This window comes from Methylobacter sp. (assembly GCF_004322395.1).
Classification (GTDB): Bacteria; Pseudomonadota; Gammaproteobacteria; order Methylococcales; family Methylomonadaceae; genus Methylobacter_A.
Map to the genome: position 1 here is coordinate 1 of NZ_SCTW01000050.1, position 57,671 is coordinate 57,671.

The 57,671-nt window shown below is 47.5% G+C and carries 45 protein-coding genes (1 of these 45 running past the window's edge); 27 read left to right on the plus strand and 18 right to left on the minus strand.

The genetic code is table 11. The features are described from left to right. Positions 1-56 precede the first annotated feature (56 nt). Complete coding sequence (locus tag EPO18_RS07230; protein ID WP_292432515.1) at positions 57-788, minus strand: HisA/HisF-related TIM barrel protein; 732 nt, start codon at positions 786-788, stop codon at positions 57-59. 123 nt (positions 789-911) lie between these two features. On the opposite strand from EPO18_RS07230, the gene EPO18_RS07235 reads away from it, so the two are divergent. The 4 genes from EPO18_RS07235 (at position 912) to EPO18_RS07250 (ending at position 4,876) form a co-directional block, all read left to right on the plus strand. Further along, the gene (locus EPO18_RS07235; protein ID WP_292432517.1) at positions 912-1,922 is read left to right on the plus strand and encodes an ATP-grasp domain-containing protein; all 1,011 of its coding nucleotides are present in this window, start codon (positions 912-914) and stop codon (positions 1,920-1,922) included. After that, complete coding sequence (locus EPO18_RS07240) at positions 1,912-2,964, plus strand: hydantoinase/oxoprolinase family protein (protein WP_292432519.1); 1,053 nt, start codon at positions 1,912-1,914, stop codon at positions 2,962-2,964. The genes EPO18_RS07235 and EPO18_RS07240 overlap by 11 nt, the downstream gene beginning before the upstream one ends. A 70-nt stretch (positions 2,965-3,034) precedes the next feature. After that, positions 3,035-3,589 (plus strand): MarR family winged helix-turn-helix transcriptional regulator, encoded by a 555-nt coding sequence (locus EPO18_RS07245; protein ID WP_292432617.1) that lies wholly within the window; start codon positions 3,035-3,037, stop codon positions 3,587-3,589. A gap of 177 nt (positions 3,590-3,766) precedes the next feature. Continuing rightward, positions 3,767-4,876, plus strand: coding sequence for a sensor domain-containing diguanylate cyclase (locus EPO18_RS07250; RefSeq protein ID WP_292432520.1), 1,110 nt, complete (start codon positions 3,767-3,769; stop codon positions 4,874-4,876). Positions 4,877-4,926: 50 nt separating this feature from the next. Here EPO18_RS07250 and pntB read toward each other — a convergent pair whose 3' ends face one another. The 5 genes from pntB to EPO18_RS07280 form a co-directional block, all read right to left on the minus strand. Beyond that, positions 4,927-6,315, minus strand: coding sequence for a Re/Si-specific NAD(P)(+) transhydrogenase subunit beta (gene pntB, locus EPO18_RS07255; protein WP_292432522.1), 1,389 nt, complete (start codon positions 6,313-6,315; stop codon positions 4,927-4,929). A gap of 12 nt (positions 6,316-6,327) precedes the next feature. Continuing rightward, positions 6,328-7,890 (minus strand): Re/Si-specific NAD(P)(+) transhydrogenase subunit alpha, encoded by a 1,563-nt coding sequence (locus EPO18_RS07260; RefSeq protein WP_292432524.1) that lies wholly within the window; start codon positions 7,888-7,890, stop codon positions 6,328-6,330. Between the two features lie 321 nt (positions 7,891-8,211). Next, positions 8,212-8,478: a methyltransferase gene (locus EPO18_RS07265; protein ID WP_292432526.1), complete on the minus strand. Its 267-nt coding sequence runs from the start codon at positions 8,476-8,478 to the stop codon at positions 8,212-8,214. 231 nt (positions 8,479-8,709) lie between these two features. Continuing rightward, positions 8,710-9,417 carry a YidB family protein gene (locus EPO18_RS20705; protein ID WP_363331484.1) on the minus strand — a complete coding sequence of 236 codons (708 nt, stop codon included), beginning with the start codon at positions 9,415-9,417 and terminating at the stop codon, positions 8,710-8,712. A gap of 93 nt (positions 9,418-9,510) precedes the next feature. Then, the gene (locus tag EPO18_RS07280; RefSeq protein WP_292432528.1) at positions 9,511-9,885 is read right to left on the minus strand and encodes a DUF3597 domain-containing protein; all 375 of its coding nucleotides are present in this window, start codon (positions 9,883-9,885) and stop codon (positions 9,511-9,513) included. Between the two features lie 679 nt (positions 9,886-10,564). On the opposite strand from EPO18_RS07280, the gene EPO18_RS07285 reads away from it, so the two are divergent. The 5 genes from EPO18_RS07285 (at position 10,565) to EPO18_RS07305 (ending at position 16,182) form a co-directional block, all read left to right on the plus strand. Next, positions 10,565-12,352 (plus strand): PAS domain-containing sensor histidine kinase, encoded by a 1,788-nt coding sequence (locus EPO18_RS07285; protein WP_292432530.1) that lies wholly within the window; start codon positions 10,565-10,567, stop codon positions 12,350-12,352. Between the two features lie 20 nt (positions 12,353-12,372). Beyond that, on the plus strand, positions 12,373-12,762 hold the full coding sequence (locus tag EPO18_RS07290) for a response regulator (RefSeq protein WP_292432531.1): 390 nt from the start codon (positions 12,373-12,375) through the stop codon (positions 12,760-12,762). Next, the gene (locus EPO18_RS07295; protein ID WP_292432533.1) at positions 12,759-14,099 is read left to right on the plus strand and encodes a sigma 54-interacting transcriptional regulator; all 1,341 of its coding nucleotides are present in this window, start codon (positions 12,759-12,761) and stop codon (positions 14,097-14,099) included. The genes EPO18_RS07290 and EPO18_RS07295 overlap by 4 nt, the downstream gene beginning before the upstream one ends. 430 nt (positions 14,100-14,529) lie before the next feature. After that, the gene (locus EPO18_RS07300; protein ID WP_292432535.1) at positions 14,530-15,495 is read left to right on the plus strand and encodes a UbiA prenyltransferase family protein; all 966 of its coding nucleotides are present in this window, start codon (positions 14,530-14,532) and stop codon (positions 15,493-15,495) included. A gap of 36 nt (positions 15,496-15,531) precedes the next feature. Then, positions 15,532-16,182, plus strand: coding sequence for a transmembrane-type terpene cyclase (locus EPO18_RS07305; RefSeq protein ID WP_292432537.1), 651 nt, complete (start codon positions 15,532-15,534; stop codon positions 16,180-16,182). A gap of 277 nt (positions 16,183-16,459) precedes the next feature. Here EPO18_RS07305 and EPO18_RS07310 read toward each other — a convergent pair whose 3' ends face one another. Further along, positions 16,460-16,876 (minus strand): DUF6691 family protein, encoded by a 417-nt coding sequence (locus tag EPO18_RS07310; protein ID WP_292432539.1) that lies wholly within the window; start codon positions 16,874-16,876, stop codon positions 16,460-16,462. A 2-nt stretch (positions 16,877-16,878) separates the two neighbouring features. Continuing rightward, the gene (locus EPO18_RS07315) at positions 16,879-17,316 is read right to left on the minus strand and encodes a YeeE/YedE family protein (protein WP_292432541.1); all 438 of its coding nucleotides are present in this window, start codon (positions 17,314-17,316) and stop codon (positions 16,879-16,881) included. Positions 17,317-17,658: 342 nt separating this feature from the next. Between EPO18_RS07315 and EPO18_RS07320 the strand changes: the two genes are divergently transcribed. Further along, entirely contained in the window at positions 17,659-18,111 is a 453-nt protein-coding gene (locus EPO18_RS07320) for a PilZ domain-containing protein (RefSeq protein WP_292432542.1), read from the plus strand. 11 nt (positions 18,112-18,122) lie between these two features. Here the strand turns inward: EPO18_RS07320 and EPO18_RS07325 are convergent, their stop codons facing one another. Beyond that, positions 18,123-18,506: a YajD family HNH nuclease gene (locus EPO18_RS07325; RefSeq protein ID WP_292432544.1), complete on the minus strand. Its 384-nt coding sequence runs from the start codon at positions 18,504-18,506 to the stop codon at positions 18,123-18,125. Between the two features lie 180 nt (positions 18,507-18,686). Here EPO18_RS07325 and dnaQ point away from each other — a divergent pair, with 180 nt between their 5' ends. Beyond that, the gene (dnaQ, locus tag EPO18_RS07330; protein WP_292432545.1) at positions 18,687-19,421 is read left to right on the plus strand and encodes a DNA polymerase III subunit epsilon; all 735 of its coding nucleotides are present in this window, start codon (positions 18,687-18,689) and stop codon (positions 19,419-19,421) included. A 205-nt stretch (positions 19,422-19,626) separates the two neighbouring features. Here the strand turns inward: dnaQ and EPO18_RS07335 are convergent, their stop codons facing one another. Continuing rightward, positions 19,627-21,417: a DEAD/DEAH box helicase gene (locus tag EPO18_RS07335; RefSeq protein WP_292432547.1), complete on the minus strand. Its 1,791-nt coding sequence runs from the start codon at positions 21,415-21,417 to the stop codon at positions 19,627-19,629. Between the two features lie 121 nt (positions 21,418-21,538). Between EPO18_RS07335 and EPO18_RS07340 the strand changes: the two genes are divergently transcribed. The 13 genes from EPO18_RS07340 (at position 21,539) to EPO18_RS07400 (ending at position 41,987) form a co-directional block, all read left to right on the plus strand. Beyond that, positions 21,539-21,985, plus strand: a complete 447-nt coding sequence (locus EPO18_RS07340; protein WP_292432549.1) for a YaiI/YqxD family protein — start codon at positions 21,539-21,541, stop codon at positions 21,983-21,985. Positions 21,986-22,071: 86 nt separating this feature from the next. Beyond that, positions 22,072-22,992, plus strand: a complete 921-nt coding sequence (dapA, locus tag EPO18_RS07345; RefSeq protein WP_292432551.1) for a 4-hydroxy-tetrahydrodipicolinate synthase — start codon at positions 22,072-22,074, stop codon at positions 22,990-22,992. Next, positions 22,989-23,645: an outer membrane protein assembly factor BamC gene (gene bamC / locus EPO18_RS07350; protein WP_292432553.1), complete on the plus strand. Its 657-nt coding sequence runs from the start codon at positions 22,989-22,991 to the stop codon at positions 23,643-23,645. Before dapA ends, bamC begins: the two co-directional genes overlap by 4 nt. Before the next feature lie 105 nt (positions 23,646-23,750). Continuing rightward, a complete protein-coding gene (purL, locus tag EPO18_RS07355; RefSeq protein WP_292432555.1) occupies positions 23,751-27,779 on the plus strand; it encodes a phosphoribosylformylglycinamidine synthase in 4,029 nt (1,342 codons plus the stop codon). 105 nt (positions 27,780-27,884) lie between these two features. Further along, the gene (locus tag EPO18_RS07360; RefSeq protein ID WP_292432556.1) at positions 27,885-28,796 is read left to right on the plus strand and encodes a PilZ domain-containing protein; all 912 of its coding nucleotides are present in this window, start codon (positions 27,885-27,887) and stop codon (positions 28,794-28,796) included. 14 nt (positions 28,797-28,810) lie between these two features. Beyond that, complete coding sequence (locus tag EPO18_RS07365) at positions 28,811-29,890, plus strand: HD domain-containing phosphohydrolase (RefSeq protein ID WP_292432558.1); 1,080 nt, start codon at positions 28,811-28,813, stop codon at positions 29,888-29,890. Next, complete coding sequence (locus EPO18_RS07370; RefSeq protein ID WP_292432560.1) at positions 29,887-32,523, plus strand: PAS domain S-box protein; 2,637 nt, start codon at positions 29,887-29,889, stop codon at positions 32,521-32,523. The genes EPO18_RS07365 and EPO18_RS07370 overlap by 4 nt, the downstream gene beginning before the upstream one ends. A gap of 17 nt (positions 32,524-32,540) precedes the next feature. Further along, on the plus strand, positions 32,541-32,921 hold the full coding sequence (locus EPO18_RS07375; protein ID WP_292432562.1) for a response regulator: 381 nt from the start codon (positions 32,541-32,543) through the stop codon (positions 32,919-32,921). Beyond that, a complete protein-coding gene (locus EPO18_RS07380) occupies positions 32,918-33,070 on the plus strand; it encodes a hypothetical protein (RefSeq protein ID WP_292432565.1) in 153 nt (50 codons plus the stop codon). The genes EPO18_RS07375 and EPO18_RS07380 overlap by 4 nt, the downstream gene beginning before the upstream one ends. Positions 33,071-33,213: 143 nt before the next feature. Next, positions 33,214-37,041: a response regulator gene (locus tag EPO18_RS07385; RefSeq protein ID WP_292432567.1), complete on the plus strand. Its 3,828-nt coding sequence runs from the start codon at positions 33,214-33,216 to the stop codon at positions 37,039-37,041. Positions 37,042-37,078: 37 nt separating this feature from the next. After that, positions 37,079-38,248: an urea ABC transporter substrate-binding protein gene (locus tag EPO18_RS07390; RefSeq protein ID WP_292432570.1), complete on the plus strand. Its 1,170-nt coding sequence runs from the start codon at positions 37,079-37,081 to the stop codon at positions 38,246-38,248. Next, a complete protein-coding gene (locus EPO18_RS07395) occupies positions 38,245-41,016 on the plus strand; it encodes an ATP-binding protein (protein ID WP_292432571.1) in 2,772 nt (923 codons plus the stop codon). The genes EPO18_RS07390 and EPO18_RS07395 overlap by 4 nt, the downstream gene beginning before the upstream one ends. A gap of 44 nt (positions 41,017-41,060) precedes the next feature. Continuing rightward, the gene (locus EPO18_RS07400; RefSeq protein ID WP_292432572.1) at positions 41,061-41,987 is read left to right on the plus strand and encodes a GNAT family N-acetyltransferase; all 927 of its coding nucleotides are present in this window, start codon (positions 41,061-41,063) and stop codon (positions 41,985-41,987) included. A gap of 53 nt (positions 41,988-42,040) precedes the next feature. Here the strand turns inward: EPO18_RS07400 and nosR are convergent, their stop codons facing one another. The 7 genes from nosR to EPO18_RS07435 form a co-directional block, all read right to left on the minus strand. Continuing rightward, positions 42,041-43,441, minus strand: a complete 1,401-nt coding sequence (gene nosR / locus EPO18_RS07405) for a response regulator c-di-GMP phosphodiesterase, NosR family (protein WP_292432574.1) — start codon at positions 43,439-43,441, stop codon at positions 42,041-42,043. Positions 43,442-43,544: 103 nt separating this feature from the next. After that, entirely contained in the window at positions 43,545-45,350 is a 1,806-nt protein-coding gene (locus EPO18_RS07410; protein ID WP_292432576.1) for a putative bifunctional diguanylate cyclase/phosphodiesterase, read from the minus strand. Between the two features lie 39 nt (positions 45,351-45,389). Further along, positions 45,390-47,180, minus strand: coding sequence for a bacteriohemerythrin (locus tag EPO18_RS07415; RefSeq protein WP_292432578.1), 1,791 nt, complete (start codon positions 47,178-47,180; stop codon positions 45,390-45,392). 72 nt (positions 47,181-47,252) lie between these two features. Then, positions 47,253-48,071, minus strand: coding sequence for an HDOD domain-containing protein (locus EPO18_RS07420; protein ID WP_292432580.1), 819 nt, complete (start codon positions 48,069-48,071; stop codon positions 47,253-47,255). A gap of 13 nt (positions 48,072-48,084) precedes the next feature. Further along, a complete protein-coding gene (locus EPO18_RS07425; protein WP_292432582.1) occupies positions 48,085-48,930 on the minus strand; it encodes a response regulator in 846 nt (281 codons plus the stop codon). 741 nt (positions 48,931-49,671) lie between these two features. Next, the gene (locus EPO18_RS07430) at positions 49,672-50,082 is read right to left on the minus strand and encodes a glycine zipper 2TM domain-containing protein (protein ID WP_292432584.1); all 411 of its coding nucleotides are present in this window, start codon (positions 50,080-50,082) and stop codon (positions 49,672-49,674) included. Positions 50,083-50,154: 72 nt separating this feature from the next. Continuing rightward, a complete protein-coding gene (locus EPO18_RS07435; protein WP_292432586.1) occupies positions 50,155-50,466 on the minus strand; it encodes a glycine zipper 2TM domain-containing protein in 312 nt (103 codons plus the stop codon). 271 nt (positions 50,467-50,737) lie between these two features. Between EPO18_RS07435 and rapA the strand changes: the two genes are divergently transcribed. The 3 genes from rapA to EPO18_RS07450 all read left to right on the plus strand — a co-directional run bounded on the left by rapA (position 50,738) and on the right by EPO18_RS07450 (position 55,802). Then, positions 50,738-53,620, plus strand: coding sequence for an RNA polymerase-associated protein RapA (gene rapA, locus EPO18_RS07440; RefSeq protein ID WP_292432588.1), 2,883 nt, complete (start codon positions 50,738-50,740; stop codon positions 53,618-53,620). Between the two features lie 171 nt (positions 53,621-53,791). Further along, a complete protein-coding gene (locus tag EPO18_RS07445) occupies positions 53,792-54,625 on the plus strand; it encodes a CvfB family protein (protein WP_292432590.1) in 834 nt (277 codons plus the stop codon). Between the two features lie 88 nt (positions 54,626-54,713). Beyond that, positions 54,714-55,802 carry a J domain-containing protein gene (locus EPO18_RS07450; protein WP_292432591.1) on the plus strand — a complete coding sequence of 363 codons (1,089 nt, stop codon included), beginning with the start codon at positions 54,714-54,716 and terminating at the stop codon, positions 55,800-55,802. A 134-nt stretch (positions 55,803-55,936) separates the two neighbouring features. Here the strand turns inward: EPO18_RS07450 and EPO18_RS07455 are convergent, their stop codons facing one another. Then, positions 55,937-57,671 carry the 3' portion of a putative bifunctional diguanylate cyclase/phosphodiesterase gene (locus EPO18_RS07455; protein WP_292432592.1) on the minus strand. Its footprint extends 455 nt past the window's final position, so the window shows 1,735 of its 2,190 coding nt (coding positions 456-2,190); its start codon lies off the right edge, out of view; its stop codon occupies positions 55,937-55,939.

Here is a 57,671-nt window from a genome sequence, read left to right on the forward strand (position 1 = left end):
ATTGACCTCCACGGATGGAGGAAATGCCGCAAGATTGCATGGAGCAATCGCGGTCACTACATCCGTGTGGTTCGGGCGTAAGCAGGAAGCGGAAGCTTTGCCTGAAATTCGACAATATCTTCATTTTTTATGGCGCCGGTATGCAATGCGCTGGCAACAAGCGCTTGAAAGATTCCCGCTTCATTCAAAAGAATGCAATCCAGTTTGTCCCTTATACCGCCAGCGGCAATAAAGTTTTTGTCCGGGTATTGCCTGCAAAATTCAGCTAATTTGTCCATATCGGGACCTTGGTTGCTGCCTACGCGCCCCAATGTCATGATGATGATATTTTTCGGCCAAAAAGTGGGATCGGAAAAAAGACTTTCCGCGCCTAATGCATTTGAATTCGAATAATCCAGCGAAAGAATAAAGTTGTTTTCAAAGGCTTCGATTTCTAAAATAGTTTCATTCCGATAAGACTCACTACCTAAAACAGGCAGATAATTGCCCGGAAGCTGTGCGTCTTGATTGTATTTTTGGTAACCCTTATCTACCCAGAATGTTGTTTGCGGAAAACGACTTAGCACCTCTGTTATTAATTGGTTATGGTCGCCCTGATCGGTAATCGCATTCAGGTCTGCAATATAAAAGGTATCAAACGCATAAACGTCCAGGAATGCTTCAATGACCTGATAAATATCTGACGATTTGCACAAGTCAGTGTTAATAGGTTGATAGTGCTCACGATTGCCTTGCCGGGCATGAACTACGACGCCGTCTTTTAAATCTATTACCGGGATTATTTTCATAAAAAATAGAGACTGAGTCCAAAGCGAGCTTTGGACTCCAAAAATTACAGATGCCAGTTCAAAGCTCGCTTTGAACTGGTGATACAATATTACATTCTAGTTTATAGCTGTTTATTGAATATTGTGAAAATTTTGGTATTTGAGTATATCACTGGCGGCGGCTTTAATAAGCAGGAGCTGCCGGATTCCCTGGTTGGTGAAGGGAGTTTGATGCTTAACGCGTTACTCAATAACCTGACCAAATTAGACGGTTTCGATATAACTGTCATGATCGACTGGCGAATAAACCAGTTAATCTGTGAGACCTGCATACACAAGGTCATTATCCGGCCCGAGCATGATATTACGGAAGAATTTGCTCGGTTGGTTAAGCAATCCGACTTGGTATGGCCGATAGCGCCGGAGTTTGACGGTATCCTGCAAACTCTGTGTCAAACAGTTGAATCATTAGGCAAGGTATTGCTGACATCGCCCGCAGCAGCTGTTGCCATTGCCGGTAACAAATTCAAGACTTATGAATTGCTTAGCCGGCATCAGATAACTACTGTGCCTTCCCGGATGTTTGACGATACTTATTTCTCCTCCTTCGACAGGCTTAGGACAGGCGGTGAATGGATGGTTAAGCCGGTTGATGGCGTGGGTTGCGCAGACAGTTATCTGATCACCAATCGACAGGACTTTGAGCGGATGGCCGCGCAAAAAAACTCATATATCATTCAGCCGCATCTTCAAGGCGCAAAAACCAGTCTTTCGTGCTTGTTCAAGCAAGGCCGCGGCTGGTTAGTGAGTGTCAATTTGCAGCGATTTGAACTGGTCAGCGGGCAATATCATTTAACAGACATCGTGGTCAATCATCATCCCGATTCAGGCTCATATCAACAATTGGTAACTAAGATCGCCAGCGCTTTGCCTGAGCTATGGGGTTATGTCGGTATCGATTTGATAGAAAACGATCAAGTATGGGTGCTCGAAATAAATCCCCGCCTGACTACTTCATTTGTCGGCATATACGAAGCTTTAGGCATCAATATTGCCGAGGCTGTTTTACAGCTACTGAATGGCGAGCCGATACTCAACCCGGCTTGCAACCAACCCATTATCGTTCAGGCAAAACAGGAAACCCATGCAAGCTAATGTCGTAGGCTGGGACATAGGCGGCGCTCATGTCAAAGCGGCGGTAATTAGTGCCGGTGAGATTGTCGCCGTTTACCAGCAAGCATGCCCGTTATGGAAAGGGCTGGATCAACTGCACTGCGCAGTAACCTCAATTCTGCAGGAACTGAAGGGCTCAAATCCTCGCCATGCGATCACCATGACCGGCGAATTGGTTGATTTATTCGCTAATCGGGATGATGGCGTTAAGCAGATCATTCAAACCATGACTGAACTGCTGCCGGGAAGTGGAATCCTGATTTTTGCAGGGCAGGAAGGTTTTTTGAAACCATCACAGATTGAAACCGGGCATTACCTGTCCATCGCCTCTGCTAACTGGTTGGCCAGTGCTTCACTTGCCGCGCAAAAGTTAGGCAGCGGACTTTTTGTCGATTGCGGCAGTACTACCACGGATATACTCCTGCTTAATAACGGGCAAGTGCTGGCGGAAGGCTACACCGATTATCAGCGTTTAATCTCTCAAGAATTGATTTATACCGGCATCGTCAGAACCGCTGTAATGGCTGTCACGCAAACAGCGGTGGATCAAGACAAAAAAATTGGCCTGATGGCCGAGTATTTTGCGACGATGGCCGATGTCTATCGCGTTACCGGCGAACTGAACGACAGGCACGATCAAACCGACACAGCGGATGGCTCGGAAAAAACAGTTTTAGCCAGCGCAAGGCGATTATCGAGGATGATAGGCTGTGATTTTTATCCCGATGAACTGCCGCGCTGGCAACAATTCGCCGAAAACATCCGCGCCCGACAAATACGGCAAATACAGCGCGGCTGTGAAATCCGGTTATCTCAACATGGAATTTCACAAAACAGTCCATTAATCGGCGCCGGAGTAGGTCGATTTCTGGTTAAACAGATTGCATTGAACTTAGACCGTCTTTACCTGGATTTTTCCGATCTATTACCGGTAGCCGGAATTGAATCCAATATGACATCAGCGGACTGTGCTCCCGCTGCGGCTATTGCTTATTTAGCGGATAAGTATATCCATAAACAATAGCGATTCGATATTTAAATAAATGTGCTAAAATACTTTTTTTTGTCAACATTAATAAATGTTTACAGGCTCTATGGAAAAAGTTGATGTATTTGACCTGATCGAGCGGATGTCGGCATTGATCCGGTCTGAAGAACGCAAAAAATGCACCGAATTAGGCTTGCAACCGGTTCATTTGCAAGTGATGGACTATTTGTCCCGCTGCAACCGCTATAGTGACACTCCGGCTGCTCTTACCAATTATCTGGGCATGACCCGCGGCACGGTTTCCCAAACCTTGCTGCTGCTGGAAAAGAAAGGCTACATAAAAAAAACAGCCGATGTAAATGACCGACGTATGGTGCATCTTAGTCTTTTAGCTGAAGGTGACGCTATCTTGAATAGAGCGCGTCCTGCAGATTTATACAATCAGGCCTCGGCAATATTTAATAAAAACGAAAACCAGGAAAATGTTTTTGTTAATGCACTGACCGCGCTGCAAAAAGCCAATAAATCCCAATCATTCGGGCTGTGCAAAACATGCAGATATTTCACCTCAACGACTGAGGGCTTTGTTTGCGGTTTAACCAAAGAACAGCTTAGTCAAATCGATAGTGAGAAAATATGCCAGGAGCATACCGTTAGTTGATGGTCGCAGGTTGCATAACTGAAGAAGCGAGCAACGCGAGCTTACAGAACAACAAGCCGAGATCATCAATAAACTAATGAGAAATTACAATCTGTGCAATAAAATACGTGATTGATTGAGTTTTTTTTCAAGGAACTGCTAGGCTTACGTGATTGTCTTAATTATTCAGAGAATAACTTGGAAGAAGATTTAACTGCCGGTTTAATTGCGCTGCAAAGCCATTTAGAAACCATGCTCGAGCGCGTTCAGAAAAACAGTGCTATTTTGCAGAAGTTTCAGGCGTTCGAAATAAGATTGCTAAAGCTCAATTCCTTACCGGGCACTATTGATCACCTGCTTGAAGAAGGTAAAAATTATTTTGATCTTGACGTGATTAGCTTATGTCTGATTGACGAAACCGGTGAGATAGCCAAAACGCTTAATAATTATGGTTATTCGCGCAGCTCAAAAAACGGGTTGATTTTAGTAGATGGTAAAGGGCCTTTAAAATCAATTGCTATTGAACCCTATGTCGGCATTTATGAACATACCCGATGCGCCGACTTTTTTCCTCAAATTGAAAAACAACCAACCAGCGTTGCCATTATACCTTTATCTCGCCACGGCAAATATTTGGGGACTTTAAATCTAGGCAGTTATCAGCTTGATAGGTTTGCCGATAATATGGCTACAGATTTTATAGAACATCTCAGTTCAGTAGTCAGTATTTGTCTGGAAAATAACCTTCACATCGAAGAGATAAGACAAGTCAGCTACATAGACGCTTTAACAGGCGTTAATAACAGGCGGTTTTTGGAACAGCGCATAGACGAAGAATTAAAACGCAGTCAACGCAATGCAGAACCTTTATCCTGCCAGTTTTTTGATATAGATTTTTTCAAGTCAGTCAATGACAAACATGGTCATCAGGGCGGCGATCTAGTGCTATCGTTAGTAGCGGCCACCATAAAACACCAATTAAGAGATAATGACGTATTTGCCCGTTATGGTGGGGAAGAGTTTGTCGCTTTATTGTCGAATATCGATGAAGCTAAAGCCCTGGAAATTGCAGAACGGATACGCAAAGCCATCCAGACACTGGTCATCGCGATAAATGATATTTCTATCTCGGTGACCGTTTCTATCGGTGTCTCGACTTACATGCCGGACAGTGCATCCATTTCTATAGAAGGTGAAATTGCCGCACGGCTTATTAAATCAGCCGATTTCGCCTTGTACAGAGCCAAACATAACGGCCGTAATCGTGTCGAGAATGGTGGGGTTGTTTTCAATAAACAAGGGTTATAAACAGCTAACCATGAACGACTGCATCCATGCAGTCGTTCATGGAGAATGCCTTACCCCTTCAACGCTTTCAACACCGACTGCATAGTCGCATTAGCGTCGCCAAACAACATGCGGGTGTTTTCCAGCACGAATAACGGATTACCCACACCGGCATAGCCTGACGCCATACTGCGTTTCAGTACGACAGTCGTTTCACCTTTCCAGCATTCCAATACCGGCATACCGGCAATCGGGCTGTTAGGATCGTCCAAGGCTGACGGATTGACGATGTCATTCGCGCCGATCACGATGGACACATCAACATGTCCCCATTCTTCATTGATCTCGTCCATTTCATAAACGATGTCATAAGGCACTTTGGCCTCGGCCAGCAGCACGTTCATGTGGCCGGGCATTCTTCCTGCAACCGGATGGATGCCGAAGCCGACTTTTTTGCCTTTGTCGCGCAACAGTTTGGTGATTTCATTAACAGTATGCTGAGCTTGCGCAACAGCCATACCGTAGCCTGGAATGATCATGATATTTTTTGCATCGAGCAATAATTGCGCGGTTTCATCAGCGCTGATCGGCGTGACTTCGCCTTCAACGACGGCGGCTTCTCCACCCGAGGTGCCAAAACCGCCGGCAATAACGCTGATAAAGTTGCGATTCATCGCGCGGCACATGATATAACTCAAAATCGCGCCGCTGCTGCCGACCAATGCGCCGGTCACAATCAACAAATCGTTGCTTAACATAAAACCGGTTGCCGCGGCCGCCCAACCTGAATAACTGTTGAGCATCGACACCACCACCGGCATATCGGCACCGCCGATAGCCATAACCATGTGTACGCCGAATGCCAGCGCAATCACTGTCATCAGCAATAACGGGAACGTGCCGCCGCCGGTTTCGGTTTGTTGTAAAAACATCCGGCCCAGAATGATTGCCAAAACCAACAGGCCTAAATTCAACCAATGGCGAGCAGGCAGTAACATCGGTTTGCCGCTGATGCGTTCGCTGAGTTTGCCGAAAGCAATCACCGAACCTGAAAAAGTGACCGCACCGATAAGAATGCCGACATAAATTTCCACTTCATGGATATTTTTTTCTACACCGCTAAGGCTTGTAGATGCGTCCATGAAGTTGGCATAACCCACCAACACAGCCGCCATACCGACCAAGCTGTGCATGATAGCGACCAATTCCGGCATTTGCGTCATTTCGACTTTTAACGCGGCTTTAGCTCCGATAGCACCGCCGATTAACAACGCAACGATCAAAATAGCGTATGAGGTAACCGATGCGCTTAATGCAGTAGCGATAATGGCAATCGCCATGCCTAACATACCGTAATAATTGCCACGGCGGGCGGTTTCCTGATTACTTAAACCACTCAGGCTGAAAATAAACAGAATGGTGGCGACGATGTAAGACATCGTGACTAAACTATGGGACATCATATTCTCCGGTTATTTTCTGAACATTTCTAACATACGGCGAGTGACTAAAAAGCCACCGGCAATATTGATAGATGCAATGAGTATCGCCAATCCGGCAAGGACGCTAATCGTAAAGCCCGGCGCGGATACCTGCACCAGAGCGCCGATTACGATAATGCCGCTGATAGCGTTGGTTACACTCATTAATGGGGTGTGCAGCGAAGCCGTCACATTCCAGATCACCTGATAACCGATGAAACATGCCAACACAAATACGGTAAAGTGCGACATGAACGAAGCCGGGGCAACCGAACCGATACCGAACAGCGCCAAACCGCCAACAATTAAAGGTATAAATTGCTTAACAGAATCAGGAATGACGGATTTTTTTTGTTCTTGTACTGATGCGTAAGCGGGAGCTTCGGTTTGCGGGGCAGGGGCGGCGGACAGCTTGGGCGGTGGTGGCGGCCAGGTGATTTTGCCTTCTTTAACCACCGTAGCCCCGCGTATCACCTCATCGTCCATATTTACGTTGATCGCGCCGTTTTTCTCGGGGCAAAGTTCGGTCAACAAATGCCTGAGGTTGGTCGCATAAAGCTGGCTCGATTGGTTAGCCAAACGGCTGGGTAAATTGGTATAACCGATAATCGTCACGCCGTGTTTGACCACGACTTGGTTTTTTTCGGTCAATGCGCAGTTGCCGCCTTGTTCGGCTGCCAAATCGACAATAATGCTGCCCGGTTTCATAGATTTAACCATGCCTTCCGTGATCAGCTTGGGTGCCGGTTTGCCGGGAATCAGCGCGGTGGTGATAATAATGTCCACTTCCATCGCCTGTCTGGCGAACAAAGCCATTTCAGCTTCGATGAATTCCTTGGACATGGTTTTGGCGTAACCGCCGGTGCCTGATCCTTCTTCCTTAAAGTCCAGCATCAAAAATTCGGCGTCCATACTTTCGATTTGTTCTTTCACCTCAGGCCGGGTATCGAAAGCCCGGACGATAGCGCCCATGCTTTTGGCAGCGCCAATAGCGGCAAGACCGGCAACGCCGGCACCGATAACCAACACCTTGGCGGGAGGAATTTTACCCGCGGCAGTAATCTGTCCGGTAAAAAACCGGCCGAAATGCTGTGCCGCTTCAATAACGGCGCGATAGCCGGCAATATTAGCCATGGAGCTCAACGCATCAAGCTTTTGCGCCCTGGACATGCGCGGCACACTATCCATAGCTAGTACTGTGGTATTTTTGGCTGCCAATTTTTGCATTAATTCTTCATTTTGCGCAGGCCAGATGAAACTGATTAAATGACCGCCTTCGGATAGCAGGTCTGTTTCATCCAATGCCAGCTCGGGGTGCCGTTCGGGGGCGCGGACTTTCATCACGATGTCGGCTTTTTTCCATAACGTTTTAGCGTTACTAACGATTTCGACACCTACCTCTTTGTAGGCTTCATCGGAAATATCCGCACCAAGCCCCGCGCCTTTTTCGAGCAGGACGGAAAAACCCAGTTTTATAATTTGTTCTGCGGCCTCAGGCGTAGTGGCCACACGTTTTTCACCTGGGTGAATCTCTTTAGGTATACCAATCTTCATACAATCTCCAATGGGAGTAGTTTAAGAGCATAGTGAGCAAAGGTTTTAACCTCAGTCAAAACCTCAGCGTGGAGGATAGGAGATTAGGCTATGTTTTTCAATAAAAAACATAAAAGGGGTGGGTTAATGTCGGTTTTTTGAGGATGGCTATGTGTAGAGTACGGAAATTTGTTCCGGATTGTTCGGAAAGCGTCCGTTTTTAAGATATTGCTATTAGTAGGAATTACTACTATTTCATTGCCCAGACGGGTCGTGGACTTTACGGCAAACGCAAAATCACGGTAGAACCGGTGTTTGGGATCATAAAACAGGTGCCGGATTTTAATCCTTAGGCCGCAATACCAGTATCTTTCCGATTGATTGAAGGCCTATCTCCTCCTCAAGCACAAATCCAGACCGGTCGAAAAGGTTTTGCCATTCAGGAAGCGTTCTTTCTCTGCCTCGGGTATTCACGAACATCTGCATATCGAAAGCAGCACTGGAAAAATCGGCGTTCAATTCCGGAACGACCAATTCCATGAGCGCAATCCGGGCACCTGTACCCATACTTGCGGTGGTCAGATTGCGCAGCACGCGGGTACTAATCATCGCTTTCTCCAATATCAGATAGAAAAAGTTAGATTAGCAGTTGCAAGTCGGCGTCACCAGTAGTTTTGTCAACCAAATTAGGTGGTTTGATTGACTCCGAAACTCACTGTTTAGAAATGGGAGTGAGTTCTGAATTGGAAAAGCAGTTCTGGATTCTAGTGGGCTTGATTGTCGTGGGATGAATGATATTAAAATCCATCCATCCGGAAATAGCTTTAAGTGCGTCTAATTTTAAGGGATACGTAAATGTTGGCCCGGAGATATGCGATCCGGGTTGCTTAAAATATCCCGATTCGCATCAAAAATACGCGGCCATTGATTGGCATCGCTGTAGAACTGTTTGGCAATTTTAGAAAGCGTATCGCCACTAGATACGGTGTAGGTTCGAACGGATGTGGTGGCCGATCCCATTCCTGGCTCAGCAACAGCGGCGCTTGCGCTTGTTGTTTGTTGTTCAGATGTGGACGATTGCTCCTCATCTTCTTTGTTGCCGAAATAAGACGCTGCCGCTTTCCCTACAACCGCAGCTCCCGCTGCACCCAGAAGCACTTTGCCCAATGTTGCAAGATTGCTTGATTCGGGTACCTTTCCTTCCGGTGTCAGTTTGTCGACCATGGCGGGTAAAACTTTTGAGAGTACCGATGCTCCCTGAGACTCCGGGATGCCTGCCTGTTGAGCAAGATCAGCAATCTGCTCTTTGCCCAGTACATTGGTCAGTTGGTCGGGCTGGATGCTTTTGTTTTCTCCAGTTCCAACCCATGACGAGGCTACATCACTCATTCCCGATTGTTGAAATTTTTTAACCAACCCGTCTACGCCACCCATTTTCTCTAGCATTCCCAACGCGCCGTTCAATAAATTTTGGGTTTTGTTTTCAGCTTGTTCTGAAGAATCATTTGCACCGATGGCGGATTTAACAATATCTGTAAAAAAGCTCATAAGGTTTCTCCTCGTGAAATTCGTACAAAATAACTCGCATCAGCATGGTTCCGGTTTTAAGTAGCAATTAATGCGGTTCTCGAATTTAGCTGTTTAGTCCAACAATTCTTGCGGGATATTGCCGCCGTTCTGTGCGAGTTTTTGCAATACGGTTTTATGCAGCCATATATTCATTTGGGATGAGTCGCCCATTGCTTGCGCGGGACAACCCAATTCTGCCGCAAGTTCTTTACGTGCGGCTAAACTGCTGTCAAGCCCCAATAATTTTAACAAGTCGACAATCGAAACTTTCCAGTTAAGCTTTTCTGCATGGGAAGCGGCTAATCCTTCCAATTTGCTGACGACATCGACCTCAGCAATTCCAGCAGCGGTGGCGGAAGCAGTTGCCGGTTGGGCTGTGTCAGGTGCTTTCGCAGCGGCGGCACTACGAATGCCCAGTTTTTCAAGAATGGAATTAAACAGACTCATGGCGGATCCTCTAAAAAAGTATTGTTGAGTGATGGTCATGTTGATGCTTGGTGAAATTTGACCATTTAGAACAAGCTGTACAGGAATCGTCTGACCAGTGTTATTTAGTACAGAACGCCAATAAATATTGAGCTTCTTAGCCCTTATTCGTGGTCAATTTTTTGACCGGCGTTAACAGGTACGGCTCGGAATGATGCTCCGGATACTGTTTTTGGCCGTAAAAAACTAATACTTTGACCAAGTCAATAATTGCTAATTTATCGCCCAAACCATGGATTAACGATAGATATATCGAACTAAATACACAATATGTAAGAATGCCTATATGAACTAACTTGGAGTATCGCCTTACGTTAGGGTCTAGATATTGCAATAACGCATTCTGCCAAACATTGTGCGGTTTAAATTCAAGGGAAATGCAGCAATTCTCATATGGAGAATTATTTCGAAGTAGTCGTTCCATCCAGCGCTGTCGGAGTAGAGAACAAGAACGGTGATCGGTTACCCTATGAGTCGTGTACTAATTATTATTGAGGTAGTTAGACCCATCAAGTTGATGGGTCAGTCTCGAGCGTAACTTTACAAGCCCATGTGTTATTATAAGTTTTGGTCTATAAATAGAAGCTTTAATTAATTTCGTATTTTTAGCGTTTCATCGAGTGAACAGGAAACAGAAAGAATGTGGCATAGTTTAATGGAGTTGCTTGCTTCCGCGGTTAAGAGGCGTACTGTTTCAAACATTACTGTGAGCCGGGAGATTCAGGAAGAATCACAACACCAACTCAATCGGCAGTTGGAACAACGCATAGCCGAGCGTACCGAACGCTTGCATATGATGATAGAAGCTTCCAAAGAAGCGGTGGTAACCATTAATCAAAATGGATACGTCGAAGAGTGGAACGCTATGGCTGAGCATATGTTCGGGTGGTCGCGCCGCGAAGCCATCGGCCAGCGCTTGTCAGACATGATTATTCCCCACAAGTACCGGGAAGCGCATGAAATCGGCATAAAGCGCTTTCTGGCAACGGAGCAATGCACAGTGCTGAATCAGACGCTGGAGCTTTCGGCGCTTAAGCGGTCCGGCGAAGAGTTTCCTATAGAGCTTTCGGTCTGGCCTGTGCGTTGTGCCGAAGGCTACATTTTCAGCGCATTCCTGCGCGACATTACAGAACGGAAACAAGCCCTGCGAGTTGCCAAAGAGCAAGTTGAGCGAACGCTGCTTTTTCGCACAGTCTTGTACGACTTGTCACGCATGGTCAAAACCGATTTCAACGATTCTATCCTGAATATTTTAAAGTCCACATCCGAGACACTAGGCGTGGCGCGTATGGTTTTCAGCCGATTTTCCCACTGTCACTCGACGCTACAGACCGAAATGATATACCGCTCGGCTTCCGACGATACCGCGCCCGAATCGGAGTGCGGCGACTTCAGTGTCGATCTGTATCCGCAATATTTTTCCGTTATCATTTCCAACCGTCCGGTGGTGGTCGACGATGTCCAATCCGATCCTGCGACAGCGGAACTTGTGGACAATTATTTGATTCCATTAGGTATCACCTCCATGTTGGACGTGCCGGTGTGGTTGGACGGACGAGTGGTAGCGGTTATTTGTCACGAACACGTCGGACCTTCGCGAAGCTGGACTACAGAGGAAGTTGACTTCGCATTTTGCATCAGCAATTTGGTGGCGCTTGCTCTGGAAGCGGCTAATCGCATGCAGACTGAGGAAGAACTGCGTCAAGCCGAAGCCGATGTCCGGAAAGCTTTGGTTCGCGAACAGGAATTGAATGAATTAAAATCCCGTTTCGTGTCTATGGCTTCCCATGAATTCCGCACCCCTTTAACCGCCATTTTGTCTTCCGCAGAACTTCTTGAGGCTTACAGCGAACGATTGAGCTTAGAGAAGAAAGCGGATCTAATCGGTATGATCAAAACGGCTGTTAAGAGCATGACTCATATGCTGGAAGAGGTATTGTTTATCGGCAAGTCGGATACAGGGCATTTACAATTCAACCCGACCTCCATTGAGGTCGACAGCTTTTGTGAGCATCTCTTGAAAGAAATCCGCGTCGGAGTAGGCAAAGATCACATCATCGAATACCGCGCCATCGGCCACTGTATATCGTCCATGATCGATCCTCACCTGTTGCGTCAAATCCTACTGAATCTATTGAGCAACGGCATAAAATTTTCACCGAAAGGTTCAACGATAAATTTTACCTGCAATTGCGATAGTGGGGGCATTGTCTTCGAGATTGCCGATCAAGGGGTCGGCATCCCGATGGAGGATAGGGCTAATCTATTCAGTACTTTTCACCGCGCCGGCAACGTTAGTAATATACAGGGCACTGGGCTTGGGCTTGCGATTGTCAAAAAATGCGTCGATCTTCATGGCGGCGAAATCGACTACACCAGCGAAGTTGGAAAGGGCACACGTTTCCTGGTGCGAATACCATTTTTATAATTTTATATAGATAATTTTCGATGGCGAAAATCCTTGTAGTTGAAAACGATTTGGCACTGCGTATATTGGTTACTCAATTGCTGGAATTAGAAGGGTATACCGTGGTTGCGGCGGAGAATGGCGCCGTCGCTCTGGAGTTTGTCGAAAACGAACCTCCGGATCTGGTGCTTTGCGATCTGCTGATGCCGGAAGTTGATGGTTACCAGGTTTTGCATCGATTGATGCAAAACCCGTTGACTGCGTCAATCCCGTTGATTTTTTTGACTGCCAGCGCATTGCCCAGCGATCGCGAATACTGTTTAGAAAACGGCGCCAAAGGGTTTATGACTAAACCCTTCCATCACCTTGAACTCTTGGATTTGATCAGCAACCTCCTACCTGAGCCCAATGTAAGCGTCCCTAACCTATGAAATCTCAAATTCTTGCAGTAGACGATGACCCCGCCCTGCTCAAACTTCTATCCATGCGGCTGGATCTGGAAGGTTATGCCGTGACCGAAGCTTCCAGCGGGGAAGAGGCTTTGGCGAAAATGGCCGGCTACAGCCCGCATCTGGTTATCACCGACGTAAGCATGGGCGGAATGGATGGCTTGGCGCTGTTCGACATTCTGAAAAAATCCCATCCGGCGTTGCCCGTTATTATTCTGACTGCTCATGCTTCGATTTCCCATGCAGTGGATGCTATGCGTCAGGGCGTGTTCGGTTATTTGACTAAACCGTTCGAGGCCGAAGCGCTGCTGGCGGAAGTGAAACGAGCTCTGGGGCAAAGTGGGGGCTCGTCCGCGAATGAATTCGACTGGAAGACTGCAATAGTTACTCGCAATACGCAGATGGAAGCGGTGCTCAACGAGGCCCGTATGATCGCAGTTCAAGATGCCAGTGTGCTGATAACCGGCGCATCGGGAACCGGCAAAGAGCTCATGGCCCAGGCGATCCACCGTATCAGCCCGCGCTCCGATGAGCCCTTCACAGCCATCAATTGCGGCGCAATTCCCGAGAACCTACTGGAATCGGAACTGTTTGGCCACGTCAAAGGGGCTTTTACCGGTGCGGCAAAAGACCACAAAGGCTTGTTTGTAGCGACCCAAGGCGGCACGTTGTTCCTGGATGAAATCGGTGACATGCCGCTACCCCTGCAAGTGAAGCTGCTGCGTGTCCTTCAGGAGAAGGCAGTACGTCCGGTCGGCGCTTTGCACATTACATCCATCGACGTTCGCATCGTGTCAGCTACCCACCGCGATCTGGAAAAGGAGATCGCCGAAGGCCGCTTCCGGGAAGACCTGTACTACCGTCTGAACGTGGTGAATCTCTGCCTGCCCGGCCTGAACGAACGATCCGACGACATTCCCCTGTTGGCTAAGCACTTTCTGTTTCAGCTGGCGGAAAAATACGGCAAAAACATCAATGGATTCGCGCCTGACGCGATGGAAATTCTGCTGACTGCATCCTGGCCGGGCAACATCAGGCAGCTGCTGAATGTCGTCGAGAAAGTCGTGGCCCTGTCAACCACGGAAATCATAACGGCCAGCCTGATACAGCGCGCCCTGCAACGGCAGACCGACGATTCGGTTTCGCTGGACGAGGCAAAGAAGGACTTTGAGCGAGACTATCTGATACGCCTGATGAAAATGACTCAAGGGAATGTCGCCCACGCGGCCAAGATTGCCAAAAGGAACCGTAGCGAATTTTATACGCTGCTGCGCCGCCATAATCTGGAACCGGGACAGTTTAAAGACGATTCCGATTAACGGGTCGTGACACATGAATTGCTGATCACTATAACGTCATGCCGGGTGAAGGGTGCGGTATAAAAATATGTCGAATGAGCTTCGAGTTAATTGTAATCTCCGTATTTCCCTGCCGAATCAAGATGAGAAACGCTTCCTATCAGCCATGATTGGCGAAGAAAGGCTGTTTGCTCCGAACAACATATATAAAACAATTATTATTCAACAAGTTAACCTATTTTCAATATAACCCTGTTGGGCTATCCCAACAGATGGCGCTGTTGGGATAGCTTCAAAAATTACCATATCGCATTGATTTATAATGCGATATTCAGGTTGGCACGATTCATTCATTATATTTCTTCGAACAGGGCCGGCAATACGCCGGATTAATTAAAAAAACAGCCCTTGTACCGGTATCCCGGCATACATGAATCGAAGAGGAATCCTTATGCTAAAGCCTACGCTTACACTCAATCCGAATGAGTTTTTTGCGCTTTCATTCTCACCCTTAGCGCCACTTCAGCGCAGGTTGGCCGACGCCCTTCAGCATGGCTCCAGTCTGGGCCTTTTTTTACCCGCTGCCGCCGCAAGCACTGTTTCGGCTGTTTCTCTTGCGATCAGCGGCGGAATTTCTTTGTCCTTGGCGCTGGCGACGTTTCTGCTGGTATATTCCAGCTACCTGATTGATCATCTGGCGGATGTGGGGCGTTTCGACGGTGAGCTGGATTCTGACCGCGGCCGATCCATGGCTCGCCACCAGCGCATCTTCGCTGTGTGCGGCGTGACTGCGTTCCTAGGCGCATTGGGAATCACTGCGCTGGAAGCAAATTTAGCCTCGGTATTGTTGCTGTTAGCGTTTCCGCTGTCGGTGGTGCTCTACGGAACCGAATGGTTCGGCAGGTTCACGTTTGGACTTCTGAGATACCGCCGCTTGAAGGATATTCCCGGTATCAAGGCGTTCTATACTGCTTTTTTCTGGGGGCTTTTGATGGTTTACGCCGACTGTTTTCTTGGCGGTGGCGGATTGCCGGTTCTCGTATTCTTCTTCGGCTATATGCTAATGAGCGATTTTGTGAACACAGTGTTTTGTGATTTCAAGGATCTACATCGGGATCGTGCCGACGGCGTGGCTACGCTGCCGCTTCTGCTGGGCGTGCCGCAAACCTTTCAGTTACTGCGCCTCGCCAATCATTTCTCTGTGTTGTGGCTGTGCGGATTTGTAGCGGCCGGCTGGGTTCCAGTCGGGCTACTAGGGCTGGCCCTGATCCATCCTTATGTGTCGGCCGTTCTCGGCCATGGTGAACGAGGTCTGGCAAAAGGAAAACTACCCGGCGATGCCGTTATGGACGCGGAATTCCTGCTGTGGCTGCCCTGTGCGCTATTGGGATTCTGGCTGTTTTCGACGCTAGCTTGAAATGAAACATGCAATTCTGAAATGGAAAATATAATCATGACACCGACACAACAATTTATATTCAATCTGTCCGCCTCGTCCTCCGCAATTCTCTGGCTGGTCTGCTATGCGCTGATTATCCGCCGCGGGTTTAAGGATCGCACTTACGGCATGCCGTTGGCGCCGCTCTGTGTTAACATGTCGTATGAATTCATCTTCGGGATACTTCATCCCGATGATCCACCAATGAACTATGCGAATATCGCCTGGATTCTGGTTGATCTAGTCATCGTCTACCAATACTTGCGCTTTGCTCCCAAAGAGTTTCCTGCTCAATTACCCCGGCAGTGGTTTTATCCGGCTTCCGTCCTGGCTTTAATTACCGCCTTTGCCGGTGTGTTGTCCATCACTTACGAGTTTCAGGATTGGCATGGCAACTATACCGGATGGGGGGATCAACTGCTGATTTCCATCACTTTTTCTTGTTTGCTGTTACGCAGGCAAAGCGTTCGAGGCCAGTCGTTGTATATCGTTCTGTCGCGAATGTTAGGCTCAATCGTACTTATACCCGGACAGTACATCCAGACTCCCCATTCCTTTTTTATCGCTTATGTGTGGGTTGCCTTCGTTGTGTTTGACAGCCTCTACATCATGCTTTACCTGCGTCAATGCCGGGTGGAGAACATTAATCCCTGGACGCGGTTTTGAACCGGCATACTCGCACCGAGCGCGCGAGCATGCCGCTCGGTGTGGGATTAACCGTCTAGTGTTACAGCGTTTTCAGTCTTGGTAAATAACCTTGGTGGATGCGTTGCACTTATCCCACCCTACTTCAAGTGTCGCTGGTAGGGTGGATAAGCAACACGCATCCACCAACGATGTAACTAACGCAATATGAAAATGCTGTAAGTTGTAAGTCTTTTTGTCTGATCGTTTATGGATTAATCATTTTTCATTTTTGTCGTTCAGTTTATGGATAACCGAATCATTTTCCACGCCGCTCAATGATGCTGTACAAAGCCATGCCGGACAGCATCGCCGCAACAAATATCCATGCTTTGGGTTGTCCTGCCGCCGCACTGACAACGGCGGGTCCCGGGCAAAATCCGGCGATTCCCCAACCGACGCCAAAAGCCGTACTGCCCAACAGCAAACGCTTATCCAGATTGGTCGCGGTGGGCAGTTGCATAGGCGCTCCCAGCAAACTGCGCCGGCGCTTTTTGGCTAAAGCAAAGCCGCCGGAGCCGATCAGGATAGCGCCGCCCATGACGAAAGCGAGCGACGGATCCCAGGCACCGGCCAAATCCAAAAAGCCGATAATCTTAGCCGGGTTGGTCATGCCGGAAACGATAAGCCCCAAACCGAAGATCAATCCAACAAAAAAGGCACTAATATTCAACATAATTAAATCCCCAACAGATGGCGGGTCAGGTAGACGGTGATAAAACCCGCCATCATGAAAGTCAACGTAGCCGCAATAGATCGAATCGAACCGCGTGAAATGCCGCAGACACCGTGTCCGCTGGTGCATCCTGACGCATAGCGGGTGCCGATGCCGACCAACAAACCGGCAACAATCAGTTTTATGGTTCTCGCTTCGATAGTCACAGCGGGCAAACCGAAGGTAATCCGATAAATAAATGGCGCGGCTATCAAGCCGAGCAGAAACATTACGCGCCAGATTTTGTCTTCTTTGCCAGCCTGTAGCAGGCCGCCTAAAATCCCGCTGATGCCGGCAATCCGGCCATTGAATAACACCAGCATTGCAGCGGCAAAACCGATCAATAAGCCGCCCGAGAAACCGGCAATATAGGTGCTTTGAGTAAAATGATTTAAATTCATGTGCTTATCTAAAATGATGATATTAGTATTAAATATATAACAAGAAACCCCCTAAAAATCTATAATCACAAAGCGATATGCCCAACCTTAAGCAAGACCGGCCTACCGATTTGCAACCTAAAATCGGCAAATAGATTATCGATAGCGGTTTGTCTGCTGAGGATTAGCGTTTAGGTGATGATACGGATTGGTAAAGATAGGTTTTGGCTTTATTGTTGAGATCGGGTTGATAGCAAATTAATCTGTTTTGAATGGATACCCGCTTGCAAAAACAATATATAACTTCCAAAAAAGGGACGGTTCTCTTGTCTAAGGCAATCAAGCGCATTTGGAGTCATCGTTATGGCGGAAAAAACGGTCCGAAAACAAGTTCGTTACGAAAGAGACGATATTGATGCTGTGTTTAAAAAAACGCCCGTTTTTTTCAATCGGGTGCAGCCGGTAAAAATTATTAACGTTAGTAAGCAGGGCATCGCCATCTGTAGTAATCAAGAGTTAAAAAAGAACAGCCGTTTGAAAATTACGCTTTGTTTTCTAAAAGGTGAAAGTTTTTTTCTTAATGGCCAGGTTGTGCATTCGTTTAATAAACAAAACAGTTCCCAGTATGATGAGTTTGTGGAATTGTTTTTTGAAGGAGCAACGCAATCTATTGCTTTGCCTTTTAAATATGGGATTCATTTTGAGCAGCATTACCCCCAGTTCAGGGATTATCTGATTGAATCCGGCTGTAAAAACGGTTTTGAAGTTCAGCGCTTCGATAGGTCACGCTGGCAGCGAAGCCTTTATCAAAGGTAAGCTCAGCTCATTTATTTTTTACTGTTTAGCAGGGATTTTAGATCTGCAAATGGATTGTGCGTGGAGGCCGGCGCAGTGGATTTTTCTGTTGTTGCCGAGCCGTCAAAGCGAGTTTCTTCATATCTCGAATGCTCATTGTCATGGCAATAAATGCACAATAATTCCCAGTTGCTGCCGTCGGATGGATTGTCGTCGTGGTTATGGTTTTTATGATGCACTGTTAATTCGGCAAGGTTTTTATGATCGAATTCACGAGCGCATCGGCCGCATACCCAGGGGTATAGTTTAAGAGCCTGTCCGCGATAAGACTGCTCCCTAAGTTTCTGGTCGCGCCGTGCATCGGTTACGATTTGATCGAGCTTGTTTCTGTCGAGTTGGTTTTTTTTGATGGTCATATCAGTATCTTCTGGAATGCAAAAAAATCACGCTAAGTCAATGTGTCTAAATTCTAACAGAAAAAACAGTAAAAAATAGCGGTCGGTCTTTGTCGGTTATTGGCTGTTAAAAAATTAATTGAGCCCTGTCGGCTTAAAGAATTTATACTTTAAAAATGATTAATGGGCCAAAGGTGGCGTGTGGATAAGCGAACATTTACAAATAGACTGGTAGTTCTCGACACCGAAACGACCGGATTAAATCCGCAGGAAGGACACAGGATTATTGAGATAGGCTGCGTGGAGCTGGTTAATCGCCGCTTAACGGGCAAGCGGTTTCATGTCTATATTAATCCCGAGCGGATCATCGATGCGGGTGCTATTGAGGTTCACGGCATTACCAATCGGTTTTTGGAGGATAAGCCGACTTTTACGGGTATCGTTGAGGATTTTATTGCGTTTATTCAGGGTGCCGAGTTAGTCATTCATAATGCGCCGTTTGATGTCGGTTTTATTAATTATGAATTTTCACGGCTGAATAACGAAATTGGAGCGGTCACGGATTATAGCAAGGTATTTGACACCCTGAGCTATGCCAGGAAAAAACATCCGGGACAGCGCAACAGCCTGGATGCGCTGTGTAAACGTTACAATATTGACAACAGTCATAGGGATTTGCACGGCGCGTTGCTGGATGCTGAGATTTTGGCCGATGTGTTTTTGTTGATGACCGGAGGGCAGTCCTCGTTGTTGGATGAAGGGCAGGGAAGGCCGGAGGAATCGATTGTAAATAGCGAGATTAAGTATCTGCCTACGGATCGTCCCGCTTTGAATGTTATACGCTGTACGGATGAGGAGCTAAACGCACATCAACAGCGTTTGGAAGCTATTGAGAAAGCAAGCGGCGGTTGTATCTGGAATAAAAGCATGGGTTAACTTAAAAAGTTATTTAATTCACGAAAAACTACACAGCATACTCACTTCTTTCGTACTTTTCGTGTCGCCTAGAGGCGCCTACTTTTGGCTTTTGTGGACTAATGCTGTTTTTGAGATGATGGAGTTGAGTTTTATTGAAATATCCAAAGCAAGCTTTGGACTCCTGCGGTAGGGGCGACCGGTAGGTCGCCCTTAAAGATGTAGATTACTCTGCCGCTTTCGGCTTTGCCCGTCTGGATGTCGAGCCTACCCTTTTCTTGCTTTTATCCACTTTCTTAGCGCCATCGTCGAATTTCATCGCTTTTCTAGCACTCTCATCCATTTTGGATATGTTAAGTTGCTGTCCAGCTACTCTGACTTTTTTCAATTCCTGAAACAGTTCTTTCGGCATGCCAGCCGGTAACTCAACGGTACTGTAGTCGTCTTGAATTCTGATACGGGCGATATGGTCGCCGTCAATCCCTGTCTCATTAGCTATAGCGCCAACGATATTGCCTGGTTTTACTCCGTGATTGTGGCCGGCCTCAATCCGGTAGGTTTCCATTTCAATGTCCGCCCCGCCACCGAACGCGCGTTTGGGTTTGCGGTCTTTTTGAGGGCGGTCTGATCTTGATGATCTGTCATCCCTGGAGGGTCTATCATCGCGGCTATCTTTAGCTCTTTTAGGCAGATTTTGCATCAGCAGTGGGGTTTCGCCCTGAACCAGCTTTGCCAGTGCAGCGGCTATTTCCAAAGCGGTAACATTGTGCTCCTGTTGGTATTGTTCCAGCAGTTGACTGAAGAAGCCTAGCTCTTCGGCAGCCAAGGTATCGGTAATGTTTTGTTTAAAGCGCGCAATACGTTTATTGTTGATGACTTCGGTTGACGGCAGGCCCATTTCTTCAACTTTTTGCTTAGTTGCTTTTTCAATATTGCTTAGCAAGTTTCTTTCTCTGGGGGCAATAAACAATATTGCATCGCCGGTGCGCCCTGCACGCCCCGTTCTACCGATACGGTGAACATAGGATTCGGTATCGTAAGGAATATCATAGTTGACGACATGAGTGATGCGGTCTACATCCAGTCCCCGTGCGGCGACGTCAGTCGCGATCAAAATATCCAGTTTGCCGTTTTTCAGGTTGGCAATAGCGCGTTCCCTAAGCGCTTGTGACATATCGCCGTTAATGGCGGCGGCGGAATAACCGCGCGCTTCGAGTTTTTCCGCCAGCTCAACGGTTGCGGTTTTGGTTCTGACGAAGATAATCATACCGTCAAACGTTTCTGCTTCCAGTATGCGGGTTAGCGCGTCTAGTTTGTGCACACCGCTGACTAGCCAATAGCGTTGCCGTATGAATTCTGCCGATGCGTTGGTAACTTTAATAGTGACATGTTCAGGCTCATGCAGATACTGCTGAGCGATTTTGCGGATAACCGACGGCATCGTTGCAGAAAACAGGGCGATTTGTCTTTGTTCCGGGATTTGATCGAGAATCCATTCCACATCGTCAATAAAGCCCATGCGCAGCATTTCATCGGCTTCATCAAGAACCAGGTAGCCAAGCCCGTCCAGGTTCAGAGTGCCTTTACGCATGTGATCCATGACTCGGCCCGGTGTGCCGACAACTACATGAGCGCCGCGTTTTAGCTGGCGTAATTGGGTACTATAGTCCTGTCCTCCGTAAATAGGCAGAACATGGAAGCCTTTTAAATGCGCGGCATAACGTTGAAACGCTTCCGCCACCTGAATGGCCAGTTCGCGGGTTGGCGCTAGAACCAGAACTTGCGGGTCTTTTTGCTTGAGGTCGATGCGCGATAAAATCGGTAATGCGAAAGCGGCGGTTTTACCGGTTCCTGTTTGTGCTTGCCCCAGAACGTCTTTGCCTTTCAGTAGGAGCGGGATGGTTTGTGCTTGTATGGGTGAAGGTGTTTCATAACCGACATCGTTCAGCGCTCTTAGCACCGGTTCAATCAGCGCTAAATCACGGAAAGAGGGTAATGTAGAAACATCATTGGACATGGATTTACCTGTTGTAGATATAGAATGCGCGTAAGCGCGGAGAAATGTGTTTGTTTATCAGAGTATTATAACGCAGTATATTAACATTTGCAGCAAAATTAACTGGACAAGGAGCTTGATTATGAGGATTTGGGTTGATGCGGACGCATGCCCTAATATGATTAAAGAGATTTTATATCGGGCAGCGGAACGAAAGCAGTTGCTGCTGACATTGGTGGCCAATAGGTTTTTAACCATACCGCCATCCAAAGTTATCAGTGCGGTGCAGGTCCCAGGCGGTTTTGATGTGGCTGATAATTATATAGTCAAACATTTGCAGCAAGATGATCTGGTGATTACCGCCGACATTCCGTTGGCGGCTGAAGTGATAACAAAAAACGCCCATGCCATTAATCCCCGAGGCGAGCTTTATACTAAAGAAAATATCAAGGAGCGATTGGCTATGCGGGATTTTATGGAAGAATTGCGCAGTACCGGTCAATCAGCGGAAGGGCCTCCGCCTCTTGGGTTACGGGACAAGCAAGATTTCGCCAATGCGCTGGATCGTTTTTTGGCTAAATACCAGTAAAATTACGTATCAAGCTGAGTTTTAGTTATTTGCTTGTTATAATGACAGTAGTTTTGTAACAGCATTAATTCTGATCGAGAGATTTCATGATTCAAGGTAGTATCGTAGCTTTAGTAACGCCGATGGATGAAAGCGGTGCAGTGGATAAGGAAAGCTTAAAAAGGTTGGTGGAATTTCATATAGCACAGGGAACCGATGCTTTAGTCGCTGTCGGTACCACAGGCGAGTCGGCGACGCTGGATGAACATGAACATTGCGATGTGATCAAGTCGATTGTTGATTATGTCGGCAGTAGAATTCCCGTGATTGCCGGAACCGGCGCAAACTCGACTACCGAAGCGATCAACTTGACCCGTTTGGCTAAAGAAGCCGGGGCCGATGCCTGTCTGATCGTGACTCCCTATTACAACAAGCCTACTCAAGAAGGCTTGTACCTGCATTACAAAGCTATCAGCGAAGCCGTCGATATTCCCCAGATTTTATACAACGTACCGGGACGTACTGCTTGCGATATGTTGCCTGAAACCGTTGGTCGACTGTCTCATTTGAAGAACATCGTCGGCGTTAAAGAGGCGACCGGCGATTTGTCCAGAGTTAAAAAAATCCGCGATTTGGCCGGTGACGATTTTGCAATTTACACCGGCGACGATGCGACCAGCCGTGAGTTTTGCCTGCTAGGCGGTAACGGCAGCATTACTGTAACAGGCAATGTCGCGCCAAAACTGGTGCATGAAATGATTATGCTGGCGATAACGGGCGACAGTGAAGCCGCTTTAGCTATCGACAAAAAACTCGCCGCGTTACATGAAAAACTGTTTATCCAGTCGAATCCGATCCCGGTCAAATGGGCTGTTGCCGAAATGGGGTTGATGAGGAAGGGCATACGTTTACCGCTGACTTGGTTGACCGAAGATTGCTTCGATGCGGTTCGCGATGCAATGCGTCAGGCTGAAGTGATTTCCGGTAACGGCTCTTGCGCCGCTCTATCTTCTGCGAACGCGTTATGAAAACTAAAATCAGGCTGCTTATTATCGGTGCTGCTTTGGTCAATGTGTCGGCCTGCACTTATATAAAAAACTTATTTCCGGACAAAGAAAAAGATTATCAGTTTACGACTGAAATTCCCCCATTGGTCTTGCCGGCAGATCTTGGCGGTGGCTCAATTGCAAAAGCTCCGGCTGCTGAAACGACGAATGCGCCTGTCTCTGAAACACCCGATGCCGCTTCCGCTGTCACGCCAACTGAAACAGCTCCTGCCATAGACAAAAAGTTAATTCAGGTTGAATTGCTTGACTCCGAGCAAGGAGCAAAGCAATTGCGTATCGGTGCACCGGTAGCTATAGCTTGGCGAATGGTCGGCAAAGCATTAAGCCGAAATTCTATCGAAGTAACCAATCGCAATCAGGAAGAAAGACTGTTTCATGTCCAATATGATCCAAACAAGAATGAAGTGGAAGATGGATCTATTTGGGACGAAGTCGTCTTTTTTTTCGTGGGATTTGATATCAGTGAACAAGAATATGTCTTGAAATTAGTAGAAAGCGGCCAGCAAACCGATGTCATTATTATGGATAAAGACCAAAAATCGGCGACAGATAGGATAAGTTTAAGTTTGATGACGCTTTTGCATGACACTATAAAAGCCGACTTGGCTAAGTGATTTATTGAGGTAAAAGGCGCAAGGTAAAAGGTAAAAGGTTAAAAAACCGACACTTGCACCGCGCCCCTTGAACCTTGCACCTTTTACCTTGTACCTTTTTTCCACATGTTAAAAATCTCTGGAACATCCGCGCTTTCCGACTTTCGCATTAACAAACTACTGGCTGAGCTTCAGTCTATAGAACCCGCTATCAAGGCTGTTTCAGCGAGGTTTATTCATTTTGTGGATATTGAAGGTGACTTGGATGACAGTCAATCCGCGATTCTAAAGCAGCTATTAGCTTACGGTCCCACGCAAGCCAGCGCTGATGTTTTAGGTGTGCGCTTACTGGTTGTACCGCGCTCAGGCACGATTTCACCCTGGTCCAGCAAGGCGACCGAAATAGCCCAGCGTTGTGGGTTATTGGAAGTTAAGCGTATCGAGCGGGGTATCGAGTACACGCTGGATGTCAATCAGCCGTTACCGGCTTCGGTAAAAGTATTATTGCATGACCGGATGACCCAAACCGTCTTTGATGGCGATAGTGACCCGGAATTGTTTGTTTTGCATCAGCCCAAATCGTTACTGCATGTCGCCATCATGGAGCAGGGCCGTGACGCGTTGGTTGACGCCGATACCGAATTGGGTCTGGCCTTGTCCGATGATGAAATCGATTATCTGACCGACAGCTTTCAAGCGTTGGGCAGAAATCCGACCGATGTTGAATTGATGATGTTTGCCCAGGCTAATTCGGAACATTGCCGGCACAAGATTTTTAATGCGGATTGGACGATAGACGGCGTAGAACAAGCGCAGTCTTTGTTCAAAATGATCCGCAATACCTCGGCAAAAAGCCCGGAAGGTATTTTGACGGCCTACAGCGATAATGCCTCGGTCATGACCGGCTCGACCGAACAGGTTTTCATACGCAATGCGCAAACCGGCGAATACGGCTATGTCGAAGAAGACGCGCATTTGCTGATGAAAGTCGAAACCCATAATCATCCTACTGCTATTTCACCTTATCCGGGCGCGGCAACCGGCTCCGGCGGCGAAATCCGCGATGAAGGCGCGACCGGCCGCGGTTCTTCTCCGAAAGCCGGATTAACCGGATTTTCGGTGTCTCATTTAAAAATTCCCGGTTTTCCCCAGCCTTGGGAAGCGGATAACGGCAAGCCCGAACGTATAGCTTCTGCATTAACCATCATGCTGGAAGGTCCGCTCGGCGGCGCGGCGTTTAATAACGAATTCGGCAGACCCAACCTGACCGGTTATTTCCGCAGCTTTGAGCAAGCGGTTCCGGGCAAGGACAATGAATTTCGGGGTTATCACAAACCGATCATGATCGCGGGTGGCCTAGGCAACATCCGGCCGATGCTGGTCAAGAAACACTCGATACCAGCCGGTTCGTTGATCATCATCTTGGGTGGTCCAGCCATGTTGATTGGCCTCGGCGGCGGCGCGGCTTCATCGCAGGCATCCGGAGCGGGTTCTGAAGATTTGGACTTTGCCTCCGTGCAGCGGGAAAACCCTGAAATGGAGCGCCGTTGCCAGGAAGTTATCAACCATTGCAACTCGATGGGCAGCGATACGCCGATTGTATCCATTCATGATATTGGCGCAGGCGGTTTATCTAATGCAGTGCCGGAAATCATCCACGATTGCGACCGCGGCGGACGCTTCGGATTGCGCAAGGTGCATAATGCCGATAAAGGCATGTCCCCGATGCAGATTTGGTGCAATGAAGCGCAGGAACGTTATGTGGTTGCGATTAAGCCTGAATCGCTGGAATTATTTACCGCTTTTTGCGAACGCGAACATTGCCTGTTTGCGGTAATCGGCGAGGCAACCGAAGAAGAGCATTTATTGCTTAACGACGAGTTGCTTGGCGACAAGCCGGTCGATATTCCGATGTCGGTTCTGTTCGGCAAGTCGCCCAAGCTGCATCGCAACGTCGAGCATGTTCCGGCCAATACCAAAGCACTGGATCTTAGCGGCATCAGACTTGACGAAGCGGTCAAGCGAGTCTTGTCATTCCCGGCCGTCGCCGATAAAAGCTTTCTGATCCATATCGGCGACCGTTCGGTAACCGGTTTGGTTGCACGGGATCAAATGGTTGGTCCGTGGCAAGTGCCGGTGGCCGATGTGGCGGTTACCGCAGTCGGCTTTCATTCTATGACCGGCGAAGCTATGGCGATGGGCGAACGTTCTCCGATTGCGGTTATCGACGCGCCGGCATCAGGTCGTATGGCGATAGGCGAGGCCATCACTAATATTGCCGCCGCCAGCATAGATTCGTTGAAAAAAATCAAACTGTCCGCAAACTGGATGGCCGCAGCCGGTTATCAAGGCGAAGATGCGGCATTGTTCGATACCGTCAAAGCGGTGGGCATGGAATTGTGTCCTGAGCTGGGTATCGCAATACCGGTGGGCAAGGATTCCTTGTCGATGAAAACCGTGTGGGATGCAAAAACCATGACCGCGCCGTTGTCGCTGGTAATTACCGCGTTTGCGCCGGTTGCCGACATTAGCCTTACCCTGACTCCGCAATTGCGCTGTGTACCGGATGAAGATAGTGCTCTTATCCTGATCGACCTGGGCGCAGGTAAAAACCGGTTGGGCGGATCAGTGCTGGCGCAAGTTTACAACCAGCTCGGCGATGACTGCCCCGACCTGGATGAAGCAAGTTTGTTGAAAGCTTTCTTTGATAGCATTCAAATGCTCAACGGACAAGGTAAATTGCTGAGCTATCATGACCGTTCCGATGGCGGCTTACTGGCTACGGTCACGGAAATGATGTTTGCAAGCAGGCTGGGTGTGGCCCTGACGCTCGACAGCTTGGGCGAAGATGTGCTGGCGGCATTGTTTAATGAAGAATTGGGAGCCGTATTGCAAGTGCGTCAAAGCGACTGTAAGGACGTTGTGGAACTGTTAAAACAATCAGGCCTGATAGATTGCATTTATGTAATAGGCAAGGTCATTGGCGACTGCGTGGATGCGGGAGGTACGACCCCACGGATGGGGGAGGTAGAGCAACGCATGGAGCGGTTGCCGAGAGCACCAACAGTAGGCGCTTTAGGCGACGCAGGAGCAGTTGCCGAGGTAGAATCGCGTCCGGAACAGCGATCGAGAGCAGCGTACGCAGCAGTTGCCGAAGAACAGCAACTGACCGTTCGCCATGCCGGGGAGGTTGTTTATTCGGCCGGTCGAGCCGAACTGCAAGGCATCTGGTCCGAGCTTAGCTACAAGATGCAGGCTTTGCGCGATAACCCTGAATGCGCACAGCAACAGTTTGAACGAATCGCCGATGATGGAGACCCAGGCTTGAATGTTGCATTGACTTTTGATGTCAACGACGACGTGACCGCACCGTTCAGAAATGCAGCAAGACCCAAAGTCGCGATACTGCGCGAGCAGGGCGTTAACGGCCATGTGGAGATGGCGGCGGCATTCGATCGCGCAGGGTTTACCAGCATCGATGTGCATATGAGCGACATTATTCATGGCCGGGTCAGTTTGGCTGATTTCACAGGTCTGGTGGCCTGCGGCGGTTTTTCTTATGGCGACGTATTGGGCGCAGGAGGCGGCTGGGCAAAATCGATCCTGTTCAATCCGCGCTGCCGCGATGAATTCGCTGCATTTTTCCAACGCCCCGATACCTTCGGTTTGGGCGTTTGTAACGGTTGCCAGATGATGTCGGGATTAAAAGACATCATTCCCGGTGCCGAACATTGGCCGCGTTTCATGCGCAACACCTCCGAACAATTTGAAGCGCGGGTGGCGTTGGTTGAAGTGCAAAAATCGCCATCCATCCTATTTGCCGGTATGGAAGGTTCCAGGATGCCGGTAGCCATTGCGCATGGCGAAGGGCGTGCGGAATTTGCCGCAGATCCGGCAGTTGCGCTTGAAGCTGGCGCCGTGGCTTTGTGCTATGTCGATAATTACGGTGAATTAACCACGGAATTTCCTGCCAATCCCAATGGTTCGCCGTTCGGTATTACCGGGCTGACCACCACGGATGGACGATTTACCATTATGATGCCGCACCCCGAGCGCTGCTTTAGGACCTTGCAGAACTCATGGCATCCTGATGATTGGGGTGAATATGGCGCGTGGATACGCCTGTTCAGAAACGCCAGGGCATGGGTGGGCTAAGTGTCTTCAATTGTTCAACAGCGCAAACATGCTTGAAGAGCGGTAAATGTAATCAAATCCTGGCAATAAAAAGTTTAGAGGTTGTAGATTATGGACAAGGTCAACATGAGGAAAAATCGAAGAGGTTATTTTCGAATTTATGATGAAGTTAATCTCTCTTACAAAAAAATAGATGAAAAATGGGTGACCGATCCGCACCTTATTTCCGATAATGTTTTTAATGACCATTCATTTTCTACAGATATTGAAAATATACTGCAGGATACAACATCGTTATTGCCCGGATCGGAGGATTTGCAGTTTAACGAACACGAAAGCCAAAATGTTAACATCAGTGCCAGCGGAATGGCTTTTTATTGTGAAGATGCGCTTGAAGCAGGCGATTTTCTAGTCATCAAGATAAAGCCGGCATCCAGCATGGCGGTCATCATAACGTACAGCCAAGTTGTTTATTGCAAACACCTTCAGTCAGAGGATAGTCCAAACGATAGTCCGCATCCTTGTTTTGTTGGCGCTCATTTTATCGATATGAAAGATGAAGATCGTGATTTATTAATCAAGCATGTGGATAAAAAGCGAAAGCAACAAAACTGGGTTCACGGTCTTTTTTTGGCCGCTGTCATTACTGTTATTGCTTTTCCCGATGTTGTATTCGGCTTGTTGTTTGAATTTTTCCATTTCCTGTTCGAGCTATTCCTCCACATCCTCCATCTTTCATTTGAGTTTATCGAATTAAATCTCGATCGCCTTGTCGAACACTTTTTTAGTACCGATCTTCATCAAACTCAGGTTATCGTCTTTTATATAATATTATCTTTTATTGTTTATGGCCTTTACCTTCTGGGGCGGAGGGTGCCGTCTTTTTGTCGGCGTTGTAAGCGAAATCTGTTTACAGCCTATGCGTTCAAGAAAGCAAGCTTGCTGTTTTTTTGGCGGGAGCAGTCTTTAATCAATAAAATCAAAATAATGAGCATAGTCATTGCGGCCATCACCTGCTATATTTTGTTTGGTATGTAGGATAAATAATAAACATGAAAATGAACGCCATATACAAAAAGGAGACTGCCTGCATCTTGATTGTAGATGACGAGCCGGTAAACCTGAAACTACTGGATAAAATGTTGTCTGCTCAAGGCTATCTCAATCTGGTATTGGTGCAGGATCCGACATTGGTAGTGGATATCTATCGGCAGCAACGTATCGACCTGATTTTGCTGGACATCAATATGCCTCATTTGGACGGCTTCGGAGTAATGGAGCAGCTCAAGTCGCTTGGCGACCCGCTATTTCCGCCCATAGTTATACTTACCGCCCAGCATGGTCAGGATTTTTTGTTGCGCGCACTCAATGCGGGCGCGCGCGATTTCATTACCAAGCCCTTTGATCGTAACGAACTGCTGGCTCGGGTATGCAATATGCTTGATGCACAATTGGCGCATCGCCTGCTTTATGACCAGAAAGACGTGCTGGATGAAATGGTACAGATACGTACCGACGAGTTACGCAGAACTCGGCTACAGGTAGTGCAAAGGCTGGGCCGCGCCGCTGAATATCGCGATAACGAAACCGGCAATCATATTCTGCGTATGAGCCATATCTCGGCCTTGCTGGCAAAAGCGATTGGCTGGAATGAGGCTGACTGCGAACTAATACTGCATGCCAGTCCGATGCACGACATCGGCAAGATCGGTATTCCCGATCATATCCTGCTTAAGCCCGGCAAATTCGAACCCGACGAATGGGAAATCATGAAAACTCATGTCATTATCGGGGCAAATATTCTCGAAGGCGACGATTCCGATTTGATGAAAAGTGCAGGCGAAATTGCACTTACCCATCATGAAAAATGGGACGGCAGCGGTTATCCTCAAGGCCTGTCCGGCGAGGCTATTCCATTAGTGGGGCGCATTGCGGCGCTGGCTGATGTGTTCGACGCCTTGACTTCGGCGCGGCCCTATAAAAAAGGGTGGACCGTTGAGGCAGCCGTTGACTGGATCAAGGAAAATCGCGGCACGCATTTCGACCCTGAACTTGTGGATGTCTTTATGAAGCTATTGCCGGAAATCCTTAATATTTGCGATCAGTTTTCCGAGCCGGAACATAATAAATGACCCATCCGGATCAATCCGCCTTATTGAGTAATGTGCTCGATGCCGCGACCGAAGTGTCTATTATCGCTACCGATCCGCATGGCGTTATTACTGTGTTCAATCGCGGCGCCGAACTGTTACTGGGCTATAGTGCCGAGCAGTTAGTTAGCAAACATACTCCCGCATTATTTCATCTTGCTTCCGAGATTGCTGTCCGTGGTTTGAAATTGTCTCAGGAATACGGCTTTCCGATTGAGGGCTTTCGGGTTTTTGTCCAGAATGCCGAACTGCATGGGCGTGAACAACGGCAATGGACTTATGTCTGTGCGGATGGCCGGCAGGTACAAGTATCGCTGATCATAACGGTCATGCGTTCGCTGGAGGGGAATATCACCGGTTATCTCGGAATGGCCCATGACATTACCAAGGAAATCCAGGCTTACAAGGTTGTTAAAGAGTTCAAGAACATGCTCGATCAGGTTCACGATGGCATCTTCATGTTTCGGCCTGATACTTTGGGCTTTACCTATGCAAACCTGGGTGCAACGATTCAACTGGGCTATAACAGCGAGGAATTGCTGCAAATGTCTCCATTGGATATCAAGCCTGAGTTCACAGAGGCAGGTTTTCGCGAACGTTTACGTCCGCTGCTGGATGGCGAGAAAACATTAGTTATTTTTGAAACAGTTCACCGTTGTAAGAATGGTGACATCATATCAGTGGAAGTTTCCATCCAGTTAGTGTCTGAACAGGGACAGGAGCCGTTGTTCGTGAATGTGGTGCGGGATATTACCGAGCGCAAGGCGGCGGAACGCGTCATGCACGAGAATGCTCAATATACTCAGGCTATCCTGGATAATATTATCGACGGCATCATTACCATTGACAGCCGGGGTACGGTTCAATCGATTAATCTTGCCGGCGAGAATATCTTCGGCTATACGGCGGATGAGATTGTCGGCAGGAACGTCAATATGCTGATGCCCGAGCCTCACCACAGCAAACACGACTGTTATCTCCAAAATTATCATGCAACCGGTATACCGCGCATTATCGGCAGCGGCCGCGAGGTGGAAGGGCTGCACAAGGACGGCACTATCTTCCCGATAGATCTTGCCGTGTCGCAGAGTATTCATCAAGGGCAGCCATTGTTCATCGGTGTGGTTAGGGATATTACCGAACGCAAACGGGTGGATTTGATGAAGACCGAATTTGTCTCCACAGTCAGCCATGAACTGCGGACACCGCTGACCTCTATCAGTGGAGCATTGGGCTTGATTGTCGGAGGCGCTCTGGGCGAACTGCCGGAGCAGGCGAAAGTGATGCTCGATATTGCTTTCAAAAATAGCAAACGTCTGGCGCTGCTGATCAACGATCTGTTGGATATGGAAAAACTGGCTGCCGGTAAAATGCAGTTGGATTTACAGTTGCAGCTATTAATGCCGTTAGTGGAACAAACGTTGGAGGCTGTCCGTTTCTACGGCGATCAATATCAGGTGCGTTTTAAGTTGATCGAACGAGCCGACGATGTGCAGGTGCGGGTTGATAGCGGACGGCTGCAACAGGTACTAACCAATTTTCTATCCAATGCGGCCAAATTTTCGCCTTCCGGCGCTCAGGTCGAAGTTGCCGTGCGGCTGCAAAAAGATGTGGTTCAGGTCGAAGTTATCGACCACGGCCCCGGCATTTCTGATGAGTTTCGCAGCCGCATCTTCCAAAAATTTTCCCAGGCGGATTCGTCGGATACCCGGCAAAAAGGCGGTACCGGGCTGGGACTGGCTATCAGCAAGGAGCTCATCGAACGCATGAACGGGCTGATAGGCTTCGATTCCGAAGAAGGCCGGGGCGCGTGTTTTCATTTTCAATTACCGGTCTGGCGAAAGCAGAAAATAACGCAGCAACTCCCTGACACATCTATGTCGGGAAAACCACGCCTATTGGTGGTGGAGGATGACCCGAACATAGCGTCATTGTTATCGATTATACTGAATCGCGCCGGCTATCAGGTGGATGTGGCCGCCAACGGCGAGACGGCCCTTAACTGTCTTGCGCATAACGAATACGTAGCGATGACCTTGGATCTGATGTTGCCGGATCAAAGCGGTGTCTCGCTGATTCGCCGCATTCGCAGCCAAGCCGCGACCGAGACGCTGCCTATCATTATTGTCTCGGCTTATACAGAAGATGGCAAACTTACACTCAATGGCGACTTTAACGCTATTGCCTGGATCGATAAACCGATTCAGGAAGAGCAGCTGATCACAACTTTATCTCGTTTTGTGCCGATACAATCGGCTAACAAGCCTAAGATACTGCATGTAGAAGACGATATTGATTTGCAACACGTAGTTGCGACAATCGGCCGCGATGTTGCCGATTTCGATGTCGCTAACAATCTGGCCGAAGCGCGCTCTAAATTAGCACGGGAGCGTTACAATCTGGTGGTGCTGGATATAGGTTTGCCCGACGGTAGCGGCTGGGAGCTATTGGCCGATTTGAAGCGGCTAAATACTAAACCTCCTGTGATGGTGTTATCCGGCTCCGAAATGACCGAGGAGCAACAAGATCATGTGCAGGCGGCATTGCTCAAGACGCGCATTCCCAATCAGGATTTACTCGATACCCTGAAACGGCTTCTTCCCGGTAACGCTTAAAACATAGGAAAAGCACTATGGACCTGAAACGCATACTCTACGTTGAAGACGAACCGGACATTCAGGCCGTGGCTAAACTGGCGCTGGAAATGGTAGGAGGCTATCAGGTGATGATCTGTAGTAGCGGACAGGAAGCTTTGGATAAAGTAGGCGGCTTTGCGCCGGATTTAATCCTGCTTGACGTGATGATGCCGGGTATGGATGGACCGGCCACCTTGCAAAGCTTGCGCGCCGGTTCCACTACTGCCGCCATTCCGGTGATCTTTCTTACCGCGAAAGTGCAGCCGTCGGAAGTAGCGCATTATCAAGCGTTAGGAGCACTGAACGTTATTGCCAAACCTTTCGACCCAATGACGCTGGCGACGCAGATACGGCAAATTTGGGAGCGCAACTTATGACCGATTCCGTCGATTTTACCGTCCGGCTTAAGGTTTTATCCGAACAGTACGCCAAGCAGTTAGAAAGTAATTTAGATGATTTGGTCAAGCGTACTTCCGGGCAGCGGCGGAGCGATCATATTCGACTTTTAGGTTTATTGGAAATTTAATCATCTACATCTTAAATGAATGTTATAAACAAAATAATTTACATTGATGTACAAGGTTTTGTTATAGCTCATTCGATGGGTTTCGCGTTGCTCTACCCATCCTTCACCTTTTGATTATCGATCAACTATAACAAGAACCGACCATGGATAATGACATTCAGATCTCTCTTTCCAAAATGCGGGAAGATTTTATTGCGCGTCTGCCGAGTCGGTTAATTATTTTTAAAACTTTGCTGTCCGATCTTGAATGTGGCCGGTCGGAATCTATAGCGGCCTTGTATCGTGAGTCACATAGCTTGGTCGGTGCCGCGGGCGTTCATGGTCTGGTGTTGGTTTCCGAGGCGGCGCGTGCTTTGGAACAGATCGTGGCAGCCATGCCTGTTGATGGAATATTGGATGAACAAGGGCTGGACGCCATACGTGAAGCCTTGGCGAGTCTTGAAGCACAGACAGTCAACCCGAGTTCCAGTTTCGTCCCTCATGTTCGGCGGGGACCGACAAAAATTCCTCATATTGTGGTAGTGGACGATGATAAGGAGCAGACCGACTGGCTGCGCTCCGTGCTCGAACAAGCGGGTTATCGGATTGATGTATTTCATAAACTTGCGGACTTCAGCGCCGCCAGCCTAACATTCGAGCCTCCCTCCGCGGTAATTATAGATATGATGTTTCCGGAAGGCGACGATGCGGGCGCACGCGCTATCGCAAAACTAAAAGAGCAGTGCCTTAACAGTTTTCCTGTCATCTTCATTTCAGTTCGGCAAGATATGGCGGCGAAGCTTGCCGCCTATCGTGCAGGTGCTACCTGTTATCTGACCAAGCCGGTGAATAGGGATGCTTTGCTGCGAGTGGTTGCCGACTCGGCAGCGTTAATGCCGAGAGTGCCTTTTCGCGTGTTGCTGGTCGATGATGACCCTGAACAGTTGATGACTCAAGGCCAGACTCTGCGACAATCCGGCATGACGGTGTTGGAATCGGCCGATCCTCTAAAGGTTCTGGAAATGCTGGAGAGTTTCGCGGCCGAGGTATTGGTATTGGATATGTATATGCCGGAATGCTCGGGCCCGGAGCTGGCGGCCATTTTGCGGGATGATGAACGGTATGCCCAGATGCCGATTGTTTATCTTTCGGCAGAGACTAGTGTATCCAAGCAATTATTAGCACTCAATCGCGGTGGCGATCATTTTCTGACCAAACCGGTTGATCCTCGTCATTTGGTTGCGGCGGTGGCTTTGCAAGCAAGACGTTTTCGCCAGACACGGGAGCAAGCGGAGTCGCTACGCGCTACGCTTTATGAGAGAGAACGTCAGCAGCAGGCGCTTGATGCCCATGCCATTGTTAGTGCGACAGATATGGCCGGCGTAATTATTTATGTTAATGAGCGATTTTGTGAGATCAGCGGTTACAGCCGAAACGAAGTGTTGGGTGAAAATCATCGTATCGTCAAGTCGAGCGAACATCCTCCCGAATTTTACCGTGATATATGGTTTACCATTACGCAAGGCAATATCTGGCGGGGTGAAGTTTGCAACCGGCGTAAAGACGGCAGCCTATATTGGGTTGAAACCAGTATTGTGCCTTTCTTGGATAAAGCCGGATGGCCTTACCAATACGTATCGATCCGCACCGATATAACTCGCATTAAAGAAGCCGAGTTGCGATTACGTCTTTTAGAGCGTGCTGTGGAAGCCAGTACCAGCAGCATTAGTATGGCGTATGCCGGCAAGCCCGATATGCCGTTGATTTATGTCAACCCCGCCTTTGAGCGTATCACCGGATATAGCCGCGATGAAGTGATTGGACGCAACTGCCGTTTTTTGCAAGGTGAAGAAGTTGGTCAGCCGAGTCTGGATGAAATTCGTGCAGCGTTGCGGGCGGGGCGTGCCGGAGAGGCGCTGGTGCATAACTACCGCAAGGATGGTACGCCGTTTTGGAATGACTTGCGCATAGCGCCAGTGCATGACGAACAGGGGCGTCTTACTCATTTCATCGGTATTTCCGATGATGTCACCAAGCGCCGCGAGGCCGAGGATGCTCTACTTCAAAGCGAAGAGCGGTTACGTCGCAGTCAGCTCTACGCGAACATCGGCACTTGGGACTGGAACATCCAGACCGGTCAACTTCTTTGGTCGGAACGTATACCGCCATTGTTCGGTTGCCCTGAGGATAAGCAGGAGAAGCATACCTATGAAGAGTTTCTTGATGCAGTGCACCCTGATGATCGGCAGAAAGTGATTGATGCGGTTAATGACTGTGTGGAATTAGGTTTCGAATATAATATCGAACACCGTTGCGTATGGCCTGACGGTACAGTGCACTGGCTGATGGAGCGTGGCGATGTGGTGCGCGATGCGGACGGTACGCCGCTGAATATGCTCGGCGTGGTGCAGGACATTACCAAACGCAAGTTTGCCGAGTTGGCATTGGCGGAGAGTCGCATACGCTTGGAAGAGTCCCAAAACTTGGCAAAGTTGGGTAATTGGGAGGCCGATCTTTCAACCGGCGAAATGCGTTGGGCGGATGAAATCTACCGTATTTTTGGACAGGATCCGGCAACTTATACGCCAAGTGTCGAAGGTTTTTTAGACGCAGTGCATCCTGACGATATAGCGCTGGTGCGTGAAAGCGAACGGTACGCTGCAGAAACCGGTATCCATAGCATGTTTCATCGCATTATCCGTCCTGACGGTGAAGTGCGCTATGTGCATGAGCTGGCGAGACTGGAACGTAACGCGGAGGGGAGGCTCGTGTGCCTGATTGGTACCGTGCAGGACGTGACTGAATTGAAACTGGCTGAGCAGGCACTGATCAATTCCCGTGATGAAGCAGAGCGCGCCAACAGCGCCAAGTCGGATTTTTTGTCCAGCATGTCGCACGAATTACGCACACCGATGAACGCCATTCTGGGTTTTGGACAGCTGTTGGAAATAGATGGCGCGCTCAATGAGGAGCAAAAAGATTATGTCGATGAGATACTCAAGGCTGGCCGCCATTTGCTGGAACTTATCAATGAAGTATTGGATTTGGCCAAGATTGAATCAGGCAAGATCAATTTGTCATTAGAACTGTTGCATAGCACCGAACTCATAACGGAATGTGTAGCATTGGTCAAGCCGATTGCCCAAGTGCAAGGCATCACTATAGATGATGCGCCAATTGATGATTATGTAATACGCGCAGACCGTACCCGGCTAAAGCAGGTGCTGATAAATCTACTGTCTAATGCTATTAAATACAATCGCCCGCAAGGAGAAGTATCGATTCAGGTTACTATTCGGGACGGTTGGGTACGTCTGGCGGTGTCTGATACCGGGTACGGCATTGCGGAAACGCGGCAGCAAGAGGTTTTCCAGCCGTTTTCGCGTCTGGGTGCGGAAGAAACCGATATTGAAGGTACCGGTATTGGCCTGACTATCAGTCGGCGGCTTACGGAAATGATGGGCGGTAATATCGATATGGAGAGCAAGGTGGGGCGGGGCAGTATTTTTTGGATTGAATTGCCGGAAGCGACTTCGGGACGGATCGCCGAAAGCAATGACTTGAAACAGGCAATGACAGCTGGGACGATATTTACCGATGAATGCCGGTATACGATGCTTTATATTGAGGATAACCCGGCTAACCTTCGATTGGTTAGCCAGATCCTGGACAGGATCCCACAGTTGCAGTTGATCACGGCGCATAATCCGGAATTGGGGCTGGAGCTGGCTTCAGTGCATCATCCCGATTTGATTCTGCTCGATATTAATCTACCGGGCATGGACGGCTATCAGGTATTGAGTATATTACGCTCTATGGACTCGGTAAAAAACATGCCGGTGATCGCTATCAGTGCCAATGCGACGTCACGCGATATTGAGCGGGGTATAGCAGCAGGTTTTAATGATTATATTACCAAGCCTGTCAACATCAGGCATTTTCTTGAAACCGTGAGCCGTCTGCTTCCTTATGATCATAAAAAAAAGCCATAAACTTATTATAGCGCTTGCGTTAATAGGCGTTGTGATTATGGCCGTAACTATAATCAGGCGGCATTATTCGATTAAGGTAAACAGTATAAAGATCGGCGTATTGCATTCGTTGACAGGTACTATGGCGGTCAGCGAAAGACCGTTGTTGGATGCGGTGCGCTTAGCAGTAGAAGAAATTAATGAACAAGGGGGATTGCTCAGTCAACCGTTAGAAGTGGTCGCGGTCGATGGTATGTCCGATCCAGAGGTATTTGCCGCTGAGGCCGAACGGTTAATTGAAAAGGAGCATGTCAGTGTCCTGTTCGGTTGCTGGACATCAGCCTGCCGTAAGGCGGTAAAACCGATAGTCGAAAAACACCGGCATTTGTTGTTTTATCCTGTGCAGTATGAAGGTATGGAGCAATCGGCCAATATTTTATACAGCGGCGCTGCACCCAACCAACAGATCGTTCCAGGTACCCGTTGGGCGATGCAGAAATTCGGACAGCGCGTTTATTTGGTGGGCTCGGATTATATTTTCCCCCGCACTGCCAATATCATCATCAGTGATCTGATTAACGCTTCCGAGGGTGAAATCCTCGGTGAACGCTATCAGCCATTGGGGAGCTCCGACATGGAAGCCATTATTACGGATATTGCCCGGAAAAAGCCGGACGTGGTGCTTAATACGCTCAACGGAGACAGTAACGCCGCTTTTTTTGCCGCTCTGGTCAAGGCCGGATTAAGCGACCTGCCGTTGGTGTCTTTTAGTGTGGAAGAAGGCGGCATGCTCGCATGGAACGGCGGGCAACTTACCCGGCATTACGGTGTTTGGAGTTACTTTCAATCTTTGCCAGGGGAAGAAAATCAGCGTTTCGTTAACGCGTATCGGACTCGGTTCGGCACTGACCGAGTAATCAGCGATCCGGTTGAAGCCGCTTATGTAGGCGTAAAATTATGGGCTCAGGCTGTGCAGGATGTGGAGTCCAGTGAGCCTAGCCGGGTTGACCCCGCTCTTTTGCGGCAGAGCATCAAGAGCCCTTCCGGGATAGCAGCGGTGGATGCGGACACCCGCCATTTGTGGAAGATGGTGCGAGTAGGCAAGGTGCGACCAGACGGACAGTTCGAGCAGGTGTTTGCGTCCAGTGCGCCGCTACGGCCATACCCTTGGCCAGGCTATCGCACCAGAGACGAATGGCAAGTTCTGCTTGAGCGAGATCGGCCATGATTTTCGGTAAAATTACTTCGCGTCTGATGCTGGGCTTTCTGCTGCTCTCGCCGTTGCCGCTGGCGGGACTGGCTTGGTTTTATGTTCAGAACTTCGAACACTCCTTACAGCAGTCGACACTGAAAAATCTGTCCTCCCTTGCCGACAAAAAGGCGGAGCAGATTAACACCTATATTAACGAACGACTGACCGACACCTGGTTCTTGGCCAAATCTATCGATACCGCCGAGACCTTGCAAGCTAGTCAAGGCATAGATTCGCAGCACTATCAAGCAGAGAAACAGGCTTATGGCGATCATTTCCACGCTCTGTTTGAGAAGGTGCATTACCATGATTTGTTGCTGATCGACATGGCCGGCAATGTGGTGTTTTCTATCCGGCATGAGTCTGATTTTGGCACCAATCTCAATACCGGGCCTTATCGCGGCACAGCTCTGGCAGACGCTCATCGGGAAGCCATTGCGCTGCTCGATGCGCAAGTTACGCAGGCTAAGCCTTATGCCCCATCTGCTGGAAAGCCAGCTATTTTCCTAGTCGCTCCCGTATTTAAAGCGGGTAAGATGATTGGTACTCTGGCTTTGCAAATGGATTTGGACAAGCTGACTGTCGTCACCGGCGATACCACCGGTTTGGGCGTGACAGGCGAAACAATATTGGCACAACTTGAGGGTAATGAAGCTCTGTATGTAGGTATTATGCGGCACGTTCCGGATGCGGCGTTCCGCTATCGTGTTACTCTGGATAAGGTAGCCAAGCCAATGCAATCGGCCCTTACCGGCGAGCATGACAAGGGTATTAGCCATGATTACGCAGGTGTTGAGGTAATTGCCGCTTGGCGCTACCTCCCTTCGTTGCGCTGGGGCATGGTGGTAAAAATTGATATTGCCGAGGCTTTTGCGCCGCTTTACCTGTTACAGAAATTCAGCCTAGTTGCGCTGAGTTTCCTGTTTTTGGCGGCGGGCATATTGGCGTTGCTGTTTGGCCGTACTTTGGTAGCGCCCATTTGGCAGTTGGTAACTGCTATGGAACGGATTGCAGGAGGGGATTTAAATCATCGCGCCCCGCTGGTCGGATGTGATGAATTTCAACAACTTGCTGTTTCTTTCAATACTATGACGGAGCATTTGCAATTTCAGCATACGAATCTTGAACGGCAGGTCGAGCAGCGTACAGCCGATATCAGGCGGGCTATGGAGCAGTTAAATGATGCACAGCATATTGCCCAATTAGGAAGTTGGGAGCTGGATTTAAGCAATGGAACATTGATCTGGTCCGATGAGATCTACCAACTGTTCGAAATCGACAAAAATTTGTTCGGCGCAACCTATCAGGCATTTCTAAACGCCATTCATCCGGAGGACCGCGATGCAGTGAATGAGGCTTACAACCGGTCATTGCTGACTCGGGAACCGTACGAAATTACCCACCGTTTGTTAATGCCGGACGGGCGGGTTAAGTATGTGACGGAACGATGTGCATCTTATTTTGACACCGATGGCAAGCCAATCCGGTCAGCAGGCACGGTGCAGAATGTCACCGATCTTAAGCGGACCGAACTGGAGCTTAAATATCTTAATGAAGAGCTCGAACAGCGCGTACAACAGCGCACCGCGCTGTTGCTTAAGGCAAAAGAAGAAGCCGATAGAGCCAATAATGCCAAGTCTGAATTTTTATCGCGTATGAGCCATGAACTGCGTACGCCGATGAATGCCATTATAGGTTTTGCGCAATTACTGGAAACCGATGAGGAAACTCCTCTCACGCCCGATCAAATTGACAATATACACGAGATTCTCCATGCCGGACGGCATCTGCTGGAACTGATCAATGAGATACTGGATTTGGCGCGTATCGAGACCGGCCGGATTGAGCTGTCGCTGGAGCCGGTAGAAGTCCAGCCGCTGATCGGGGAGTGCATGGCATTGTTACAACCATTGGCTTTTGGACGACAAATCGATTTGAAGCTGGATTTAAACAGTATGGGTACCGTGCAGGCCGACCGGCTTCGGTTGCGCCAGATTTTGCTCAATCTGCTGTCTAATGCCATTAAATATAATCATGATAAAGGCAACGTCCGGATTAGCTGTCAATACGTAGCGGAAGGAAGAGTCAGGCTTGTGGTGTGTGACAGCGGGCGCGGTATTGCGGTTGATGCTCTACCGCGCTTGTTTAAACCTTTCGAGCGTATAGAAACGGCTTATGACGGTATTGAGGGCACCGGTATCGGCTTGGCGCTTTCCAAGAATCTGGCAGAGGCGATGAATGGTAGTATAGGCGTAGAAAGTGTCGTCGATAAAGGCAGCACTTTTTGGGTTGAGCTTCCTGCGGCGGAAGCGGTAGTTTCGTTAGCGGATTCCGGTGTCACTGAAGCAATGCAGAACACTTATACTAAAACCCGCACAGTGCTTTATATCGAAGACAATCCTGCCAATCTGCGCCTGGTACGGAAAATAATTTCTACGCATACCAATCTATTGCTGCTTGATGCCAGTAATGCCGAGCAAGGTCTGGAAATCGCTACAGCGCATCATCCCGATCTTATATTGCTCGATATCAACCTGCCGGGCATGAACGGATTTCAAGCTTTGCGTCATTTACAGGACAATCCCATTATTTGCGATATTCCGGTAGTCGCCATCTCCGCCAACGCCATGGAGCGGGATATTAAGAAAGGACTGACAGCCGGTTTTACCGATTATTTGACTAAGCCGCTGGATATTCCCAAGCTTCTGGCTTTGCTGGATACGCTACTTAAAGGCAACGATTAAAAGTATGGGAATTTTAACCACATTGCGGCTGAAAGGAGATTAATATGCTGCTACGTCCGCTTTCTGACGATGACCGAGATGCATATGCACTGATGTTACATCGCTCATTCAATACTTGGTATAGCGCGCACGGCTGGCCGTCCGATTATTTCGGTTGTGCGCCGGAGCAGACCGGTATTTTTCTTGATGTTTACAACGACATCAGCCCCGGTGGCAGTATTGCCGCCTTTGATTCCAACAACGGTAAACTCATGGGCGCCTGTTTTTATCATCCACGTGAGCATCATGTCAGTCTCGGCGTAATGTCGGTGGATCCTGAATATTTCCATTGTGGGGTAGGGCGGGCGCTGGTCAATCATATTGTCGATTATACCGAGTCGCACCGGTATGCGGCGCTACGGTTGGTCAGCAGCGCTATGAATATGGATTCATTTTCTCTATACAATCGTTCAGGCTTCATTCCCCGCGGCAGTTATCATGATATGGTGCTGCCGGTGCCGGCCAAAGGACTTCAAGTGCATTATCCGCTACGTGATCAGGTACGTGAAGCTGTATCTACTGATGTCGATTCCATGGCAGCGTTGGAAATGGAAGTTAGCGGCATCAGTCGCGTAAACGATTACCGCTATGCCATCGAAAATCCGCGCGGTGTGTTACAGGCTCTGGTGATCGAAAATAGTAGCGGAGTTATCGATGGGTTTATGATATCAATCAAACATCCTGCACTTAATATGCTTGGGCCTTGCGTGTCGCGTAGCGAAAAAGCAGCATTGGCGTTATTGCTGCACGCGACAGAGCGTTTTCGATGCGCAACGCCGCTGTTTGTAGTTCCGGTGGAGAAGCGTGAGCTGGTAGAAACGCTTTACGATTGGGGCGCGCGTAATGTGGAAACGCACCTGTTTCAAGTGCGAGGCAAGTTTCAAGCATTTAATGGGGTGAGTTTGCCAAGCTTTTTGCCGGAAACCGGTTGAGCCGCACGCATCGAATAACATAAATCTGCCTGGAGCGGATTTATGTTTACCGGCTATTTTGTGCCCATACGAATTTTAATGATAGGACTCACACCAGTGTTTTCTTTTAATGAAATGATGTTGTTAATTATTTTTTGATCCACAATACAGTTTCTAATATAAGGTTTACCTTCAAAATAGACGCTAACCACTTCCATACCGGGTTTTAGTTGTATCCATGTGATTTCAATAATCGGGTTGCGCTCCATAAAAGTATTACTTTGCGGTCCGCCAACTAGCCTGCTGTTCCTCCATGATTTTTTAACCACAGGGAGTTCCGCTTCTTCTTCAAAAGTTTGATCTGCTTTGAGTGTTTTAATGAAAGTATCGATAACATCAGGATCGTAATAGCTTTCTTTTCGACTAATTAATTGACTGACCGCAGTATTAACAGACATTACTTCACCTGTCATTGAACCCTCAAGATAGGCGATATAATCGCCTACCACATTTAGAATGCGAGATCCCAGCGGAATCTTTTCCTTAGCCAGACCGTCGGGAAAGCCTGAGCCGTCATAGCGTTCGTATTGATGCCGAATTAAAATGGAAGCGCCTTTTAATTGAGTCAATCCCTTCAATAAAGCCTCACCTTCTACCGCATGCCTTAAATAGCGGCGTACGTCGGCAAGAGGTATTGAGTAATAAGGCTCTGCCAGCAAATTGTCCGGCAAACTCATCTTGCCAATTTGTATCAGCAATCCGGCATAAAAAATATTTTGCTTCTCCTCTTCATTCATGCCCAGTTCGCGCGCAACCAGTAAAGCTTTTTCTGCGACATATTTTGACTGTCCACTTTTAATGCCGGGGCGCATTTCAATAATACGCGAGAATGCCTTAATCGAATCAATATATTGCTTTTTCAGATTCTTATTTGCCCGGTCAAGATGCTTCATAGCATTGCTGAGTTGTTCGGTACGTTGATCGACTTTTTCTTCCAGGTGTTCGTTGAGTTCTTTTAATTCTTTATTTTGCTGATGAACTATATCGGATAAACGGTCCCGTTCTTCGCGCAGGCGCTTTTGTTCCAAGGCATTGCGAACCAGTAGCTTAAGTTCTTCATCATTCCAGGGTTTATTGCAATGATTGTAAATACGCCCATTATTGACGGCATCAATCGTTGATTGAAAATCGGCATAGCCGGTCAGTAAAATACGGATGGTCTCCGGCCATTGCATGAAAACCTGGGTTAAAAATTCCGCACCGTTCATTTCCGGCATACGCATATCGGAAACAACTAGGTCAACGGTATTTTGCCGTAATATTTCCAGACCTTCTGCACCGCTTGAGGCGAAGTAGGTGATATATTGTTCATTATGAAATAAGCGGCGCAGGGCTTTAAGCACGTTCGCTTCATCATCGACAAACAATATCGCGCTAGCTTTATCGTTAGCAACGTTTGACAGATCGGTCGGCATAATCACTCCAGCTCCATTATTTCAATCAATTTGATCGGCAATAATAAACATTGCCAAATGGAATTATGCAAAACTTTTACTTGCCAATTTGCTGTTTTCATTATCAATACTGATTGTTTTGTGTCATTAACGATTCAAACTGCTCAATCAACACCGGTTTGCTGAACAAAAAACCTTGATAGGTCAAACAGTTATGTTGTTCAAGAAATTTACGTTGTTCTTCAGTCTCCACACCTTCCGCGATAACTTCCATGTTTAAATTGTTGCTCATGCCGATGATCGTTTGCACAATCACGGCATCGGTGGTTTGTACGCCGATGTTGCGCACGAAGGATTGATCAATTTTGAGTTGGTTGAGCGGTAATTGTGTCAGATAGGATAGTGACGAATAGCCTGTACCGAAGTCATCCATCGAAAAGTGCACGCCAATTTCGCGAAGTGCTTTCATCTTGAAGATGGTGTTATCGATATTATCGAGTAGCAGAGTTTCCGTCAGTTCCAGCTTAAGTCTTTTAGGGTTGATGGCGCTATGGTGTAAAATTCGACACACTTGTTCCACAAAATCGGCCAAATGAAACTGTTTTGCGCTCACGTTGACGGCAAGTTGTAAATGTTGGGTATGGATACTGCTTTCCCAGATTTTGATCTGTGCGCAAGCCGTTTCCAAAACCCATTGCCCAATGGGCAATATCAAGTCGGTTTCCTCTGCTAGGGGAATAAAACATAATGGGGAGAGTAATCCACGTTGTGAATGATCCCAGCGAATCAATGCCTCAGCGCCAATGATTTTGCCTTTGTGGTTAACCTGTGGTTGATAATAAAGTTTGAACTGGTTTTCTGCTAATGCCAAGCGCAAATCTGTTTCCAGTGCAACGCGGAAAGTAAGATTGGCTTGCACTTGCGGATCAAAGAAGCATAAAGTATTGCGGCCGGCCGTCTTAGCCTGATACATGGCAATATCAGCCTGTTTCAATAGTTCTTCCTTAGACTGGTCGCGATCACTAAAAAAAGCGATGCCGATACTGGCAGTGCAACGATAATCGTGTGAAGCAAGCTGGTAAGGCTGATTGATGATATTCAAAATTTTATTGCCAATGGCTTCGGCTTGTACCGCCGCTTCAAGGCCCTGTTTACTCAACTCCTCCAGTATCACCACGAATTCATCGCCACTCAGACGAGCAATGGTGTCGCCTTCGCGCACACAAGAGCGAAGACGTTGTGTAATCTGTTGTAGCAGCAAGTCACCCATGTCATGGCCGATAGTATCGTTGAGTGTCTTAAAATTATCCAGGTCAATAAATAATAAAGCTCCCATCCGTCCGCTACGTGCGCTGAAAACCAATGCCTGCTTTATCCGGTCGTAGAGAAGCCGCCGATTAGCCAGACCGGTGAGCTGGTCATAAAACGCCAGATGTTCGACTTTTTCTTCCAGGTGTTCGTTGAGTTCTTTTAATTCTTTATTTTGCTGATGAACTATATCGGATAAACGGTCCCGTTCTTCGCGCAGGCGCTTTTGTTCTAAGGCATTGCGAACCAGTAATTTAAGTTCCTCATCATTCCAGGGCTTATTGCAATAATTGTAAATACGCCCGTTATTGACAGCATTAATCGTTGATTGAAAATCGGCATAGCCGGTCAGTAAAATGCGGATGGTCTCCGGCCATTGCATGAATACCTGGGTTAAAAATTCCGCACCGTTCATTTCCGGCATACGCATATCGGAAATAACTAAGTCAACGGTATTTTGCCGTAATATTTCCAGACCTTCTGCACCGCTTGAGGCAAAGTAGGTGATATATTGTCCATTATGAAATAAGCGGCGTAGGGCTTTAAGCACATTCGCTTCATCATCGACAAACAATATAACGCTAGCTTTATCGTTAGCAACGTTTGACAGATCAGTCAGCATAATCACTCCAACTTTATTCTAATTGGCTTAATCACCAGTTTACGCATTTTCAATATTCGCTCCGGCAATAGGTAAGACAACCCGAAATGTCGTTCCCTGACCTAATTGGCTGGTCAGTTGAATTTCTCCCTGATGTTTTTTGATAATATTATAGGAAACCGAAAGGCCTAATCCTGTCCCTTTACCGACCGGCTTGGTAGTAAAAAAGGGATCAAAAATTTTACTCTGATGCTCAGGGGCTATGCCTTTGCCGGTATCGCTGATCTCTACCCATGCGTGATCATTTATTGTTCCGGTACGTAAGGTGATAATGCCTTCGTTTTCAATAGCGTGGGCCGCATTGACTAATAAATTCATAAACACCTGATTAAGCTGGTGCGGCAAGCATTTTATTTCAGGCAAGTCGCCAAATTCTTTGACAATTTTTGCCTTGTATTTAATTTCGTTGTTAACAATATTGAGTGTGGTCTCAAGACCTACGTGTAAATCAGTCCATTGCCAGTCATCGTCACTACCAAGATGAGAGAAGTCTTTAAGATCCTGAACAATTTTCTTCACCCGTGTCGCGCCTTCATGAGATTCTTCCAATAAATCGAGTACGTCAGTCTTTAGAAATTCCAGATCTATTTTTTGTTTAAAGGCGTTAATTTGTGCGAGTTGCTCGGTATTGACGCTCGTGGCTTCAGATTTTTCGTAAATCGCCACCAGTGCCAGCAAATGATCAATGTAATTTTTTAAGGAGGTCAGATTGGAGTTGATATAGCCAATAGGATTATTAATTTCATGCGCCACGCCGGCGGCCAATTGACCGATAGACGCCATTTTCTCAGATTGCAACAGTTGCGTTTGCGCTTCTTTTAATTGAATGTTCAGCAGCAACTGTTGGTTTTTTTCAGATTCCAAGGTTCGGTTAATTTCGATGAGTTCCTGGGTGCGCTTTTCAACTTCTTCTTCTAATTGTGCATTACTGCGAGCGAGCACTGTTTCGGCTTGTTTTTGCGAGGTAATGTCCATGCCGCAGCCCATTAAGCCGGCAAAGTTTCCGTTTTTTTGCACTCTGGGAGCGGCTGTTTCATAGATCCAGGTGATTTTGCCGCTAGTGCTCAGCAAACGGTATTGAATTTTGAATTTGCTGCGTTCCTCAGCTGCACGAATGTAGGTTTGGGTCACTTTGTCCCGATCCTCGGGATGAATGGCGTCTAGCCATTGTTCGCGGTTGGGTATCTCGGGCGGTAAATTAAAAGTGGCAAACCAAAAGTGATTGCAAAATATCGGCATATGATTAGTATTGGTAATCCAGATTAATGCGGAAATATTTTCGGCTAATTCCTTAAAGCGGCTTTCACTTTCGCGTAAGGCCGAATATAGACTGCTCTGCATAATTTCATGGTGTTCTTGTTTATCGATGCTGATTTGTGCCGCATCAATGCCGTTAATAAGGCTGAGCGCCATTTGTTTATCGGTACTGAGGATATGGTGGTAAAGCCAGTTGACCAAGTAGTCCATTAAGTCATCCGAAAGAGCATTAATATCGGCCTCGGCTTCGCGCTGGACCGTTATCATTTTTGCGACAAATTCTTTATGCCCCGCTTCATGTACGGCATATATTGTTGGATTAAACTTTGCAGCCGATATCAGTTGTTCTTCATGCTGAAAGTGGTACACCGTATAATCAATTAAGTTATCTACAATTTTGATAATGGTGTCGCGGTCAGCGCCAATGGCGACAGCTTCGTCCAATTGATTGGCTAAATCGATAAGATGTTTATGTTGTTTGTCAACGGAGTCTATACCTAGCACCAGTTGATCATTCCAATTCAAAATGGCCATGTTATTTTTAAGAAATTTAAGAACGATATGTTATGTATTATGGCACAATCCTTTGACCACATATTTTTCTGTTTAACATAAGACTAGCATTTGATCAGCAAACTGTTGTCCGCTATTAGCGCAATATACTGCTTGGTTTAATGAAATGTTGAGTATATCAAGAGCGGAGTGAATGGATTCGTCTTTCTCCAAAGCGGATTCATCGGATTGTTCGATTTTATGAATCAATAAATTGGCTACATAGACCAGCAACCCGAGCGACTTGAGTGAGCCGGGTACAGGCGGGGTTTCGTGCTGCTCGATAGCTTCTTGAATAGCTACTGGGAGATTCCAGTGCTGCCCCGCCTTGCCGCCTATTTCCCCATGATCAAAGCCTAATATGCGTTGTTCCGTTTCTATCAGGGGGGAGGCGGGCTCATTAAAAATTCGGATGAATTCATCAGGAAACAGTAGAAAAATCACCAGACGCCCAATGTCATGTAATAATCCTGCTGTGAAGGCAAATTCAGGACTATTACCGGTATAGCCTGCAAGTTGTCGAGTGCATTCGGCAACGGCCATGCTGTGATGCCAGAGTTGGCGATGATCAAAGTCTTTGTGTTGTGTAGACAGCACGTTTGAAAAACAAATACTAAGCAACAGGTCTCTTATTCGGTTAAGACCCAGTAATACAATAGCTTCGCGCAAAGAGCCTATTTCCCTGAACATACCGTAGAAAGGTGAATTAGCAATACGTAAAATCCGTATTGCTATGGATGGATCCTGAACGATCTTATCAACCAGTGCCGTCAGATTCTGTTCATTATCAATTTGTTGTATTGCCTCTATAAGCAATACCGGCATTGTTGGTAAATTAGACAAATGCACAAGTTTATTTTTTAAGGTGAGCATTTTAACGATCCTTTCAATTTTTTAACGGCGACAATGCAATAATGGTTCCTTTCGATTGGCTGGTGTCTCCCATTGCGCTTATTAATACATGCGTGGAAACACTTTCATTCAAGGCTACAATACCGCCATCATACTGAGCAAAGTTACTGGAATAGGCTTTTTGTAATAATTGCAATAAAGCCTCGGGTAAAGCTTCGCCAGCTATAAGACCGAGCAAACAGGCATTGGGAGCGCGGCAGAAAAGAGCCTCGGCGCGTCGGTTGGACGCTACTATCATATTGTGTTCGTCAATACCGATGATGCCTATCGGTAAATGCTCAAGAATTTCCTGTGAAATTTGCAATAAATTAATACTATGCATAATTTCACGGGTTTTATCGACCACTTTTTGCTCAAGGTTTTGATTGAGCATGGAAAGCTCGTCATTGGTAGACTGAAGTTCTAAGGTTAAACGCAAATTTTCCTGTTCCATTTCATAGTGCTGAAATGCATTGCGGATGTTATCCCGAAGCAAATCGTCATCCCAGGGTTTGGTTAAAAATTTATAAATCGCACCTTCATTAATGGCGCTGGTGACTGATTCAAGTTCGGTATAGCCGGACAAGACAATGCGTAATGTCTTAGGATAAAGTGTTTTAACCTTACGTAGAAATTCCACGCCGGTCATGTGCGGCATGCGTTGATCGGCAATGATGACGCCCACTTCGTGCATTGCCAATAAGGCAAGCCCTTCTTCACCGCTATTGGCGGTCAGGATGGTATAATTATCACATCGTAAAGTGCGCTTAAGAGCATTAATGATGTTAATTTCATCATCCACCAGCAGAATGATGCGGGAGATTTGTGGTATCTCTGTCATAAGCGGATCTCGTGTGTATTTCAGAGCTCACCATTTAAGCTAAAATAAAAATAGCGCAGGAGGGCTTCGAAAAAGTCAAAATCAGGATGGTTTCTACCGAATCAATTTTTGTTTTCACGTAGCGCGTGGAAAAGTGTATTTATACAAAATCAATATCCACGCACTTGCTAGCAGACTCAGGGGCTCTTATGGGGCAGGCTTGGCGCCTGGAGTCGATGAAATCGGCCATTAACCATTTAGGTTAATGATAATCAAACCATCTGATACTCAATTTACTTTGATAAAATTAGACTCTTCTATTTTCAGGGTCCCAAGTATAGCACTTCAAATTGCCCGTACACCAGATTTGACTATATCTCGATCTCGTTGGACTTGTCGTCTCACTGTGGTCAGCGTCAAAACCAACCGTGCCTTGGCCGCAAAAGGATAGATAGCGAGATTGCCCTGTAGCGATATGTGTTGAGGAGTTGCCTTCTGATTTTTCAAGAGCTGCTGCAAACAGCAGAGCATTTGTGAGGCGCAGTATCGTTAACAGACACAAGCGCGAACTGGCGGAATTCTTGACGATTAAGGGTATATTATGGAAATGCAGCTAATTCAAGTGTGAGGCAGATGGAAATATTTAACGGGGAGAGTAAGTTTACAAGATTTTTGCTTGAGTGGAGGATCAAGGGATTCATCCTGATAATCAGTGTTGAATCCCTTTTGTTCAATTAATTAAATGTTTCACGACAGATAAAATTACCATCTTCCCCTAGAGCTATCGCCTACTTCATTGCCTAGAAAGGAACCGGCAGCAGCGCCTAATCCGGTGGCAAGAGGGTCGCCACTACCCAGTTCATAGCCGAAAACGCTACCTATTACACCTCCAGCCAATCCTTGGTGAGAACGTGGATCGCGAGGATACTGTGCTTGCCGCTGATAATAATTAACTTGCGGTTGAGGGTAATAGTTAATTTGCGGTGCAGGATAGTAGTTAATCTGTGGTTGAGGGTAATAGTCATGGTGGTGATGATGTCCCCAGCCGTGGCCATGGTGTCCCCAACCGTGACCGTGGCCATGATGCCTCCAATGATCACCGTCAGCGTAAGATAGCGGTGAAAACAGGATTGCAGCGGTAGTTAATTGAATTAAAAAAAGTAATTTTTTCATGGAATTTTTCCTTTGAATCATATGATTCGATGTTCGGTTAACAAAACAAGCTTGTCGGTATATCAAATTCGATTAATGTCTTCCAGCGACTCCATTGCCGAGGTAAGAGCCTGCGGCAGCTCCCAGTCCGGTAGCGATAGGGTCGCCGTTACCTATTTCGTAACCTAAAACGCTACCTACAACGCCACCGGCCAAACCCTGATGGGAGCGCGGATCCTGATAGTTCGAATGTCGAGGATGCTCAGGGTAATATCTATCTTCCGAATGATGATGTTTATGATGCCCTTTGCCATGACCGCGACCTTCACCTCCCGATGCGTAGGATGCAGATGAATAAATGATTGCAAATGCACACAGCGGGATTAAAAAAAACGATTTTTTCATAGTGATCTTCCTTAAAAAATTATTCTGTTTGAGTTCTATCTTGAGTCGGCAAAGGCAGGTTAGCCAGTGATAAACTTTGGATTCATATTATTCGCTTTAACCTTAATGGCTGCTTAATAAATGCAGCTGTTTGATGGGCGATGTTAAAAGCTACATTCGAGTCATATCCCGCTTCATATAACAATTAATTGCCGGAATAATTCCTCTGGGTCGCTTATAATATTAGCCTACTTGAATCATTATTTACCCAATCTTAATGGTATCTTAATAAATGGAACAGTTTATTCCCGGCCAACGCTGGATTAGTAACACCGAGTCAGAGCTTGGTTTAGGTCTTATTCTTGATGTGGCCCATAAGCGAGTCACAGTGCTTTTTTTGGCCTGTGACGAGAAACGTATGTATGCGCAAGATAATGCGCCGCTAACGCGCGTCCGGTTTTCAGCTGGTGACGTTATCGAGTCGATTGATGAGGATAAAGTGACCGTAATAAGTTCAGTTGAGCAAGACGGCTTGATCACTTATTTGGGCAAAAACGCCTATGGAAAGGAAGTCCGGCTGGATGAGGTGGAACTGAATCATCATATTCAATTTAACAAGCCTCAGGATAGGTTATTTATTGGGCAAGTCGATCCTAGCGCTTGGTTTTTGCTGCGTTATGAAACCTGGCGCAGACTGCAACAGCATCAGCAATCGCCGGTTAAAGGTTTGTTGGGCGGTCGTGCCTCGCTTATTCCGCACCAATTGTTTATTGCCCATGAATCGGCTAATCGGTCTGCACCGAGAATCATGCTGGCAGATGAGGTGGGTTTGGGCAAAACTATTGAAGCCGGCCTGATTTTGCACCATCGGCTGATTAACGGCTTGAGCAACCGAGTGTTGATTATTGTGCCGGAAACTCTGCTACATCAATGGTTGGTGGAAATGCTCCGGCGTTTTAATCTGCGTTTCAGTATTTTTGACGAGGCGCGCTGCCTTGGCGCTTATGTCGAAGACGATATGCTCGACGATGCCGTACCATCGCTGGAAAGAACAGGCGAAGAAGATGCCGATAACCCATTTCTAACCGAACAACTGATTTTATGCAGCCAAGGCTTTTTTTCTAATTATCCGCGCCGCCGGCAACAGGCCATAGAAGCGGGTTGGGATATGGTGGTTGTCGACGAAGCGCACCATCTGGAATGGAGCGAACAAGCGCCCAGCCCCGATTACATGTTTGTTGAGCAGCTCGGGCAAATTTCTCCCAGTCTTATTTTATTGACGGCAACCCCTGAGCAGTTAGGCAAGGAGAGCCATTTTGCAAGGTTAAGATTGCTTGATCCTGATCGGTTTTATAGTTTTGCGGCTTTTATTAAAGAAGAACGCTTGTTTGAACCGGTAGCCAACGCAGCCAAGTTATTGCTGGCGGAGCAAGTCCTGGATGAAGAGGCGCAACAATATTTAACAGCGCTACTAAAAGATGACAATGTCGACGGCTTGGTAAGAAACCTGAGCGATCCTGAAAAGTCGGCGTCGGCACGCGATGCGCTGATTAAGGTGTTGTTGGATCACCATGGTACCGGGCGGATTTTGTTTCGGAATTCGCGGCAAACTGTACAGGGTTTTCCCGAGCGGGAGCGATACGGTTACGCCTTAAGCGGCAAACCAAATACCGATGATTTGCAACAAGACCCACGCTATTTGTGGCTGGTAGAAAAGGTTAAGCAATTGGCCGGCCAACACCGCACCAGCTCCCAGTCGGTTGGCGGCATACACACCATCTCCGGCGATAAAGCACTAGTGATTTGTAAACATGCGCAAACCGCGATTGATCTGGAGCAAACTCTGAAAAACCGAGCCGGTATTGCTTCGGCCGTATTTCATGAAGGCATGAGTATTATCGAGCGCGATAGGGCGGCGGCTTACTTTGCGGATCCTGACAGTGCGGCGCGGCTGTTGATTTGTTCTGAAATCGGCAGCGAAGGCAGGAATTTCCAGTTTGTGCATCATTTGATACTGATGGATTTGCCGACCAATCCCGATTTATTGCAACAACGTATAGGCCGTCTTGATCGTATCGGGCAGAAACACATTATCCAGATTCATGTGCCGTATCTTGAGCACACCGAGTGCGCGGTGCTGTACCGTTGGTATGATGAAGGCTTGAATGCGTTTGCCTGTAACAGCTCATCGGCTCAGCGGGTTGCGGATATTTTGCACGATGAGTTGGCGGCTGTTTTGGATAGTAAAAGTCCAGCCGAAATTGATGCGCTTATCGCCAAGACCCAGGCACTCAGTATTGAGCTTGAAGCTCAAATGCATAACGGTCGCGATCAATTGCTGGAATTGAACTCCTGCCGCAAGGACTTGGCCGATCAGCTTATCGGCCAGTTGAACATTTACGAGAAGGAAGGCGTGCTTTGGCCTTATATGGAAGATGTGTTTGAATGCTACGGCGTGGATACCGAGTTTCATTCGCCGGATTGTTTTATTGTCCGTCCCAGCGATCATTTGCGTGTTTCGCATTTTCCCGGATTGACTGAAGACGGCATGACTGTCACCGTTAACCGGCAGATTGCCTTGGCGCGGGAAGATATGCAGTTTATGACTTGGGAGCATCCGATTGTTACGGCGTCGATGGATATGGTGCTATCCAGCGAAACCGGCAACGCTGCGATCAGTGTGATCAAACATAGCACTCTTAAAGCGGGACAGTTTCTACTGGAATGTTTGTTTATTGTCGAGTGTAGTGCCCCCGCCGAATTACAAATCGGGCGGTTTTTGCCCCATACGCCGATTCGGGTGTTGATAGATCAGAATCAAAAGGATGTCAGTGCAGCCATTGACCATCGTGATTTGGTTGACGCCGGTATCAAGTTTGATAAGCATAAAATCATCGCTTTTTTGAACAGTCAACGGCCCCATCTTATTAACTTGTTGAATCTGGCCGAGCAAAAAGCCAAAGCCGAGATGGAACAGTTAGTCGATCAGGCAACTCAAGCCATGTTGGCATCGTTAAGTGATGAAATCAAACGTCTGGTCAGGCTGAAAAAGGTGAATCCGACTATCAGGACTGAAGAAATCGAGCAGCTAAAGGATATGACTATGTTGGCTCATGAAAACATCCAGGCCGCGCAGCTAAGACTGGATGCGGTCAGGTTTGTGATTACCAGTTGATATTACTCACTGTCCACGAAAAGCACGAAAAGCACGAAAGAAAATTAATCGTTCCCACGCTCCGGCGTGGGAACGCATTCGGCAACGCTCCAGCGATTGCCAATCGTGATGCCAAAGCGTCCCTAGCTGCATTCCCAGGCTGGAGCATGTGAACAACAATGTGTATAAATTATGATAAATATCGGCAAAATAAATAAGCTGAAAGTCGTTAAACAACAAGGCGCTAATGTCTATCTCGACGATGGAACTTCGGGAAAAGTGCTGTTGGCCGACAGGAAATTGCCGGCAAACTGCCAAGTTGGCGATACTTTGGACGTATTTGTTTATGTCGACTCGGAAGGCCATCTGGCCGCTACCGCCAAAAAGCCGTTAGCCCAAGTAGGCGATATAGCATGGCTGAAAGTGGTATCGCTTAATTACGTGGGGGCATTCCTGGACTGGGGGCTGCCTAAAGATTTGCTGGTTCCTTTCAGCGAGCAATACCATGAGATGGAAGTAGGGCGCTCTTACTTGGTTAAGGTATTTCTCGACGACCAGAATCGCATTGCAGCAACTACCAAGATCGATAAATTGCTCAGCGACGAATCGAGCGATTTTGAAGTCGGCCAAAAGGTGTCGCTGATCATTGCCGATAAATCCGATTTAGGCGTTAAAGCTATCATCAACAATAGCCATTGGGGCATGTTGTATGAAAACGAGCTGTTTCAGCCGGTCAGAAAGGGCCAAAAGTTGGATGGCTATATTAAGCAAATACGGGAAGATCATAAGATTGACCTCAGTTTGCACCAGCCGGGGTACGGCAAAGTTGTGTCGCTCACCGATACTATTATAGCCAGGCTGAAAGCCAATAACGGCGTGTTAATGTTAAGCGACAAAAGCCCTCCGGAAGCCATTTATGCCGCATTCGGGGTTAGTAAAAAAGTATTTAAGCAGGCCATCGGCGCGCTGTACAAACAACAATTGATCGCTATTGATAAAACCGGAATCAAGCTTGTTAATAAATAGGGTGCGGATCGCCTAGCGTTATTAAGTTTGGAGTGGTATTGGAAAATAGTACGCGACACGATGTGCATCTTACATTATTGAAAACTGTATGGCTAAATTCAGAACCCATTACGACAGCTTAAATGTATCGCATGATGCGCCTGCAAGCGTTATCAAGGCCGCTTATAAAGTGCTCTGCCAAAAGTATCATCCCGATAAATATGCAGGCGGACCTGAAGAAGCGTTACGGATAATGAAAGTTATCAATAGCGCTTATGCGGTCTTATCGGATAGCAGCAAAAGAGCCGAGCACGATCAATGGATAGACAGGCAAAAAAGGGCGTGCGCGACTGATGAAGCGCAGCGGATAATGCAAATTATTACAAAAAATTATGTCGCACCATCGGTAACAACCAAAAAAAGACCCTTTGAGACCTATGCGGCAATAATCAATAAATTCCGGAAAAATATTTGCTCGTACTGCACTAAAGTGCAGCTCTCTAGTATCCAAGCCTTAAAAAAATCAAGCTGGATTTTCGGGTTCACAGGTATTGTCGGCATCGTGTTTATGGCAATTATTCTTCATAAGCCCATAGAAACAACCGCAGTAATGGCGCCTGCTAATCAAGACGTTGCCGATCTAGTAAAAAAGGCCAAGCAATTTGTTAAACAAGGTCAAGCGGAAAAAGCATTGCCGCTTTATTTGCAGTTGGCGGAGCAGGGAAATGCGGATGCACAGTTTAATGTTGGCTTGATATACGTTAATGGGCAGGGCATAACCAAGGATAATAAACAGGCAGTCGATTGGTTTACCAAGGCGGCCAACCAGGGGCATAGAGAGGCGCAAACTAAGTTGGGTTATATGTACGCGACCGGTAAAGGCGTGGTGCAGAATTATAATTCGGCCGTTTATTGGTGTTATAAGGCCGCTGAACAGGGCGATGTCATTTCGCAATATAATCTAGGTCAAATGTATGCAAAAGGGCAGGGAGTAGCGAAAGATAGCAGTCTAGCCGTTTCCTGGTTCAGCAAGGCGGCTGCACAGGACGATGCCCGCGCCCAATACAGTTTGGGCGATATGTACGAAAATGGCTTAGGGGTGGCAAAGGATAACACCAAAGCAGTGGATTTCTACCGTAAGGCTGCAAAGCAGGGCTTGGATGAAGCTATCGCTGCTTTAAAGCAGATGGATCGATAAATTTGGGGGTTTAATTATCCGGAAATCGCATCCGTTTGTGCTGTGCATAACCGATGCTTTTAGAATCAAGTATGTGCCGTTCAGAACATGGTCGATTCTTTAATGGCAATTTCATTTCTGAATGCCCGTAGCGCTTATATCGGCCTCAAGGTTTGGCGCATTTCAGGTAGCGGCATACTGATGTGATAGCCTTGGGCGAAATTGATGCCCATATCCTTGAGCGCTTCCCAAATCTCCTGGCTTTCGACAAATTCGGCAACGGTGAGAATGTCGATATCCTGGCACAATTTGGACAAGTTATGCACCAAGGCATAATCCACTTTAGAGTTCAGGATGTTGCGCACAAACGCGCCATCGATTTTGACGTAGTCAAAGCGTAACTCACGCAAATAATGAAACGAGTTATAACCTGTGCCAAAATCGTCCAAGGCAAAGGCAAAACCTTTACGACGAAGATTGGTCAGGAATCGGCGCATATTCGTCATGTCGCCAATAGCATCGCGTTCAAGTAATTCAAAAACGATGCTTTCAGGAGGAAGTTGCAGTTCCTGACAGAGTTCCTCGGCATAACCTAAAATGCCGCGCCCTTGAATTTCCTGTACCGATAAATTGATAAAAATTTTCGCGTTCGCTTCCGGACGGTTGGCATCCATACAAGCGCGTTTAGCAGCAAAAGAATTGTTGATCATAGCGAGGTCTAGTTCTCGGGCTAAGCCATATTTATCAATGGTTTCGATGAATGTCGCCGCCGAAGTTGTTTCTCCCGTTGGAGACCTAAGTCTAGCCAGTGTTTCAAAGGCATAAAGTTCGCCGGTCTGACAGTTAACAATCGATTGATAATAGGGAATAATGCGTTTTTCTTTTAACGCCTCGCGCAGGTTTTCCGCATTATCTCGGGTCTCGCGAATACTGATGCGTTTTTCTGTCGCATCAAAGGAACAGACACTATCTTTGCCCATGTCTTTTGCTTTGTACATGGCGGCATCGACACCTTCCAACAGGTTTTCTATAGTTTGTCCATCAACAGGATAACTGCTTACGCCTATGGAAACGGTTAAATGGAAATGGTTGCCTTGTGCTGATGTAAGGGCCATTTCACGTAGCGCACAACTTATATTTTCAGCAACAATACGGGCACCGCTGGGGCCTGTTTCAGTCAGAATAATGGCAAACTCGTCTCCGCCAACACGAGCGCACAAATCGCCTTTGCGCGTATGTTCAAGCAAAACAGTGGAGATTGCACACAGCGCGGTATCGCCGCTGGGGTGCCCATAGGAATCGTTAATGTCTTTAAAGTCGTCCAGGTCAAGCATCAGTACGCTAAACTCATGCTCATGGCGCTCGGAACGACTGACTTCATAGTTCAACATTTCGTTGAACTGACGGCGGTTGTGCAGTCCGGTAAGGGGGTCATGCACTGAATAGTATTCAAGTTCCAACAGCGTACGCGATAATACTTTGCTGGAACCCACCACCATGACCATGACCGCGAGTATCGCGCGGATGACACTTTCTTCCTGCGGTGACAATTTGTTTTCTGCGGCGTAAGCGACCCCTAACAATCCCGCCAAATTAGGCGCATGATCGGGTACAGGCACGCTAATCATACGAATGTCTAAAGCTGTTGTGATTTCGGCGCCGCAATGGATATGAAATTCCTCAATATCCAGCGGTGCATCGGTGGGCAATCCAATACTTAGGAGCATCTGTTTACTTAATATGCCGCGCGCCTGTATGCAGATCTCATCCGAGCATTGGCCCAGATAATACAAATAAAGCGATAAACCATTTTCTTCCGCAAAGGCGATGTAAAAAAAGTTAAACGGGAAAATGGAGTAAAAATCGACCAGAATTTCCTGTACAAACTCT

Coding starts and splice junctions, on each gene's coding strand:
- nosR (WP_292432574.1), bottom strand. CDS start 43,441: ATGCCGACCGATCTGTCAAACGTTGCTAACGATAAAGCTAGCGCGATA.
- EPO18_RS07290 (WP_292432531.1), top strand. CDS start 12,373: ATGGCGAAAATCCTTGTAGTTGAAAACGATTTGGCACTGCGTATATTG.
- EPO18_RS07240 (WP_292432519.1), top strand. CDS start 1,912: ATGCAAGCTAATGTCGTAGGCTGGGACATAGGCGGCGCTCATGTCAAA.
- EPO18_RS07280 (WP_292432528.1), bottom strand. CDS start 9,885: ATGAGTCTGTTTAATTCCATTCTTGAAAAACTGGGCATTCGTAGTGCC.
- EPO18_RS07450 (WP_292432591.1), top strand. CDS start 54,714: ATGGCTAAATTCAGAACCCATTACGACAGCTTAAATGTATCGCATGAT.
- EPO18_RS07260 (WP_292432524.1), bottom strand. CDS start 7,890: ATGAAGATTGGTATACCTAAAGAGATTCACCCAGGTGAAAAACGTGTG.
- EPO18_RS07320 (WP_292432542.1), top strand. CDS start 17,659: ATGGCGGAAAAAACGGTCCGAAAACAAGTTCGTTACGAAAGAGACGAT.
- EPO18_RS07390 (WP_292432570.1), top strand. CDS start 37,079: ATGGCCGTAACTATAATCAGGCGGCATTATTCGATTAAGGTAAACAGT.
- EPO18_RS07305 (WP_292432537.1), top strand. CDS start 15,532: ATGACACCGACACAACAATTTATATTCAATCTGTCCGCCTCGTCCTCC.
- purL (WP_292432555.1), top strand. CDS start 23,751: ATGTTAAAAATCTCTGGAACATCCGCGCTTTCCGACTTTCGCATTAAC.
- EPO18_RS07245 (WP_292432617.1), top strand. CDS start 3,035: ATGGAAAAAGTTGATGTATTTGACCTGATCGAGCGGATGTCGGCATTG.
- EPO18_RS07445 (WP_292432590.1), top strand. CDS start 53,792: ATGATAAATATCGGCAAAATAAATAAGCTGAAAGTCGTTAAACAACAA.
- EPO18_RS07415 (WP_292432578.1), bottom strand. CDS start 47,180: ATGGCCATTTTGAATTGGAATGATCAACTGGTGCTAGGTATAGACTCC.
- EPO18_RS07315 (WP_292432541.1), bottom strand. CDS start 17,316: ATGAATTTAAATCATTTTACTCAAAGCACCTATATTGCCGGTTTCTCG.
- EPO18_RS07360 (WP_292432556.1), top strand. CDS start 27,885: ATGAGGAAAAATCGAAGAGGTTATTTTCGAATTTATGATGAAGTTAAT.
- EPO18_RS07295 (WP_292432533.1), top strand. CDS start 12,759: ATGAAATCTCAAATTCTTGCAGTAGACGATGACCCCGCCCTGCTCAAA.
- EPO18_RS07230 (WP_292432515.1), bottom strand. CDS start 788: ATGAAAATAATCCCGGTAATAGATTTAAAAGACGGCGTCGTAGTTCAT.
- dapA (WP_292432551.1), top strand. CDS start 22,072: ATGATTCAAGGTAGTATCGTAGCTTTAGTAACGCCGATGGATGAAAGC.
- EPO18_RS07335 (WP_292432547.1), bottom strand. CDS start 21,417: ATGTCCAATGATGTTTCTACATTACCCTCTTTCCGTGATTTAGCGCTG.
- EPO18_RS07265 (WP_292432526.1), bottom strand. CDS start 8,478: ATGATTAGTACCCGCGTGCTGCGCAATCTGACCACCGCAAGTATGGGT.
- pntB (WP_292432522.1), bottom strand. CDS start 6,315: ATGTCCCATAGTTTAGTCACGATGTCTTACATCGTCGCCACCATTCTG.
- bamC (WP_292432553.1), top strand. CDS start 22,989: ATGAAAACTAAAATCAGGCTGCTTATTATCGGTGCTGCTTTGGTCAAT.
- EPO18_RS07285 (WP_292432530.1), top strand. CDS start 10,565: ATGTGGCATAGTTTAATGGAGTTGCTTGCTTCCGCGGTTAAGAGGCGT.
- EPO18_RS07435 (WP_292432586.1), bottom strand. CDS start 50,466: ATGAAAAAATCGTTTTTTTTAATCCCGCTGTGTGCATTTGCAATCATT.
- EPO18_RS07425 (WP_292432582.1), bottom strand. CDS start 48,930: ATGACAGAGATACCACAAATCTCCCGCATCATTCTGCTGGTGGATGAT.
- EPO18_RS07410 (WP_292432576.1), bottom strand. CDS start 45,350: ATGCTGACTGATCTGTCAAACGTTGCTAACGATAAAGCTAGCGTTATA.
- EPO18_RS07310 (WP_292432539.1), bottom strand. CDS start 16,876: ATGTTGAATATTAGTGCCTTTTTTGTTGGATTGATCTTCGGTTTGGGG.
- EPO18_RS07385 (WP_292432567.1), top strand. CDS start 33,214: ATGGATAATGACATTCAGATCTCTCTTTCCAAAATGCGGGAAGATTTT.
- rapA (WP_292432588.1), top strand. CDS start 50,738: ATGGAACAGTTTATTCCCGGCCAACGCTGGATTAGTAACACCGAGTCA.
- EPO18_RS07365 (WP_292432558.1), top strand. CDS start 28,811: ATGAAAATGAACGCCATATACAAAAAGGAGACTGCCTGCATCTTGATT.
- EPO18_RS20705 (WP_363331484.1), bottom strand. CDS start 9,417: ATGAGCTTTTTTACAGATATTGTTAAATCCGCCATCGGTGCAAATGAT.
- EPO18_RS07325 (WP_292432544.1), bottom strand. CDS start 18,506: ATGACCATCAAAAAAAACCAACTCGACAGAAACAAGCTCGATCAAATC.
- EPO18_RS07395 (WP_292432571.1), top strand. CDS start 38,245: ATGATTTTCGGTAAAATTACTTCGCGTCTGATGCTGGGCTTTCTGCTG.
- EPO18_RS07375 (WP_292432562.1), top strand. CDS start 32,541: ATGGACCTGAAACGCATACTCTACGTTGAAGACGAACCGGACATTCAG.
- EPO18_RS07430 (WP_292432584.1), bottom strand. CDS start 50,082: ATGAAAAAATTACTTTTTTTAATTCAATTAACTACCGCTGCAATCCTG.
- EPO18_RS07370 (WP_292432560.1), top strand. CDS start 29,887: ATGACCCATCCGGATCAATCCGCCTTATTGAGTAATGTGCTCGATGCC.
- EPO18_RS07340 (WP_292432549.1), top strand. CDS start 21,539: ATGAGGATTTGGGTTGATGCGGACGCATGCCCTAATATGATTAAAGAG.
- EPO18_RS07420 (WP_292432580.1), bottom strand. CDS start 48,071: ATGCTCACCTTAAAAAATAAACTTGTGCATTTGTCTAATTTACCAACA.
- EPO18_RS07300 (WP_292432535.1), top strand. CDS start 14,530: ATGCTAAAGCCTACGCTTACACTCAATCCGAATGAGTTTTTTGCGCTT.
- EPO18_RS07400 (WP_292432572.1), top strand. CDS start 41,061: ATGCTGCTACGTCCGCTTTCTGACGATGACCGAGATGCATATGCACTG.
- EPO18_RS07380 (WP_292432565.1), top strand. CDS start 32,918: ATGACCGATTCCGTCGATTTTACCGTCCGGCTTAAGGTTTTATCCGAA.